The 57,671-nt window shown below is 36.6% G+C and carries 45 protein-coding genes, 1 tRNA gene, 1 pseudogene and 1 CRISPR repeat array (2 of these 48 cut by a window edge); of the genes and pseudogenes, 25 read left to right on the top strand and 22 right to left on the bottom strand.

The window, feature by feature from the left end:
• Positions 1-594: the 5' portion of an SDR family oxidoreductase gene (locus tag K2F26_RS19875; RefSeq protein WP_220609177.1), read on the bottom strand. The gene continues 72 nt to the left of window position 1, outside the view; the window shows 594 of its 666 coding nt (coding positions 1-594); its start codon is at positions 592-594; its stop codon lies beyond the left edge, outside the window.
• 181 nt (positions 595-775) lie between these two features.
• Between K2F26_RS19875 and K2F26_RS19870 the strand changes: the two genes are divergently transcribed.
• Entirely contained in the window at positions 776-1,435 is a 660-nt protein-coding gene (locus tag K2F26_RS19870) for a DUF1997 domain-containing protein (protein ID WP_220609176.1), read from the top strand.
• Positions 1,436-1,620: 185 nt separating this feature from the next.
• Here K2F26_RS19870 and K2F26_RS19865 read toward each other — a convergent pair whose 3' ends face one another.
• Entirely contained in the window at positions 1,621-2,091 is a 471-nt protein-coding gene (locus K2F26_RS19865; protein WP_194051119.1) for a DUF4079 domain-containing protein, read from the bottom strand.
• Between the two features lie 155 nt (positions 2,092-2,246).
• Between K2F26_RS19865 and K2F26_RS19860 the strand changes: the two genes are divergently transcribed.
• A complete protein-coding gene (locus tag K2F26_RS19860; RefSeq protein WP_220609175.1) occupies positions 2,247-3,530 on the top strand; it encodes an ankyrin repeat domain-containing protein in 1,284 nt (427 codons plus the stop codon).
• Between the two features lie 568 nt (positions 3,531-4,098).
• Positions 4,099-4,533, top strand: a complete 435-nt coding sequence (locus K2F26_RS19855) for a cobalamin biosynthesis protein (protein WP_220609174.1) — start codon at positions 4,099-4,101, stop codon at positions 4,531-4,533.
• A gap of 394 nt (positions 4,534-4,927) precedes the next feature.
• Here the strand turns inward: K2F26_RS19855 and K2F26_RS19850 are convergent, their stop codons facing one another.
• From K2F26_RS19850 to K2F26_RS19795, 12 genes are all read right to left on the bottom strand, one after another.
• Positions 4,928-5,281 (bottom strand): phage holin family protein, encoded by a 354-nt coding sequence (locus K2F26_RS19850; protein ID WP_194051113.1) that lies wholly within the window; start codon positions 5,279-5,281, stop codon positions 4,928-4,930.
• Between the two features lie 95 nt (positions 5,282-5,376).
• Positions 5,377-6,198 (bottom strand): peptidoglycan-binding domain-containing protein, encoded by an 822-nt coding sequence (locus tag K2F26_RS19845; RefSeq protein WP_220609173.1) that lies wholly within the window; start codon positions 6,196-6,198, stop codon positions 5,377-5,379.
• Positions 6,199-6,442: 244 nt separating this feature from the next.
• The gene (locus tag K2F26_RS19840; protein WP_220609172.1) at positions 6,443-7,717 is read right to left on the bottom strand and encodes a M16 family metallopeptidase; all 1,275 of its coding nucleotides are present in this window, start codon (positions 7,715-7,717) and stop codon (positions 6,443-6,445) included.
• A 237-nt stretch (positions 7,718-7,954) separates the two neighbouring features.
• Positions 7,955-9,196 (bottom strand): M16 family metallopeptidase, encoded by a 1,242-nt coding sequence (locus K2F26_RS19835; RefSeq protein WP_220611959.1) that lies wholly within the window; start codon positions 9,194-9,196, stop codon positions 7,955-7,957.
• 200 nt (positions 9,197-9,396) lie between these two features.
• Positions 9,397-11,277 carry an ABC transporter ATP-binding protein gene (locus tag K2F26_RS19830; RefSeq protein ID WP_220609171.1) on the bottom strand — a complete coding sequence of 627 codons (1,881 nt, stop codon included), beginning with the start codon at positions 11,275-11,277 and terminating at the stop codon, positions 9,397-9,399.
• 208 nt (positions 11,278-11,485) lie between these two features.
• Positions 11,486-13,651 (bottom strand): tetratricopeptide repeat protein, encoded by a 2,166-nt coding sequence (locus tag K2F26_RS19825; RefSeq protein WP_220609170.1) that lies wholly within the window; start codon positions 13,649-13,651, stop codon positions 11,486-11,488.
• 246 nt (positions 13,652-13,897) lie between these two features.
• Positions 13,898-14,077, bottom strand: a complete 180-nt coding sequence (gene psb34, locus K2F26_RS19820) for a photosystem II assembly protein Psb34 (protein ID WP_220609169.1) — start codon at positions 14,075-14,077, stop codon at positions 13,898-13,900.
• A gap of 244 nt (positions 14,078-14,321) precedes the next feature.
• On the bottom strand, positions 14,322-14,771 hold the full coding sequence (locus tag K2F26_RS19815) for an SRPBCC family protein (protein WP_220609168.1): 450 nt from the start codon (positions 14,769-14,771) through the stop codon (positions 14,322-14,324).
• Positions 14,772-14,980: 209 nt separating this feature from the next.
• Entirely contained in the window at positions 14,981-15,169 is a 189-nt protein-coding gene (locus K2F26_RS19810; protein WP_220609167.1) for a CPXCG motif-containing cysteine-rich protein, read from the bottom strand.
• A 151-nt stretch (positions 15,170-15,320) separates the two neighbouring features.
• The gene (locus K2F26_RS19805; protein ID WP_220609166.1) at positions 15,321-16,952 is read right to left on the bottom strand and encodes a B12-binding domain-containing radical SAM protein; all 1,632 of its coding nucleotides are present in this window, start codon (positions 16,950-16,952) and stop codon (positions 15,321-15,323) included.
• Between the two features lie 228 nt (positions 16,953-17,180).
• The gene (locus K2F26_RS19800) at positions 17,181-17,435 is read right to left on the bottom strand and encodes a SemiSWEET transporter (RefSeq protein ID WP_194051095.1); all 255 of its coding nucleotides are present in this window, start codon (positions 17,433-17,435) and stop codon (positions 17,181-17,183) included.
• A gap of 662 nt (positions 17,436-18,097) precedes the next feature.
• Positions 18,098-18,170 (bottom strand) — tRNA-Val (locus K2F26_RS19795).
• 247 nt (positions 18,171-18,417) lie between these two features.
• Here K2F26_RS19795 and K2F26_RS19790 point away from each other — a divergent pair.
• The 3 genes from K2F26_RS19790 (at position 18,418) to K2F26_RS19780 (ending at position 21,178) form a co-directional block, all read left to right on the top strand.
• Positions 18,418-19,026: a metal-binding protein gene (locus K2F26_RS19790; protein ID WP_220609165.1), complete on the top strand. Its 609-nt coding sequence runs from the start codon at positions 18,418-18,420 to the stop codon at positions 19,024-19,026.
• 55 nt (positions 19,027-19,081) lie between these two features.
• Complete coding sequence (mazG, locus tag K2F26_RS19785; protein WP_220609164.1) at positions 19,082-19,894, top strand: nucleoside triphosphate pyrophosphohydrolase; 813 nt, start codon at positions 19,082-19,084, stop codon at positions 19,892-19,894.
• Between the two features lie 537 nt (positions 19,895-20,431).
• Positions 20,432-21,178 (top strand): chemotaxis protein CheB, encoded by a 747-nt coding sequence (locus K2F26_RS19780; RefSeq protein ID WP_220609163.1) that lies wholly within the window; start codon positions 20,432-20,434, stop codon positions 21,176-21,178.
• A gap of 191 nt (positions 21,179-21,369) precedes the next feature.
• On the opposite strand, the gene K2F26_RS19775 is transcribed toward K2F26_RS19780, so the two are convergent.
• Positions 21,370-22,977 carry an IS1634 family transposase gene (locus tag K2F26_RS19775; RefSeq protein ID WP_220608157.1) on the bottom strand — a complete coding sequence of 536 codons (1,608 nt, stop codon included), beginning with the start codon at positions 22,975-22,977 and terminating at the stop codon, positions 21,370-21,372.
• Between the two features lie 210 nt (positions 22,978-23,187).
• Between K2F26_RS19775 and K2F26_RS19770 the strand changes: the two are divergent.
• Positions 23,188-26,685, top strand: a pseudogene (locus K2F26_RS19770) (CheR family methyltransferase); the annotation flags it as partial.
• A gap of 226 nt (positions 26,686-26,911) precedes the next feature.
• Here the strand turns inward: K2F26_RS19770 and K2F26_RS19765 are convergent.
• Together K2F26_RS19765 and K2F26_RS19760 are read right to left on the bottom strand one after the other, a co-directional pair.
• Positions 26,912-28,378, bottom strand: a complete 1,467-nt coding sequence (locus K2F26_RS19765; protein ID WP_220609162.1) for an aldehyde dehydrogenase family protein — start codon at positions 28,376-28,378, stop codon at positions 26,912-26,914.
• 336 nt (positions 28,379-28,714) lie between these two features.
• Positions 28,715-29,037: a CRISPR direct-repeat array (repeat unit 37 nt; unit sequence ATTGCAATTTCCAATACTCCCTATTAGGGATTGAAAC).
• Positions 29,038-29,327: 290 nt separating this feature from the next.
• A complete protein-coding gene (locus tag K2F26_RS19760) occupies positions 29,328-30,938 on the bottom strand; it encodes a zinc metalloprotease HtpX (protein ID WP_246605424.1) in 1,611 nt (536 codons plus the stop codon).
• A 352-nt stretch (positions 30,939-31,290) separates the two neighbouring features.
• Here K2F26_RS19760 and K2F26_RS19755 point away from each other — a divergent pair, with 352 nt between their 5' ends.
• Both K2F26_RS19755 and K2F26_RS19750 read left to right on the top strand, forming a co-directional pair.
• Positions 31,291-32,598 (top strand): glutamate-5-semialdehyde dehydrogenase, encoded by a 1,308-nt coding sequence (locus tag K2F26_RS19755; protein ID WP_220609161.1) that lies wholly within the window; start codon positions 31,291-31,293, stop codon positions 32,596-32,598.
• A gap of 171 nt (positions 32,599-32,769) precedes the next feature.
• Positions 32,770-33,660, top strand: a complete 891-nt coding sequence (locus tag K2F26_RS19750) for a DUF4351 domain-containing protein (protein WP_220609160.1) — start codon at positions 32,770-32,772, stop codon at positions 33,658-33,660.
• A 466-nt stretch (positions 33,661-34,126) separates the two neighbouring features.
• Here K2F26_RS19750 and K2F26_RS19745 read toward each other — a convergent pair whose 3' ends face one another.
• Positions 34,127-35,542, bottom strand: coding sequence for an isochorismate synthase (locus K2F26_RS19745; RefSeq protein WP_220609159.1), 1,416 nt, complete (start codon positions 35,540-35,542; stop codon positions 34,127-34,129).
• A 298-nt stretch (positions 35,543-35,840) separates the two neighbouring features.
• Between K2F26_RS19745 and menA the strand changes: the two genes are divergently transcribed.
• From menA to K2F26_RS19730, 3 genes are all read left to right on the top strand, one after another.
• Positions 35,841-36,740, top strand: coding sequence for a 2-carboxy-1,4-naphthoquinone phytyltransferase (gene menA / locus K2F26_RS19740; protein WP_220609158.1), 900 nt, complete (start codon positions 35,841-35,843; stop codon positions 36,738-36,740).
• 265 nt (positions 36,741-37,005) lie between these two features.
• Entirely contained in the window at positions 37,006-37,977 is a 972-nt protein-coding gene (locus tag K2F26_RS19735; protein ID WP_220609157.1) for an o-succinylbenzoate synthase, read from the top strand.
• Entirely contained in the window at positions 37,962-39,326 is a 1,365-nt protein-coding gene (locus K2F26_RS19730; RefSeq protein WP_220609156.1) for a 2-succinylbenzoate--CoA ligase, read from the top strand. Before K2F26_RS19735 ends, K2F26_RS19730 begins: the two co-directional genes overlap by 16 nt.
• Before the next feature lie 60 nt (positions 39,327-39,386).
• Here K2F26_RS19730 and K2F26_RS19725 read toward each other — a convergent pair whose 3' ends face one another.
• The 4 genes from K2F26_RS19725 to K2F26_RS19710 form a co-directional block, all read right to left on the bottom strand.
• Positions 39,387-39,836 carry an acyl-CoA thioesterase gene (locus K2F26_RS19725; RefSeq protein WP_194051070.1) on the bottom strand — a complete coding sequence of 150 codons (450 nt, stop codon included), beginning with the start codon at positions 39,834-39,836 and terminating at the stop codon, positions 39,387-39,389.
• A 135-nt stretch (positions 39,837-39,971) separates the two neighbouring features.
• The gene (locus K2F26_RS19720) at positions 39,972-41,063 is read right to left on the bottom strand and encodes a T3SS effector HopA1 family protein (RefSeq protein ID WP_220609155.1); all 1,092 of its coding nucleotides are present in this window, start codon (positions 41,061-41,063) and stop codon (positions 39,972-39,974) included.
• 75 nt (positions 41,064-41,138) lie between these two features.
• Positions 41,139-42,377, bottom strand: coding sequence for an aminoglycoside phosphotransferase family protein (locus K2F26_RS19715; protein ID WP_220609154.1), 1,239 nt, complete (start codon positions 42,375-42,377; stop codon positions 41,139-41,141).
• Between the two features lie 534 nt (positions 42,378-42,911).
• Positions 42,912-43,220: a TMEM14 family protein gene (locus K2F26_RS19710; protein WP_220609153.1), complete on the bottom strand. Its 309-nt coding sequence runs from the start codon at positions 43,218-43,220 to the stop codon at positions 42,912-42,914.
• 77 nt (positions 43,221-43,297) lie between these two features.
• On the opposite strand from K2F26_RS19710, the gene K2F26_RS19705 reads away from it, so the two are divergent.
• From K2F26_RS19705 to K2F26_RS19645, 13 genes are all read left to right on the top strand, one after another.
• A complete protein-coding gene (locus K2F26_RS19705; protein ID WP_220609152.1) occupies positions 43,298-44,626 on the top strand; it encodes an ATP-binding protein in 1,329 nt (442 codons plus the stop codon).
• 206 nt (positions 44,627-44,832) lie between these two features.
• Positions 44,833-46,119 (top strand): tellurite resistance TerB C-terminal domain-containing protein, encoded by a 1,287-nt coding sequence (locus tag K2F26_RS19700; protein ID WP_246605423.1) that lies wholly within the window; start codon positions 44,833-44,835, stop codon positions 46,117-46,119.
• 126 nt (positions 46,120-46,245) lie between these two features.
• Complete coding sequence (locus K2F26_RS19695; RefSeq protein WP_220609151.1) at positions 46,246-47,571, top strand: ATP-binding protein; 1,326 nt, start codon at positions 46,246-46,248, stop codon at positions 47,569-47,571.
• 237 nt (positions 47,572-47,808) lie between these two features.
• Complete coding sequence (locus K2F26_RS19690) at positions 47,809-49,983, top strand: DEAD/DEAH box helicase (RefSeq protein ID WP_220609150.1); 2,175 nt, start codon at positions 47,809-47,811, stop codon at positions 49,981-49,983.
• Positions 49,984-50,132: 149 nt separating this feature from the next.
• Positions 50,133-51,554, top strand: coding sequence for an FAD-dependent oxidoreductase (locus K2F26_RS19685; RefSeq protein WP_367890314.1), 1,422 nt, complete (start codon positions 50,133-50,135; stop codon positions 51,552-51,554).
• 297 nt (positions 51,555-51,851) lie between these two features.
• Complete coding sequence (locus K2F26_RS19680) at positions 51,852-52,682, top strand: metallophosphoesterase (protein WP_220609149.1); 831 nt, start codon at positions 51,852-51,854, stop codon at positions 52,680-52,682.
• Positions 52,683-52,858: 176 nt separating this feature from the next.
• Positions 52,859-53,542, top strand: coding sequence for a magnesium protoporphyrin IX methyltransferase (bchM, locus tag K2F26_RS19675; protein WP_220609148.1), 684 nt, complete (start codon positions 52,859-52,861; stop codon positions 53,540-53,542).
• Between the two features lie 211 nt (positions 53,543-53,753).
• Positions 53,754-54,245: a hypothetical protein gene (locus K2F26_RS19670; protein ID WP_220609147.1), complete on the top strand. Its 492-nt coding sequence runs from the start codon at positions 53,754-53,756 to the stop codon at positions 54,243-54,245.
• 31 nt (positions 54,246-54,276) lie between these two features.
• Positions 54,277-54,657, top strand: coding sequence for a DUF423 domain-containing protein (locus K2F26_RS19665; RefSeq protein WP_194051049.1), 381 nt, complete (start codon positions 54,277-54,279; stop codon positions 54,655-54,657).
• A gap of 243 nt (positions 54,658-54,900) precedes the next feature.
• Positions 54,901-55,668 (top strand): ATP-binding cassette domain-containing protein, encoded by a 768-nt coding sequence (locus tag K2F26_RS19660; protein ID WP_194051047.1) that lies wholly within the window; start codon positions 54,901-54,903, stop codon positions 55,666-55,668.
• 133 nt (positions 55,669-55,801) lie between these two features.
• Entirely contained in the window at positions 55,802-57,316 is a 1,515-nt protein-coding gene (locus K2F26_RS19655; RefSeq protein ID WP_220609146.1) for a glycine betaine ABC transporter substrate-binding protein, read from the top strand.
• 107 nt (positions 57,317-57,423) lie between these two features.
• A complete protein-coding gene (locus K2F26_RS19650) occupies positions 57,424-57,663 on the top strand; it encodes a hypothetical protein (RefSeq protein ID WP_194051034.1) in 240 nt (79 codons plus the stop codon).
• Positions 57,660-57,671 carry the 5' portion of a putative toxin-antitoxin system toxin component, PIN family gene (locus K2F26_RS19645; protein ID WP_220609145.1) on the top strand. 393 nt of this gene lie beyond the right edge of the window, so 12 of the gene's 405 nt are visible here — the first part of the coding sequence; the start codon lies at positions 57,660-57,662; its stop codon lies off the right edge, out of view. The genes K2F26_RS19650 and K2F26_RS19645 overlap by 4 nt, the downstream gene beginning before the upstream one ends.

Below are 57,671 nucleotides of genomic sequence, written 5' to 3'. Positions count from 1 at the left end.
GACAATTTTATTACGTGCAGCATTTTCAAACAAAGACTCGACACAAACTTGAGCTACTTTTTGCCGGGGGATGCTACCATCAAATAAAGTATCAGCGCCTTGCATAACTATCCCATCCGTGTTATCTTCGTTTTTCAGCCCTCCAGGTCTGACAATTGTATAAGTAAGTCCACTTTTCTGTATGTATTCCTCAGCTTGTTTTTTCCAGGCTAAAATTAACCAAAACAAGTTGAGGGGATGAAAAAACTGGGAAACACACAAAGAAGAAACCAGGATAAAATGTTCTATTTGCTGGGATTTTGCTACATCAACTAAGTTTTTCGTACCTTGAAAATCTACTTGATAGGGTCCTGTGGGATCAAAACTTGGTCTTGCACCAGTAGCGCACAGAACTACTGTACTATCACCTATGGCAGCAGTTAGGGTTTCTGGTGATAACACATCCCCCACAACTAACTCAACTTCAGGAGATAGGATAGCTTTAGCTTTTTCCTGATCCCGTACCAAAGCACGAACGGGAATATTTTTGGCTACTAACTCTTGTACAATGCGGCGACCGGTTTCACCTGTTGCACCTGCTACAAATACTTTCATGATTTACGCTATCCTGAGAAACTAATATGTGCTGTTTTCGTTCTTAATTGTAGTGATTCTATGGAGGTGATAACAGACTTTTTGATGTTTTGATGAAATTTGTATTTTTGTGTGAACAAACTCCCCCTGATTGGGAATCATTGGTATAGACAAACTTTTTAACTATACAGAAAACGCATTTATGGTAGCAAACAACTGGGAATTTCAAACCTTGGAAATAACTGAATCAGTTTTACCAGCGGGTTCAAGCGTAACCTCAGATGAAACACCAGCTAAAGAATCTCATGTAGGTCCTAGTAAATTCCATAGTCGTCATCAAGACTGCATGGAAATGTATGCTTCTCAAGAACAGGTTGCTGAATATTTCAATTCCCATTCTTCATGGTTTGTGCGTTGCGCTGAACCTATGAGGGTTGAACCTTTGGGTAAAAATGGTTATGCTTTGGTCATTGGCCGCTTTGGCGCTTTTGGCTATGAGGTAGAACCAAAAATAGGTTTGGAATTGTTAGCACCACAGGAACGTAAATACCACATCCGTACAATTCCTATCCCAGACTACCAAGCTCCTGGTTATGATGTGGACTATAATGCGTCTTTGGAATTAGTAGAAAGTTTGCCGGGGATGACTAGGGTAGAATGGCAGTTAGATTTGATTGTTGATCTGCATTTTCCCAGATTTATTCACCGTTTACCCCATGCTTTAATTCAGTCTACAGGCGATCGCCTACTGCATCAAATTGTCCGTCAAGTCTCCCGTCGTTTAACTCACAAAGTTCAAGAAGATTTTCATAACTCTCTCAATATTCCTTTTCATCCCAAGAAAAAGTTTTTTGGTCATTAGTCATAGGTGACAGGTGACAGGTGACAGGTGACAGGTGACAGGTGACAGTAAAAAGGGAACAGGGAACAGGGAATAGGGGAGAAAAATTTTAGATTTTAGATTTTAGATTTTAGATTGGAGTTGACAAAAACAATCCAAAATCCAAAATCCAAAATCCAAAATAAAAAACTCCTGACTCCTGACTCTTAAGCGTTGCTGAGAATTTTCAGGACAATTTCTACCCCAGAAACTGCTTGCCAAATAAACAGCCCTAAAATCCCAAAATTCAACAAAATATGAGTCGCCCGCGCCCAATTTGCCCCTTTTCGCATGAAGGGAGACAAAGACGCAGAAAATGCGATTAAACCAGTCATCCCCAAACCGGCTAACAAGTGTGGTCCAAAAAATAATTTACCGTTATTGATATAAGTAACAGCCATACCACCAATTGAACCTGCTACCATCAACGCCAAGATGATAGCCCCCATTTTCTCGTGTTTATCATTAAATTTAGCTTTAATTAGTTCTTTTCTTTCTTCTGCTGAAGCATTTCTGGTACGCTGTACTTGTAAACCTGAGTATGCTGCATACAAGGAGAGTGCTAATAATATCCACATCATTGTTGGGTGCAGGAAGTTTAACCCAAATTTGACCTCTGGAGAAAGTTCTAAACTCATCGCTTGGTTATCCAAATTATTAAATCTTAATAAAACTTAGCATAAATTGATTCAGGACTATCTTGTTTTTTATCTCTTGCTAAAGTGCAAACAACAAGCACAAACTAATTTTTGATGCTAAATCAAGCAATTTCCACCAGGGCGGAATTTCTTTTATGATTGACAAAAATGATAATTTACTGCTGAATGCGGCAAAAAGCGGCGATATCAAGCGGGTTGGTGAACTATTAGCTACTGGTGCTAATGTGGATGTATGCGATCGCAACGGCACTACAGCATTAATGTTTGCGGCTAATTTGGGTTATACGGAAATTGTGCGATCGCTCCTAGATTTTGGCGCTAACATCAATTTACCTAGAAAAACCTACGGATTAACAGCTTTAATGTTGGCTGCAAGCAATAATCAAGTTGATATTGTGAAGCTTTTAATATCTAAAGATGCGGATATCAATGCCGTTAATGAAGATGGCAGCACCGCTTTAATGGCAGCAACTCAAAAAGGTCATCTGGAAATTGTACAAATACTCTTAAATGCTGGTGCGGATGCTAGTATCACCGATACAGATAATGATAACGCCTTAAAACTTGCCATCAAACAAGGTTATACAGCAATTGTCAAAGCATTACTACAAAAAAGTAATTTTGTCAACACCCCAGATGCAGAAGGTGAAACACCTTTAATCATAGCCGCAGACTTGGGAACTTTAGATATAGTACAAACACTGTTATTACACGGTGCTGATCCCAACATCAAAAACCCCGATGGCAGTACAGCACTTTTAGCCGCAGCCGCAGCAGGACATAGTAACATTATTACAGCTTTATTAGATGCAGGTGCAGAAATTAATCATCAAGACAAAGAAGGAGAAACAGCATTAAACTTTGCTGTGGTTGAAGACTATTTAGATATAGTCAAAATCTTAATTAAACACGGTGCAAATGTAGAAATGAGAAATCATCTAGGAGATACACCCCTACTGATAGCCGCATTCCAAGGATATAGCGAAATCGTAGCAGCGTTAATGAGTGCAGGAGCAGATCCCAATAAAAAGAACTTTGGGGAAGTTGCCCTCACCTTAGCAGTATCTCAAGGACACACCCAAACAGTCAAAGTATTACTTGACAATAGTGCTAACATCAATGTTATAGCAGACGATGGCAAAACTGCTTTGGTAAAAGCTTTAGTTAGCAACCATCCAGAGATATTCCAACTGCTAATAGAAAAAGGTGCAGACGTGAATTTTCAAGACTCCGCAGGTGCAACAGCGTTAATGTATGCTGCATCAGAGGGTTATACTCAAGCTGTGCAGATGTTAGTTAATAATGGGGCGGATGTCAACTTAAAAAACCAAGGTGGTTATACAGCTTTAATGATTGCAGAATTTAACAGTTATCGCACAATGGCGAATATTTTAAGGCAAGCAGGGGCGCAAGAGTGATATTGAGTCCGGTTTTATTGCTGAGTGCTGATAGCTTATTAACTCACATCTTGCACCAACAAAATTTGATGTAATTTTATTACACCTTATAATTCCAAAAACCTTGATTTACCGTTTAAAACCAATAAAAATAAGGTAGTCTTATGGCGTATCTTTTTAAGTCATATAGGTTTGTACGGAGAGGTGCAAGAAATGAGTTAAGCAAAACTCCGCCGTAACTGATGTGAATTTGCTACGACGGAGAAACAAAAAATTGAAACACCAAGATTATCAAAAGCTTGAGTTACAAGGGTAGAAAAAAAGTAAACCTGAAGACTTAATTTACCTTTTACCTTTACCTTTGCGTTCTCTATCCCTCGATGTTTCCTACTGTGCTAGATTTACTTAATATATCAATTTCTTTTTTTGCGACAGTATTGGAATTATCATTTTTTGTGTCTAGAAATCTAAAATACAGAAAATAAATCTGTCTTGAGTGTGATTTTCTGGGTATTTATAAGCCTTTGGAGCGATTCTATATAAATAATTAAATTTTGAGATTTTTGATATTCAGTTTGGGTGATTGGTTATGATTACCGCATCTGTGCAAAAATTGGTAAACTCCCTATGGGTAGGTATCGGTTGTCAAAAAGGAATTTCTTCCGAGTTAGTTGGTGCAGCTATTGAAAAATTCTTTCAAGAATATCAGCTTGCCTATACCGATATTGCGGGTATTGCCACCATTGATATTAAAGCTTCAGAATTGGGTTTAAGAGAATTTTGCCGAGAACATAATTTACCTCTACAAACATTCACCGCAGAAGTTTTAGCTGGTGTAAGTGTTCCCAACCCTGGTAAAAGAATTACAGAAATAGTAGGAACACCGAGTGTAGCAGAAGCAGCAGCTATTTTAGCAGCATCTCATAAGACTTTAGAAGTGAGTTTATTAGTTCCCAAGCAAATTTTTCGTTTACCAGGGGAAGTAGGCGCAGTGACTATAGCAGTTGCAGGATGTAGAGTGTAGGGTAAAAATTAACTTTTTTGCTGACTCTTATTCTGCTATATAAAACCTAGACAAAGCTAGACTTTACTTTCTACTTCAACGGGAGCATGGGAGCGGTTATCCCTCAGTAGACTTGCACGCTGTAGCCCAACGCGACTTTCTCAGGTTAAGATTTGGAAACAGACTATCACTATCAATGCTTGGTTTTCGCGTCGGTAATAGTCTGATTCAATACTTGATATCTGAGGATTATATATCAAGTTGGCATTTTTCTGAGCTAACTTATGTCCATTTTTGTCAACATAAGTATATTTTTGTCTATAAAATGGTCAACTTAGGACAAGCTCTTATTACTGTCACCTGTCACCTGTCACCTGTTACCTGTCACCTGTCACCTAAATACCTTCTGCCTTCTTCAATCTACTACTCTCAGTACATAATTAATAATACTGGAAACAATTGCCAGTACAATAGAGCCGAGAAAAGCGGGGATAAAACCCTGAATTTCAAAACCTGAACCGGGAATGATAGCACTTGCTAACCACAGAGTTAAGGCATTAATGACAAAGGTAAATAAACCAAAAGTAATCAGGGTAATGGGAAATGCTAAAACACTCAAAATTGGGCGAATGATGGCATTTACCAACCCGATGACAATAGCAGCACCCAAGGCCGCTACAAAAGTCTTGATAATGAAACCTGGTACAATTTGAGATGTTACCAATAATGCTAACGCTGTACCCAGCCAAGTTAATAAAAAGTGTTTCATTTCATCCAATTTTGGATTTTAGATTTTGGATTTGAGATTGATTCTACAGTTGATATCTTCAAACTCAATGCAGCTATTGTTAATTTTTAATTTTTTCAACGTTGCTTGGGTAGTCGCCGCACGAAAGCTTCCCAAGTAGCTCCACCAACCACACCATCTGGTTGTAACCCATAACGAACTTGAGCCGCTTTGACTGCGGCTTCAGTGGTAATACCAAAGTCTCCATCTATAGCACCTTTTAAAAATCCCAAGGTTTGTAGTAGTCTTTGTAATTTGCTTACTTCTGAGCCTGTGTTGCCTAAACGCAAAATTGGCCAGCCGGCTGTAGTGTATTGAATCTTTGGATTTCGCTGATTGGGTGGAGTTGGCTGAAAGCTGGTGTTAGGCTTATTTTGGGCAGTTGTGGTTGGTTTGGGAGGATTCGGTTTTGGTACAACTGTGGCGTTATTAACCCTAGTGTTTCTACTGGGTTGAGCAGGAACTATCAAATTATTACTGGTGGTTGTTGGGACAACAGTTGGCAAGGTATTGGCAGCAACGGTTGATACATTAGGGAACAGTCTTTGCCAAGTAAGAGTATCTACAATACCATCTGGATTTAAGCCAGCTGCTTGTTTAAACTGAGAAACAGCCCTAGCTGTATCTTCTTGATAAACGCCATCTACTGCACCTGTATAAAACCCTAACAGTTTCAGTGCTGCTTGCAGTTCTGAGACTCGTTCACCTTGACTACCTATTTGCAAGGTAGGGCGGTTGATGTTACCTACTGTACTGGCTTGGGCAATTTCTATAGGTGCTGCTATTGATACTCTAGCAGAGGAGGCAAACAGTAAAGGGGTAACGGAAAATAAAAGTAAGCAACAGGACTGTTTTTTTCTTGAATAGTGGTAAATACTCTTTATCAAGTGATATTTCATATCATCTACCTGGGATATTATTATGCTCATCTTACAGTTTTTGATAGCAGGAGTCAGGAGTCAGTAGGAGAATTAAAGACATTTTTTCATTTCTGGCCGCCCAGAAAAGTGCAAGGTTTTTCAGACTCAAGACGCTATAACGAAAGCACCTACCGTCTTTTTTATGAGCCTTTTTGGTTTATTCAGCATCCCCTAACTACTCTGTACACGGCTATATTATGCTTGATGCAACAGAAACGATATGTTAACTGATGACTGATTTAATTGCTTCCTCTTGACCGACTAAAGACACATAAGGTTCCTGTAAATAACTATTAGCTGCTGTCATTGCTAACTTAGGACTGACTTTGTTAATGAGTTCAGGAAATTCATGATCAAATTCTATTCCTAAACCTAGAATTTCATACCAACCGTATATTTGAGCAATTTGTCCGTTAGTTTGTTTACCCAGGGCATACTGTCCCAAGATTTTATTTTTAGCTGTTTGCAGTTCCTCCGCAGATAGTTCTGTATTACACAGTCTTTCTACTTCTTGGCGCAATCCATCGAGAGCTATACTGGTATTTTCTGGTGCTGTCCCCATATACACTATAAATGAGGCAGGAAACAGGCGTGTAGAGTAAATAGCAGAGACTTCATAAGCTAAACCTCTTTTTTCTCGTAATTCCACAAATAAGCGGCTAGAAAGCCCATTTCCCAAGTATGTAGATAATAATTTGAGGGCGGGGTATCCAGGGGCGCTGACTGATGGACCCATATAACCCAACATCACAATTGACTGTTGTGTATTTAAGGGTTTGAGACAAGATTTTGGTGTAACAGAAATAGCAGGTGAATCTAGTATATGCCTTGGTTGATCTGGTGGTTGCCAATCACCAAAAACTTTTGTGACTAATTCTTGTGCTGCTTCTGGTGTAATGCGTCCAGCAATACTGATGACCATGTTATCTGGACGAAAATGAACTTGGTGAAATTCTGCTAAGTCTGTACGAGTTATACTGCTAAGAGTGGTTTCTGTACCTAAAACCGACCGAGAATAAGGGTGTTCTTGGTACATTGCTTGTCGCATTTGTTCAAAAGCCAGGTTAAAAGGTTGCTCTTTTTGGGAGCGAATGTCTTGCAGTGCTAACCGTTTTTCTAGTTCGATTTGGTTTTCGGGAAATGTGGGCGATCGCAATAACAAACCAGACAATGCTAAAATTTCGGCAAAATCAGCAGTTACTGTTTTCAACGACAGCAAAAAATAATCTGTACCCGCGTCAATACTTAAACTCGCACCCACAGACTCGACTTTTTCCGCAATTTCTAAGCTGGATAAACCATCACAACCTTTTGTCATCACTGCTGATAACAAATGTGCTAAACCTGCTTTTTCTACTTTTTCATAACAGCTACCTGCACGGATAAAAATTCTCCCCGCAATAATATCCGCTGCTGGGTTTTCTGCTACCAATAAAACAATGCCATTTGGTAATACGGTGCGATAGATAGAAGTTTTAGAATTATTTATATTTTGCATTCTTGCTTTTAACAGGTTAATGATGGAAGGAGGCGGCTAGGTGACAGGTGACAGGTGACAGGTGACAGAAATCAGGAGTTCAGGAGTTATTTATTTTGGATTTTGGATTTTGGATTTTGGATTTTGGATTGTTTTTGTCAAATCCAATCTAAAATCTAAAGTCTAAAATCTAGAATTTTCTTCCCCTATACCCTATTCCCTTGTTACTGTCACCTGTCACCTGTTCCCTGTCACCTATTAATATGGTTTGAGAATAGTAACTGCGTAATTTTGCGGTGAAAGATAATTTTGTGCTAATTTTTGCAGTTCTTGAGTATCAAAGGACTGAATTTGCTGTGGGTAGGTAACGGCTAATTCAGCTTGGGCTATTGTATTATAGTAACCATAAAGAGATGTTAACTGATTTGGTGTTTCCGTTGCAAAGGCATAATCATTACAAAGTGATATTTGCGTGCGCTTCAGTTCTTGCTCGCTAATACCTGTTGTTTGCAAATTGTGTAAATGCTCCTGAATTAAATTCTCTACTCTATCCAGATATTCTGGTTCTAACCAAGCGGTAATTGTCAATAAACTTGACTCCCTTTGTAGGGAAAAATTACTACAAATTGCCTGTACTAATTGTTTGTCTTCTCGTAAGTCATGCACTAACCGGGAAGTTCTTCCTTGTGCTAATATAACTGATAGCAAATCTAAACCATTTGCATCTTTGAGTTGTTCTACTCCTGGTGCTACCCAAGCCATCATTAACCGCGCTTGCTCTAGGCGTGGTAATATTAACTCCTGTTTTTGAATGCCTGTAATTATTGGTGGTGCTATTTTCTCAGATACAGGAAAATTTGCGTCATCACTAAATTTTGTAAATGTTCTATTGACAATTTCCCAAGCTGTGTCCTGTTCCACTCCCCCCACAACTACTACTGTCATGTTTTCTGGTTGGTAGTGGGAACGATGAAAACACCGCATTGCTTCTGGTGAATGCTGCATTAAATCATGCTCAGTACCTAATATAGAACGTCCGTAAGGGTGGTTTTGATAGACGTTTTTCAGTAGTGCTTCAAATCCTATGGCATCAGGATCATCTGCACAAGCACGAATTTCTTCTAATACTACATCTCGTTCCCGAATAAATTCATCTGCGGAAATTGCCGCATTTCGCAATAGTTCGCCTAAGTGGGGTAAGGTGTCTGCTAGGTAAGGGGTAGCTGTAGCTAGGTAGTAGTGTGCATAATCATGGCTCGTCGCTGCATTACTCACACCACCCATTTTTTCAATGTTATAATCAAATTCCCCTGGTGCTAAGGTGTCTGTACCTTTAAATATCATGTGTTCCAAAAAGTGCGCCATGCCAAACCACGGTTCTGGTTCTAAGTTTGCTCCCGCACGCACCCAAATATCTGCCACTACTACAGGGGTAGCGGGTATCTCCTGATGAATAAATGTCAAACCGTTGTCTAGGCGCAAAACCGAGGCTGGAAACACTGTGTTGGGTATTTGGTTGGGTATGTAGTTTGTCAATTTTTTGTAGGTTCAATTATAATTTGACCTATTTTTTTCATTTTAACTCTAAATTTTATTTATTTTTGTATCAACATATACAGATTTTTTTGCTATCAGCTAAATTGCAGACGTTGACTGGTGATACAATTTTGGATTTTCCTCCCCATTTTCCCCGGTCTTCTTTAATTGAAATCGCGGTTTTTCATACGTTCAGGACTACCTGTAGGAATAGCAGCAATTAATTTTTGTGTATATTCTTCTTTGGGTTGACGATAAATACTTTCTGCTGTACCTGATTCCACAATTTTACCTTGATTCATGACTAAAATGCGATCGCTCATAAATTTGACCACACTTAAATCATGGGAAATAAAAATATAAGTCAATTGAAATTCTTGTTGCAGTTCTTTTAACAAATTCAAAACTTGCGCTTGTACGGAAACATCCAAAGCGGAAACTGACTCATCACAAATAATAAACTTAGGATTTAAAGCTAAAGACCGAGCAATACAAATGCGTTGACGTTGACCACCAGAAAATTGATGGGGGTAGCGTTTCATGTCATCAGCACTTAATCCCACTCTTTCTAAAAGTTCTGCTGCTCTTTCTTTTCTTTGTTGTTGGGTTTTTCCCACAGAATGAATTAACAAAGGTTCTATAATTGCTTCCCCAATTTTCATTCTAGGGTCAAGAGAACTAAAGGGATTTTGAAACACTATTTGCATTTCCCGTCGCAATTTCTGTAATGGTTCTCCTTGGAGGTGAGTAATATTTTGCCCATCAAAAATAATTTTACCCGCCATTGGTTGAATCAATCTTAATAAAGTTCTACCTAAAGTAGTTTTACCACAACCTGATTCTCCTACCAATCCTAAAGTTTCTCCTGGGTAAACTGCAAAGGAAACGCCATTTACCGCTAAATGATAACGTTTTGTCCCTCCAAAAACTCCCCGAATCGGAAACCCAACTTTCAGATTATCAATTTGTAAAAGTGGTTTTTGTGAGGTGATATTTTCTAATCTTGAGTTAATTTCTTCTTTAGTAACTTCTGGTGGTCTTGCTGGTTCTTGGGCTTGAATTATCACTTGACCGTTGGCATTTTCTTCAACAATCATGTAATCAGAAACAGTGAGCAATTTTTGAGGACGACGGTTCAGAGTAGGACGACAAGCGACTAAACCTTTAGTATATGGATGTTGAGGATAAGTAAATATTTGTGAGGCTGAACCATATTCAACAATTTTACCTTTATACATCACTGCAACTTGATCAGCAATTTCAGAAATTAAGCCCAAATCATGACTAATAAAAATCATCCCCATGTCGCGGCTTTGTTGTAATTCCCGCATCAAATCAATAATTGTTGCTTGTACCGTTACATCTAAAGCTGTAGTCGGTTCATCAGCAATTAACAGTGATGGATTACAAGAAATTGCCATTGCAATCATTACCCTTTGTAACTGACCTCCAGAAAGTTCATGAGGGAAACGTTCTAACATTGCTGCTTTATGTTCCTTCACTAATTGCGCTAACTGAAAATCACTGGGTAGAGGTGTTTTTGGGTGAGTTATATGCCAATTATCGAGATATTGCTGTTGTATTTTCTCATCACTAGGTAAAAGTTTAACTTCTTGTAAACCTGCGATCGCAATTCTTTTGGCTTCAGTTATACTAACTTTTTGATGTCGCATAATTGCTTCTGTTAGCTGAAAACCAATGTTATAAACCGGGTTTAAAGAACTCATAGGTTCTTGGAAAATCATCGCCATATCTCCACCCCGGTAAAGCTGCATTTCTTCAGCAGGTAAAGCTAATAAATTCAGAGGTTTAGCATTTTCTTGGGGACGAAACAAAATCTCTCCCCCACTCACCTTACCGGGATATTGCAACAAACCCATAATTGCCAATGCTGTAACTGATTTCCCACTTCCAGACTCTCCCACTATTCCTAGAGTCTCACCTCGACGTAAATTAAAGCTGATATCATCCACAGCTTTCATCTGACTACCATCACCGGAAAATTCAACTTGTAGATTGCGAACCTCTAAAAAAGTCTCTCTCATAAGTCTGGGTTAGTAATTAACGAGGGAACAGGGAACAGAGTATAAAAGACTATTTTATATCAAGTCTGTTGAAATAGTTATCATATCTGTGAGGTTTGGTAATGGGTAATGGGTAATGGGTAATGGGTAATGGGTAATGGGTAATGGGTAATGGGTAATGGGTAATGGGTAATATTATTCCCAATCACCAATCACCAATCACCAATCACTATAACTTAGGTAAAATATCTGGAATCAAATTACCAGGAACTTTAGATAAAGCCAAATTTTGTCCTTGGATACCTAACTCATTATGAAAAGTGCGAATTATTTTGACTATATGGTTGAAAGTTGTGTGATAACCTTCTGTGTTCTTTACCAATCCAGCCAAAGCTTTTACATGATTATCTAAAGATGCTTCTAAATGCTGAGAAATATTTTTTTTATCACCCTTAAAAGATGGATCTGTAACTAATTGATAATGGGCTAAAGCCAAGTTATTCTGTGTTGCCAAAACATCAAAACTGAAATTCATTTGATTTAGAGAATTAACCAGCACGAGAGTTTCTTCATAAGTCTTGATGCACAATTGTAGGAAATTTTGGCGAATTTCCTTAGTTACTTGTGGTAAATTTGCTATATGCCAATAAGCAGTAGCCAGATTATTCTTGGTAGCAGCACAAGCAACAGGAATATTATTTGGTGTCCGATATTTCAAAGCTTCCTGGTAAAAATCAACTGCTAATTGTAAATTTTCCAATGGTGTTTCATATTGAGATAAATTCCAATAAGCAGTACCAATATTATTTTGAATCATACCATATTTAATTGGTTCATCTTTAGGTTGATAGTGAGCAAGTGCGAAATTATAAGCTGCGATCGCTTTCTTGAGATGTTCCACAGGATCACTATATTGTCCTAAATGCCAGTATGCAGTCCCCAAGTTATTTTGGCAAGCAGCATATTTTAAAGGATCAATTTCTTCGGTGCGGTAGCGCAGTGCTTCATTGTAAGCTTTAACTGCTTCCTGCCAATTTTCCACCGGGTTAGAAAACCTTGTTAAATCACCATAAGCTGTGGCTAAATTATTTTGTACACGGGCATAAATTTCCGGTTGACTATCAGGTGTAATCAGTTTGATGGCTAACTGATAAAATTCTATTCCCTGCTGGATATAAGTTTTTGCTTCTTCACTATTTCCTGGTGTGCGGTGCAACATCCAATATAGTGTTCCCAAATCATTTAAAGTATCTGGAAGTTGGGGTGAAGTGTCATCATTGCTAACAGCTTCCTGATAGGCAATAATAGCTACCATCAAGTTTTCTAAACTTGACTGTCCTTGTTCAATGCGGAGACGATATAACGTTCCTAAGTTGTGATAAGCTACTGCGAGTTCTTCCCCAGAAGCTTGCTTAATTTTTAATTTTTCAATTTCCCAAAGTAGTTGTTTTGGTTGTAAGTTTTCTTCTGCATCTTCAGCAATATTCGGATTTAGTGATTCTTTGAATAGTGACATCAATTCATCACTAATATGCAAGAAAGATGAAAGCTCAGGTATAATATCTTCCTTGGTAGATGTTGTCGATGATGGCTGTGATTCATCTTCTAGACTTACAGAAGTATCTTCCAAAAAATCATCATCTTCAGTAAAATTAAATTCTTCAATAGCCTTGTTAATCTCCTCTTGTGAGGTGATTGATTCATCAACAACTGATTTTTCTAGATTGCCTAAATCAACACTTCGCAAACTAGAGAAATTTTCTGAATAACTGCGATTTTCTAACGTTGGTGTTGGTTCTCCAGTAAAGATAAATACACCAGTTCGACATTGCCAAAATTTCGGTGCTGATTGCTGAATAGCATACAACCAAGGACGAGGAACCCAAAACAACAAACTAGATTCTAAAAATGAACTGGTTTCTTGGGTAGAAAAATACTGTTCACTTAATCGAAGATAGTGCAGAAACAAACGCTGTACCGCTACTGATTGTTTCGTCAGCAGTTCCACACCTACAATCTGAAATGCTGGTATTGGTAAAGGACGGCCAGGAGTGTCTTTTGATTCCCCAACCACAGGAGGAGGATAATTAGCTAACCATTGATTTATCTGCGCTATGGGATTGGGATCATTTAAATTTAGTCGTAATGTGACTAATCGTGGATAAGCTGGAGTGCTAATTCCCTCTGTCTCTACTGGGTGATATAACACTTGCCCCACTGGATAAGCCAAGGTAGAATGCAACCGAGTAGCTACTTGATTTCTCAAGTGTAAGTCATCACATACAGCAAAAAATATTTGTCGTCGCAAACCTATACTCAGAGCAAATTTTAGGCGTTGATATACTTGCCGATTCAAGGTAAAAATATCTGTAGTTAAAGTTTCATTCACGCTCATAGTGGCTACAACAGCCTAAATACAATATACATAACTGATTGAAAAATCTCCTTATTTTGATTTTCAAGTAAATGTATTTTGTTCAGGATGAATCAATTTTTCTAGGATTAATCACGATAAACGTATATATTTATACTTAAATTCTCTTTAATTTTAGCAAAAAATAAAAAAAATCAGGTTCATCCTGAGATGGAAACCTGAAAATCTGAAAATATTAAATTTTATTAAATTATTTTGCTTTTGTTTTTAGTTGGCATTAGACACGGCGAAGGCGACAAAAATTAAACCACCTACCAAAAGAGCAGCAGCAATTCCTAAAATAATATAGGTGCGCTTTTGTCCATCCGTAGGTGGTTCTGCTTGATAAACCTTGGGTTCTTGGGCAAAATTGTTGAGAAGACCGCCTTCTTCGTTGGTATAGGGCATGAAGTTTTTCCTTGTTATCTTCTTTTATTTAATGTGCATTCATTATATAGCAACCAGATTTGATTTTTAATAGCTGTAAAATAGGAAGTGGATATATCCCCGACTTATTCAAAAAGCTGGGGATTTGGATATTACGTTTTTTACAGTTCAGTTACTTCTCCAGAGTCAAAAGTTGATACAAATGTTTACAAATTGCTATAAAAATTAACACAATTGTCGATACATCTGGATCATTGATCAGCAATTATTTTGACTCACATTCCCGTTTGGTGATAAAATGCCGATAACGAAACATCGCTTCTAACTGCAATTGAATTAACCAACCACTGACAAATTCCACCCCATCACCACCAGGCATAGAATAAGAAATATTATCAGTTAATCTAGTCTTTCCATCTTCTTCTGTAAACTCATGACGATGCACCCAAGACTCAAAAGGTCCCGATATTTGTACATCAGTAAACAACCGATATTGTTCAAAATCTGTATGACGCGCTAACCAAGTTAAAGGTAAAGGTCCAAGAAATAATTTAAACTCAGTTATTGCACCTTCATCCAGTCCACCTTCCCGACGCAATACCTGTACAGGTTGCCAAGGTGGAGTGAGTAGTTGTAAAATATCTTGTCTTTCATGGAATTTCCAAACTACTTCGACAGGTGCGTTAATAATAGAAGAATGAGTAAAGTACAGCATGAAACGAAAACCTTAACCTTAACCTTTAATGTAAGTATTCAGCTATCAGTAATCAGTCATCAGCTTTTACCTAGAGTTAGATAGGTTTGTCATAAAATGAGCAGAATGTTGTCAAATCCCACAAGTGTTAATGAGAGAAAGTTACAGGTGAGTATTGATGTTTTTCTTCTTTTTTGCTGATGGCTGATGGCTGAATGCTTACCTTTTAATTATCCTTCATATTCGGTATCTATTTCAATATCTAGCGTATCTTCATCAATTCTGATATACAAAATATTCGGACGACAACAAACTTGACAATCTTCTACATAAGTTTGCATCATTCCTGCACTAATATCAATAAAAGTCGTGTTTTCTTCACCACAATAAGCACAATAAAATTCTGATGTATTTTGCATTCTATTTGTTGGGTAATTTGGGTAATATTTATGGACGTAGACAGAGTAGTTAGGACATCAACTATCATGAAACTTTTACTAAAAAAAGGTTTTACTCCTGACTCCTGACTCCTGACTCCTGACTCCTGACTCCTGACTCCTGCTATAATCTTTATTTAACTGGGGAAGCGGAACGAAAATGACTCGTTGCTTCATGTAAATGTTTTATTAGTGTAGACTGGGGTAAAGGTCCTTGCAAGTGATTCCAAGGTAAAATTTGCTCAGTAGACCAATGACTATAAACGTAAAAATCTAAATCGGGAATTTTCCCTTTTAACTCTTTAAAAGCACGTTTATAACTTCCCAAAGAATCACCAAAATCACGAGTTAATTCTAACAGATAAGATAATCTGCGATCGCCTCTCGATAACAAAGTTTGTATAATAGACCAATTATAACTTTCTGGACGAAAATCTATACCTTGGGGTTTTAGCTGTTTTTGTAAAAACTGTAACCGCTTTTCAGATTGTTTATTTACCCCAAACCACTGAAAAGGAGTGTGTGACTTAGGTACAAAAGTGCTACATCCTAGAGTTAACCGCAAACCAGAAGCAGCTTTTTTAACAGCTTTCATTATTGCTACCGTTGCATCTAAATCTTCCGGTTCTTCCCCCGGAATACCCACCATCCCATATAATTTTAAACTAGATAAACCCCCGGCTTTTGCATTTACAGCAGCTTGGATAATTTCCTCATTATCTAATTTTTTATTAATAATTTGACGTAAATTTTCCGAACCACTTTCTACAGCAATAGTCAAAGAACGAGTATCACGTTTTGCTAAAGTTGCAGCTAACTTTTCTGTAACCGTATTTGTTCTTACCGAAGCAACACTCAACCGCACATCATCATATTTTGCTTGACTAATATAATCTAATAACTCAGAAAATTCAGGATGTTGTGTCACCGAAGCACCCAATAAACCCAGACGGTTAGTAACTTTTAAACCCTGTTCAATAGCAGGAATTAAAGATTTTTCTAAACTCGCAGTTCTAAAAGGTAAAGTTAAATAACTTGCTAAACAAAAGCGACACATTTCAGGACAACTCCGCACCACTTCCACCATAAAAATATTTTCCCAAGCTGCTTTTTCTGTCACGATAGTAGAAGCAGAAAGAGTATTTCCTCGATAAGTTTGCTTTTGAATAACTGCGGGAATATCACTATCACGAGGATGAATAGATTTTATTTCTCCATCATTGCTAAAATATTCAACATCATATAAACTCGGAATATAAATTCCCGGTACTTGCGCTAAACGTTTTAATTTAACTTCCCGCTGGGCGTTTCTAACTTCTTGATAAGCATCAATAAAACTACTTAATAAAATTTCCCCATCACCCAACAAAACCACATCAAAAAAATCGGCAAAAGGTTCAGGGTTAGCAGTCAAAACCGGACCACCACCAAAAACGAGAGGATGATTTTCGGTTCTATTGCTTGCACGCAGAGGAATATTTAAAGATTCCAAAAGATTAAAAATATTCACATAATCTAATTCCCAAGACATAGAAAAACCTAAGATTTCTGGATGTCTAGGAAGTTGTTCTTGAATATCAGTAAATAAACGACTTACTTGTAAATCATCACGCATTGCTAAAGTTGCCCAAACCACCTGATAACCAAGACTGGTTATACCCACAGTGTACTCATTGGGGAAAGCAAAAATTAAAGGAATAGCGTCATTTTTAGGGTTTGCTGGGGTAAATAAAAGCTTTTCCGAATCAAATGCAGATGATGTCACAGGTCTTTATAAAAAGTTATCTACACACAATTATAAACCAAGTTAGCAGAAAATAGTAGATTCAGATAAAATCAGAAAAATTAACATTTGGAAAATCTGTAAATTATCAATTTACATCTGCGTTTATCTGCGTTCATCTGCGTTAAATTAATATCTTCCTGAAAATACATTATCAACATTCAGCCGTATCTGCTCACATCTGAAAGCTGATTACTGATTACTGAATACTTACTTATATTTAATTTTCAACCAGAGAATAATAAAATTGAAAAATAAAGTTATGCCATTAGCCATAATAATTGGTACAGCACCCAAAATCATCCCATAAATCAACCACAAAAACAACCCAGTCATAAAAGTAATCAGCATCACAAAAGAGACATCCTTAGCTGATTTTGTTTTCCAGGTTTGGAACATTTGCGGTAAAAATGCGATAGTTGTTAATGTTCCTGCGGCTAATCCCAATGTGTTAATAAAATCCATTTTCTTGAATGGTGAAAATTAAGATATTATCATATAATATAGCAGTTTACGGACGGGCAGGATGCCCATCCCACAAGATAGGACAAGATAGGATAATTTATTTTTTCTGCTTCTGTTTTTTCAGATATTCTTTAGCCCACGTAACTCTGCCAACTCATCTGCTAATAATTCACAAATTATAGTCATAAATTCCTGCGATATAAAACCTAGACAAAGCTAGACTTTACTTTCTACTTCAACGGGAGCATGGGAGCGGTTATCCCTCTGTAGACTTTCACGCTGTAGCCCAACGCGATTGTGTTCCAATTAAGTTTCTGAAAAAGACTACCACCATCATTGCTTGGTTTTCGCGTCGGCAATAGTCTCAATTCAATACTTGATATCACCGTATTATATATCAAGTAGTTGATTTTTTCCTGAAAATATATTGATTTTTGTCAATATAAGTATAGTTTTGTCTATGAAATTGTCAACTTAGGACAAGCTCACTCTTGATTATGGGTGGACAATCTGAGAGGATGTTTTAAAATTTGTATTATCTATTCAAAGCAAATGATGATTGTGAATATTGGCATAGCCAATTAGAGTATAACGAATAATCAATAGTAAAAATAAAACTCTATAAGGTATAAAAACCCTATAGAGTAGTATTTATATAAAAGTGGGCAGTACCAGACTCGAACTGATGACATCCTGCTTGTAAGGCAGGCGCTCTACCAACTGAGCTAACCGCCCGTGTTTTCCTGACTTAATTAATATAGCACAGGCTTTTTAAATTTTGCAAGGGGTTGGGAAAAATTTTTTTTTGGGGAATAGGAATTACGCAAGATTCGACTCAAAACCTGATTCTTGCGTGGGGGTAACTCATGAATTACCCCTACCGATCTTCTCCAGAGACTATCAATGAAGATCAGAAGTCGGGGATCTGGGTATACTGAAGTTTGACTTTTGACTTTTACTTTTGACTTTTGACTTCTAAAATATGCCCTCTGGACAAACACACGATCGCATTACTATTTGGTCTGTACCTGTGGTAGCAGGTATAACTTTAATTTCCACCCGTAGCAGTAATGTGACGTTGTTGGTTGCTGGGGGGTTTATGTTTGGTGGTTTGATGTTTGGTCCTGACTTGGATATTTATTCTCGTCAGTTTCAAAGGTGGGGTTTTTTGCGTTGGATATGGCTACCTTATCAAAAAAGTCTGCGTCATCGGTCTTTTTTATCCCACGGTCCAATTATTGGTACTACGTTGCGGGTGGTGTATCTAACCACATTTTTAGGAGTTGTAGCGATTTTGCTTTTGGTGATTTTCGCTAAATTGGGTAATGTGGCTTTGAACTGGGGGGAAGTGTGGGGAAGTGTGGGAAAGACTATATCAATATATTATGGGGAATTTTTCGCTTTGTTTTTGGGGTGTGAACTCGGTGCAATGAGTCATTCTCTGAGTGACTGGACTGGTTCAGCTTATAAAAGGTTTCAAAAGCAAGGTGTACAGGGATTGCTACCAAGTGGCAAAATAAAAAAGCGTAAAGTTAATAGTCGTGGTAAGCGTAGTTCTCAACCCAGAACTAATAAAAGCCGCACTAAGTAATATTTAATAGATTTAAAACCGCAGAGTACACAGAGAGCGCAGAGTTTAATTGATTATGGCAGAAAATCACAATCCAACATTGGCAGCGTTACAAGATTTAATTGATGTAGTGGCAAAATTGCGATCGCCTGATGGTGGATGTCCTTGGGACTTAGCACAAACACCGGAAAGTCTGACACCGTATATAATTGAGGAAGCTTATGAGGTGGTAGACGCAATTCAAACAGGAGATAAAAAAGCGATCGCTGAAGAATTAGGAGATTTATTATTACAGGTAGTTTTACAAGCACAAATAGCCAGTGAAAAGGGTGATTTTACATTAAAAGAAATTGCCGAAAGTATTTCTCAAAAATTAATTCGTCGTCATCCTCATGTATTTGGTGATGTCACAGTAGAAAATGTAGATGAAGTGCGTCAAAATTGGGAAACTATTAAAGCTGCGGAAAAAGGAGAAACTTTAGAAAAGCAAAAATTGAGTGATAAATTAGATCGTTATCGTCGCAGTCTTCCCCCATTAAATGCAGCAATGAAGATATCTAAAAAAGCTGCTGCTGTGGGTTTTGAATGGAATAATATAGAGGAAGTTTGGGATAAATTTCACGAAGAATTAGGAGAATTTCAACAAGCGTTAGCTGAAGAAACACAGGAAAGACAGGAATCAGAATTAGGTGATTTATTATTTGCCATAATTCAATTAGCGAGATGGCATAAACTTGATCCCAGTGCAGGTTTACAAGGTACAAGTTTACGATTTATTCAAAGATTGCAAAAAATGGAAGATGTCATAGATCGTCCCCTAACAAATTATAGTTTAGAAGAATTGGATGAACTTTGGCAACAGGCAAAAGCTAAACTAGCTAAAGATTAGGGACTGGGGACTGGGGACTGGGGATTGGGGATTGGGGAAAAAGTTTATTTTTAGATTAAAGTTAGTTAAATATCAGCCAAAATCTATATAATTTCCTTGATCTCATTTCCTATTATTTGCTGGTAATTCAGTTTTTTGTCAGTATTCAGCCGTCAGCCATCAGCTTTCAGCTTTCAACGCTAAAATATAAAGGAAAATAGTAAATGCACAGAGTGTAAATTTCCTCAATCAAGGCTGCTAAATTTTTATTTTTGCTGTTATAAGCTGATTGTTGATTACTGATAGCTGAATGCTTATTTTTTTTATATTTCCTATTCCCTATGGGTTATTCCCTATTGCTGATTATCTCATCAACGTCGAGAAATTAAATTATAGAATTTATCACTAAAAGCCTATAATAGAAATATATGTGATATTGATATAACTTTCAGATAAAATAGGAATGAATCAAGAGGTTGACTAAATTTCCCTTGAAAAAAGCTAAAAACAAACATAAAAACAAACATTATAACCCCCGATTTTAATGGGGTGCATAACATGAATTTTCATCGGTCTAGCAAAAAATCTCAAGCTAAAGAATCTACATCTACAGAATCCCCAAAAGAGGAAGATAAACAGAACAATTTATTCCCTATTGTCGGGATTGGAGCTTCTGCGGGGGGATTAGAAGCATTTACACAATTATTGAAATATTTGCCCACAGATACGGGTATGGGATTTGTGCTAGTTCAGCATTTGAACCCCCAACAAAAAAGTATGTTGACAGAAATACTGTCTCGTACAACCCAAATACCTGTAACTGAAGTACAGGAAGGAATGACTGTAGAACCGAATCATATTTATGTGATTCCCCCTGGTGCAACAATGACCATTAATCAAGGGGTGTTAAAACTTCAACCCCGTGAAAAAACCTATCAACAACCAATGACAGTTGATAGTTTCTTTTTTTCCTTAGCAGAAGACTTAAAAAACAAAGCCATTGGCGTTATCTTGTCAGGGGGTGATGGAGATGGAACAAGGGGGTTAGAAAGAATCAAGGCAGAAGGTGGTATTACTTTTGCTCAGTGTGAGGAATCAGCCAAAGTTAGTAGTATGCCGAATACGGCGGTAGCTTCAGGTTATGTAGACTTTATCCTTACACCCCAACAAATTGCTGAGAAACTGGCCAACCTTAGCAGTCATCCCTACATCAAGCATTCAAAAGCAGTTGCACAGACTGAAGTTATGCCAGAAGAAAAAGATGGACTGTTAAACCCACATTCCGCACTTCAAAAAGTAGCATAAACAAACTACATTGACGGTAAATTAAAACTTATGGTTTGAACAATTACGTATCAATGTAAAACAAAATTATGGACACACAAAGTTGAGCTTTAGAAGGTGTTTAAAAGCTATTGCAATAACAATATTTAATTCAAGGTGTGGAATCAGTTATCAAAAAGATAACCGATGAAATAGTAAAAATAGAGAGAAAACTAAGATAATAAATAATATTTTTGACAAGTAGTAGGTAGGAATTGCAAGATATGACAATGCGACTCCGTTAAATTAAGAATTCGTTGAAATCCTTGTGCCATCAAAAGATGAATACCTTGAAAGCACTGAAATATCCATCTTAATGTGGGAGATTCTGTAGGTTTATTCAGTTGGTTTTTAACTGTGGCTTTTTGTGCCTTCAATGACATTCTTAATTGTCTTTGTCCTAAATTATAAACCAAAAGACATAATGCCATTAACATCATCATTGTCTCTACTCTTTGGGGATTTTTCACAAACAGACTATCCGCGAAAAATAACGGGTCTTTGATAAATCTAAATCCTCTTTCTGTAGATTGTTGTTCTTTATATATTTTGAGGATTTCTTCTGACTCTAACTCCTGAGCATCCAAAATATTGGTGGCTAAAATAAATCTGCCACAAGAGTTTTGCTGTTGTGTAATTAACTCCTGATTTTCTCTTAATTTACATTTCACTCTATAAACTGCTGTTTTCCCTTGATTTAATGTCTCGGTAATTCGATAGTCTGATATTTGATGATATTTTAATTTAGCTGTTATTTCTTTGATTTTCAACTCGGCTAAAGATTTATCAGCAAATTCTTCCTGTTCTAATTTATCTACTTGTTTGTTAGCTTTTAATAACTCTTCTTGGATTTTTTTGTCTAGTTTATTTAAGTCTGCTTTTTTTCTCTCTACGCTTTCTACTAATAACCATCTTTGCTCTATTCCTCCATAAGATACTTTCTCTTCGATATAGCTATAACCTTTGATTTTACAGGCTTTCATTTCATTATTTATGGAGGCTTTCACTAAATTTTTTGCTTTTTTAATGGATAATGGTACTCGACTTATCCATTTCATGTTTGACATTAATTTTAAATTACTTTCGCTATATAATGCACTGTCAGCCACCATGATACTTTCAAAATCTATTTGTTTAGAATATTCTACTAAGATATGAGCAAATACTGCTTTATCTGATTCGTTTCCTGATGCCCCTCTAAAAAATAATGGTATATCCCCATCACTACTTACTATTAAATCTAATATACATTGTTTTAGGTCTGGGCGATGGTCACGAGAATATCCTTGTGTAATCATTATTGGATGTTCTCGATTTATTCCTAGTTCTTTCTCTAGATTATTTACGCAATTCTTATATTCCCCGTGTAAATGTAATGAGCTTGAGTCTAAATGGGAATATTTTGTGTCTATTCCATATTTCTTTACTACTTCTAAGGCAATGATTAAGAATAGTTTAGTTAATCCATATTTATAGAGTTTATCCATGACTCTACCTATTTTATCGTCGTTTAAATCTTCTGCTTTTATTCCTGTTCCTATTAGATGTTCTACGGCTTTGTCTTTAAAGAAATCTGGGAACAAATATAGTGGTCTTGATACAAAGCCTAGTCCATTGAGAATGATTGCTTTGACTACTTCTCCTGTGTTTACTTTCTCTCTGATATCTATTGAAAATATCTCGTTGATTTTTTCTACTATTCCTATTTCATCTATTATTCCTGCGATTATTCCTAAGTGATCTATGTTTTTACTCTCAATTTCTTCTGTTTGGTAATTCATATTATGAAGGCATTTTTAGGTACTTCAGTCTCATTCTCTCATTTTTTCCTGAATTTATTCTCAATGCCTTATGAGTTTCTCTTTAGTAGTCAAATGGGAATTAAAGTCTATATTTTTACTTTCTTGATTGCGTATTTATATTTAACACTCTATGCTGCTTATGATACTTGTATATGTACTACATTTTGAAGTGCGGAATGTGGGTTAAAGATTTTTCAGATTTTAAGGGCGGCTACAGGTGTTGACTTTACCCATTACAAGCAGAATACCCTGAAGCGACGGATTCAGCGACGGATGATGTTATATAGATTGGATAATTTAGAAGATTACGTTCATTATATTCAGGATAAACCGGCAGAAATTACCGCCTTATATTACGATGTTTTAATTACTGTCACCTGTTTTTTTCGGGATGCAGAAGCCTTTGAAGCTTTAAAAACTACAATATTTCCAATTATTATTAATAAGCGCAAACCAGATGATCCTATTCGGATTTGGGTTGCTGGATGTTCAACAGGTGAAGAAGCCTATTCTATTGCGATTTGCTTACTAGAATTTTTAACAAACAAGGGAATTAATATCCCTATTCAAATTTTTGCGACAGATATTAATGAAGTAGCCATAGAAAAAGCCAGAGCCGGCATTTATAAACCTAACCAGGTAGGGAATATTTCCCCAGAAAGATTACAACGTTTTTTTGTGCAGGTAGAGGGTGGCTATCAAATTAATAAAGCAGTGAGAGAACTGTGTGTTTTTGCCAGACAAAACTTGATTAATGATCCGCCATTTTCCCGACTGGATTTAATCACTTGTAGGAATGTGCTGATTTACTTGGGTGCTGCTGTTCAGAAAAAAGTCGTGCCAATTTTCCATTATGGTCTTAAACCTACAGGTTTTTTGATGTTAGGTACGTCTGAAACAGTGGGGGAATTTACTGATTTATTTACTGTGGTAGATAAAAAGTACAAGATTTATGCTCGTAAAATGGCAGCTACCCGATTAGCTATTGATTTAATGGCTCGTAACTATCCAGTAGAAACTGCTAAATTACAAATGATAGAAAATGAAGGTATTGGAAATGATGTGGAAATCCAAAAAGAGGCTGATAGGATTGTGTTAAATCAATTCGCACCCGTGGGTGTAATTATCAACGATGATTTTGAGATTTTGCAATTTCGAGGACAGACAAGTCTCTATTTACAACCAGCACCCGGTAAACCCAGTTTTAATTTACTAAAAATGGCCAGGGAAGAATTGCGGCTAGATTTACGTAGCAGTATTCATCAGGCTAAAAAGCAAAAAATACCAGTCACACAAGAAGGGATACAAATTAAAGCAGAAAATCAAGTTAGACAGGTAAAAATTAATGTTGTTCCCTTTGAATCTGCTGGATCAGAAGAAGAATTTTTTTTAATTTTATTTGAGGATACACCCACTCCAGTTAGTTCTGTATCGCCAATAATTAGTAATATTAAATCTAAGACGGAGCAAGCAAGCAGTTATGAGCAGGAACTTTCTATTCTGCAACAGGAATTAAAATCTACTAAAGATTATTTGCAATCAATTATTGAGGAACAACAAGCCAGTAATCAAGATTTGCGAGCCGCTAATGAGGAAATTCTCTCTAGTAATGAAGAGTTGCAAAGTACCAATGAAGAATTAGAAACAGCTAAGGAAGAAATTCAGGCGACTAATGAAGAATTGAATACTATTAATGATGAATTGCAACGGCGCAATATTGAATCAAATCAGGTGAGTAATGATTTACAAAATCTGCTCAGTAGTATTCAGATTGCCATTCTCATGTTAGGTGGTGATTTACAGATTCGCCGCTTTACTCCCGCAGCCGGAGCAGTATTTAACTTAATTCCTTCAGATGTGGGACGACCATTAAGTGATATTAAACATAAATTAAATATTTCTGATTTAGAAGCACAAATTTTAGATGTGATTAGTACCCTGAATTTGAAAACTTTGGAAGTGCAGGATCAAGATGGTCGTTGGTATGATTTACGCATTAGACCCTATCGGACAATAGATAATAAAATTGATGGTGCTGTAGTAATTTTGTTAGATATTGATGCTATCAAACGTACTGCCGAAAAGCTGAGAGCTTCCCGTGATTATGCAGAAGCAATAGTAGATACTGTACGCCAATCTTTAGTGGTTTTGGATATAGATTTACGGGTAATTAGTGGCAATCAATTTTTCTATGATACATTCCAGGTAGTACGAGAAGAAACAGAAAATCGCCTGATTTATGAAATTGGTAATGGCCAGTGGAATATTCCCCAGTTGCGATCGCTCTTAGAACATATTCTTCCCGAACAAACCCATTTTGAAAATGTGGAAGTTGAGCATACTTTTGAGCAAATTGGCCACAAAATCATGCGTCTCAATGCTCGAAAAATGCCGCAAATAGATAATAAATCACTGATTTTGTTAGCAATTGAAGATATTACCCAACAGAAATATTTAGAGGCAGAACGGATTAAACTTCTAGAACAAGAACATTCAGCCAGAACAGCAGCAGAAACAGCCAACCGGGCAAAGGATGAGTTTTTATCTATTCTCTCCCATGAGTTAAGAAATCCCCTTAATTCTCTATTGGGGTGGACGCAGTTACTACGAAAACATCAGCTTGATGAAAGTAAAACCGATCAGGCATTAGAAGCTATTGAACGCGCTGCCCACGCTCAAAACCTGCTAATTGGCGATTTATTAGATATTTCTCGGATTAGTTCTGGTAGACTGCATCTGAATACCCAACCTGTTCAACTTGTACCTGTCATTTCCGCAGCTATAGAAGTTGTACGTTTTTCCGCAGAAGAGAAAAACATTCAAATTCAATCGCAACTAGATCCTACACCGAGAACCTTGATCGGAGATCCGAATCGCTTACAGCAGGTAATCTGGAATTTACTGTCTAATTCCATTAAATTTACCTCTGATGGTGGAATCATTGATGTTACTCTCAATTACACTGATGATCAAGCGGAAATTCAAGTTAAAGATACTGGTTTAGGTATCAGTGCTGATTTTCTCCCTTATGTGTTTGACCGATTTCGTCAAGCTGATAGCACTACACGCAAATCAAATGCTGGCTTAGGACTGGGACTAGCAATAGTGCGCCATTTGGTAGAACTCCACGGTGGTACTGTAGAAGCAGCGAGTCCAGGTAAGGATCAAGGTGCTACTTTTACCGTCAGGCTACCTCTGCACACTAACCAGGAAGAGAGTGATATAGCAGTTACTCAAGAACCAACCCCCCCCGCTGCACCTGCTGTCTCTGTTTCTTACCCATCTTTAGCGGGTGTGCGGGTGCTGATAGTTGATGATGAACCAGACCTGCGTCAATTATTTAAAATCGTGCTAGAAGATTACGATGTTCAAGTAACAGAGGCTACATCTGCACGAGAGGCACTATCAATACTCAAGAATAATCCTGGTGGGTATGATGTCATCCTCTCTGATATTGGTTTACCGGAAGAAGATGGTTATGCACTGATGCGTCAAATTAGGGCTTTGAGTGCCGAACAGGGAGGGAAAATTCCTGCTGCGGCACTCACTGGTTATACAGGAGAAGTAGAACAGGCAGAGTCTTTAGCCGCAGGTTTTCAATTGCATATTAATAAACCTGTTGAACCGGATCAATTGGTAAATGTAGTTGCTGTTTTGGCGAAAAGGTCAGTGATAGGTGACAGGTGACAGGTGACAGGTGACAGGTGACAGGTTACAGGTTACAGGTTACAGGTTACAGGTTACAGGTTACAGGTTACAGGTGATTGGTGACAGGTGACAGAGAAATTTAAAGCCAGGGAATAAATTCCCTGTCTAAAAGCTAAAGTCGGTTAAAACCGACTATTTTTGGTAATAGGTGACATTAAGAAATCCACCAATTACCAATTACCAATTACCCATTACCAATCAAAAGTTACAATTTCACTGTCACAGTCTTAATTTCTGTGTATTGCTGTAAACCGTATTCTCCCAGTTCTCTACCCATACCCGACTGTTTGAAACCGCCAAAGGGTGCGGCTGCATCAAAGACATCATAACAGTTTACCCATACCGTACCTGCACGGACATTGTTAGCGATCGCATGAGCTTTGGTGATATCCTGTGTCCACACCGCTGCCGCTAAACCATACATGGTATTATTTGCCCGTTGGATCACTTCTTCCACATGTTGAAATTTGATGATACTCATCACGGGTCCAAAAATCTCTTCTTGGGCAATTTTCATTTCATCGCGGACATCTGCAAATACTGTCGGGGTAATAAAATAACCTCTGTCTCCCACTCTATTACCACCATAAAGCATCTGCGCCCCTTCCCGTTTACCTGATTCAATGTAACTCATGACTCGGTTAAATTGTTCTTGGTCTACTTGGGGTCCTTGTTGGGTGTTGGGGTCAAAAGGATCGCCGACTGTACGCTCTCTAGCTATTTCTACACTTCTATTCACAAACTGATCATAAATTTTTGCTTCCACAAATAACCGAGAACCAGCAGAACAGCATTGTCCTTGATTAAAAAATATCGCTTCATGGGCAGCTTGAATAGCGGCATCTATGTTAGCATCGGCAAAAACAATGTTAGGACTTTTGCCACCTAATTCTAAAGTTACCCGTTTGAGGTTGCTTTTTGCAGCCGCTTCCATAATTAAATGGCCGACTTCAGTTGAACCGGTAAAGGCAACTTTATCAATATCATGATGATATGCGATCGCCGCCCCCGCAGTGGGTCCATAACCTGATAATATATTTACCACACCAGCAGGAAAACCCGCTTCCACAATTAACTCACCCACCCGCAACGCTGATAAAGGCGTTTGTTCCGCAGTTTTCATCACCACAGTATTACCCGTTGCTAAAGCTGGTGCTAATTTCCAAGCTTGCATCAATAACGGGAAATTCCAAGGTATAATTTGCCCAACAACTCCCACTGGTTCATGGCGAGTGTAGCAGAAATAAGGACCATTAATAGGAATTGTTTTACCCTGTACCTTATCAGCCCAACCTGCATAATAACGATAACAGGCAATAACTAACTCTATATCTCCTACAGAGTCATGTACAGGCTTACCATTATCGAGAGTTTCTAAACGTGCCAGTTCATCAATATTTTCCTCAATTAAATCTGCTAACCTGTAAAGTAAATTACCCCGTTCTGTCGCAGAAATTTTCCGCCATTCGCCATTAAAAGCCTTTCTCGCTGCTTGGACTGCTTTATCTACATCCGCTGCATCTGCTTCTGCAACTTCACAAATTACTTCACCCGTAGCGGGGTTAATGGTAGCAAATCTTTTCTTGCTGACACTTTCCACCCATTCATTATTTATTAGCAGTTGGGTAGGTCCTATTTTCACCTGTGGTTGTGGTCTTGTTGCTGTAACCATCAGACGCTCCTGAAATTTTAAGGCTTTTTGTTAAATGCTATTAAATTGGTTCTGGGAGTTATACAATTACGGCTAAATCTTTTATATATGTTTACATTTGCGGGTGTTTTGCGCGGATGGGTGGGTGTAAAAAATTGGTGTTGTAAAAAAATGCCTGTATCTCTTGATAGGCTTGACTTTGGGGTTGTTCTGCTTTTCCAACCACCCGCGCACGTTACACAGACTGGGTTTGGGCGTTTTTTGCTCTTGACACGATTCCTGAAATGGACTATGATGGAGTCACTCGCGCAATCGAACCTTGAAAACTAAATATAGACAGGCTTTCAGGATGCCGCTATTGCAATTTCCAATACTCCCTATTAGGGATTGAAACCACAGGTACTAATTTCTGGCACTGCTTTGTGATGATTGCAATTTCCAATACTCCCTATTAGGGATTGAAACCCAAGAGCTTGGCGAATAGCCCCATTATTAGAATCAATTGCAATTTCCAATACTCCCTATTAGGGATTGAAACCCATCTGCTCCTATCAAAAAATTTCCCTTGAGAAAATTGCAATTTCCAATACTCCCTATTAGGGATTGAAACCAGCCGATGCTTCAGCTAATTCATCCCGCGCCGATTGCAATTTCCAATACTCCCTATTAGGGATTGAAACATCCAGACAAAAATGAGCTTGTCCTAAGTTGACCATTTTATAGACGAAAATATACTTATATTGACAAAAATTGACATAAGTTAGCTCAGAAAAATGCCAACTTGATATATAATCCTCAGATATCAAGTATTGAATCAGACTATTACCGACGCGAAAACCAAGCATTGATAGTGATAGTCTGTTTCCAAAACTTAACCTGAGAAAGTCGCGTTGGGCTACAGCGTGCAAGTCTACTGAGGGATAACCGCTCCCATGCTCCCGTTGAAGTAGAAAGTAAAGTCTAGCTTTGTCTAGGTTTTATATAGCAGAATATCAGTGGGTGCAGCATGGGAATAGTCAGGGAACATCACAAAAGCTTTGACTAAAATTCCCACTCCTAAACCCATTAATGCCATACCAAATAGTAAGCCTGGGTTGTTAGAAGTTGACAACATGAACAAGCCGATAATTATACCCAGGACGAAACCGATGGTTTCTGCACCGTACAGGACGATATCTACAAAGAAATTGCCATAAAGCTTGCTTTTATTAAGGGTTTTACCTTCACCGATAACTGCCCCAATGTCAAACTCTGTGGGTAAACCTAGTTGTTCAGCGTAGGTGCTGAGGGCGCGGACTCGTTTACCTGTGAGGGGATGGGTAGAGTTGAGTTCCATCCACCAACCCCAAGGGTTAAACATATCCCATAAAAAGACACGACCGATTTTTTGCGGATCGGAAGCAATGCGGTAAGCTGTACCCGTAGAAGCTGCGGCTTTGTGGTCATAAATGCCTAAAGCGCGAGTTCCTTCTATTAACCGGCTGGGTTCTTGAGAACGTGAACCTTCTTCAACTATGCCATAGGCAATTTTCACTAAGGCGCGAGAAAGTCCGTTAGGGTTGCCGGTGGTTTCTGCTGCGAAATGGTCTGCAAAGTATTCTCTAGTACGAGAAAGATATAACAGTAGGTAAGTACCAATAATATAAAAGATGTAAGCTACTAAACTGGCTGTTTGCAAAGCATCTTTGATTTTGTTGTCTCCACCACCACGAGAGAACCTTCTAGCTGTGCTGTAAACTAAGTAGCAAATCTGCACTAAGGTAGAAGCTACGGTCATTACAGCAAAGTCCCAGTGAACTATGTGTCCTAGTTCGTGGGCGTAAACGGTGGCTATTTCATCATCATCTAAATAGGTGAAAAGTCCTTGACTGACGACTAACCGCGCACTGTTGGGTAAAGAACCATAGGTGAAAGCGGTGGGGTTTTGGTCGTCAATGATGCCCAGTCTGGGAATTGTGATATTTTTTTGTTGGCAAACTTGGCGAATTATTTTTCCTGTTTCTGGACTTTGGCTTTCAATTTCTGCTAAGTCCACCCAACGGGTATGATACAGCCAGCTTTGGCTAAGATCCATCAGCAAGGGTGACAGGAAAAATGCCGCTGTGTTGAATATTAAGGTAATGGCAATAGCGATCGCTAAACCGGTCATGGGATCGCTACTGTTGTAAATTAATACTAGGCTTAAACCTAAAACAAAAACCATGCCAAATAGTAAGGCTATGGTGACACAGGATGCTAAGGCTAAATTACCACCTACTCCCCCCATTGCTAAGGTTACACCCGTAGCTGCTGCCCTTCCAGCTTTTGCAAAACTAGGCTGGTTAGCTGATGTAAAAAATGGGCGATCTTGTTCTGCCCATTCTCGCACCTGTGGGTTATCACTATTGATTAATTTTTGCCAGATGATTTTCGCTTGTTCGATGTCGCCTATTTTTTGATAAGCTTTCATCAGCCACATTTGCGCTGTGAGATAGTCTGGAGAACTCAGTTCTAGAGAAGTTTCGGAAAATTCCTCTAGCAGATACACTGCTTCTTGATAGCGTCCCTGTTGAAAGGCATCTAAGCCTGATTGTAATGACATGATGTAATCCCGGATCAAGAGGGTGATATTTTGTAATAATTCAGGAGTCAGGAGTCAGGAGTCAGGAGACAGGAGGCAAATAATCAAATAATGATTTCTGCCTTAGGTGTTAAAAAGTTGACTACTGACTGCTGAAAGCTAAATGCTTACATGATCGTTATCTATGAATACTCAATAGATCCACGATTCGTCATCAAAATTTCGCAAAAGTTAAAGAAGAAGCCAGGAGACAGGTGACAGGTGACAGTAAATAGGTAGGGGAAGTAGGGGAAGAGTAACAAGCAACTAATGACTAATGACCAATGACTAATAACTAATATTAAGATTGTTATATTGTGAATTTATTTTTGTGATGACTACTGTAGAAGTTGTTTCTGGTTTAACTGAAATTGCCCAAAAAACTCGTTTAGCTTCTAGTAAACTGGGTGTACTTGCCACTGAGGAGAAAAATCAAGCGATTAATGCGATCGCTCTGGCTTTAGAATCTGCACAGGATGAAATATTAGCTGCTAATGTGGCTGACTGTGAAGCGGCTATGGCTGAAGGTATCGCTAAACCTCTTTATAAACGTTTACAGTTAGATGCACATAAATTAAGAGATGCGATCGCTGGTGTGCGTGATGTAGGAAAGTTAGATGATCCTGTTGGTAAGGTACAAATTCATCGAGAAATTGATAATGGTTTAATTCTCAAACGTATTACCTGTCCTTTAGGTGTGTTAGGTATTATTTTTGAAGCCCGTCCTGAAGCAGCTATTCAAATTGTTTCTTTAGCAATTAAATCAGGTAATGGTGTCATTCTCAAAGGTGGAAAAGAAGCTTTACGTTCTTGTGAAGCAATAGTTAAAGCTATTAAAAAAGGTTTATCTGGTACTGCTGTTAACCCCGATGCTGTGCAATTATTAACAACGAGATCAGAAATTTTAGAACTTTTAAAATTAGATAAATATGTAGATTTAATTATTCCCAGAGGTTCTAATTCTTTTGTGAGGTTTGTTCAAGAAAATACCCGCATTCCCGTTTTAGGTCACGCCGACGGAATTTGTCATCTTTATATAGATCAAGCGGCTGATTTTGAGAAGGCAATTAATATTACTGTAGATTCTAAAACTCAATATCCTGCGGCTTGTAATGCCATTGAAACTTTATTAATTCACAGTAGTATTGCTGGGGAATTTTTACCCCAAGTTGCTGAAGCTTTGCGAATGCAAAATGTAGAATTAAGAGGTGATGAACGCACTTTAGAAATTTTAACGAATATTGATTTAGCAACAGAAATTGATTGGGAAACAGAATACAGTGATTTAATTTTAGCCATTAAAATGGTTGATTCTTTAGAAGCAGCAATAAATCATATTAGTGAATATGGTTCTCGGCACACAGAAGCCATTGTTACAGAAGATTTAACAGCAGCAGCAACTTTTCAAGCTTTAGTTAATGCAGCGGGAGTTTATCATAATTGTTCTACTCGTTTTGCAGATGGTTTCCGTTATGGTTTTGGTGCAGAAGTGGGAATTAGTACCCAACAAATGCCACCTCGTGGACCTGTGGGTTTAGAAGGTTTGGTAACTTACAAATATCAAATGTGTGGTGATGGCCATATTGTGAAAAACTACACTGGTGCGAATGCGAAATCCTTTACTCATCGAGATTTGGAATAAAATTAAAGAAAATAAAGTTAAAGAAAATAGCGATGATAAATATCTGGTAAACAAACAAATTCCAACTATATGGATTGATAACAAATCAAAGTTTTGTTTGTTGTTCCGTGATTTATCCTCGCTATCAGGTGTTATGATCAAAAACACCTACTTTACCTGAATAATTATACCTTGGTTTACGATAATAGTTGCAAGTACCTCGCCGAAAAGTATCCTGGTGAATTTGCTAGATGGTTACTATCATCAGAAACTTCAGATATCCAGGTACTGAAAACAGAACTGAATCTCGATCCTATTCGTGCTGATTCTGTTACATTTTTACAAATTTCTCAGGAAATTCTGCATTTAGAATTTCAAACTACACCTAAATCCAAACCACCACTAGATTTTAGGATGTTGGATTATTACACCAGATTAAAACGTCAATACTGGTGTCCAATTGAGCAAGTAATTATTTTTCTACAACTTAGCGATTCTGAAATTGTCTTTACTACAGAGTATGTAGACACAAGAACCAGACACGAGTATCGAGTGATTCGGTTGTGGGAAGAAGATCCCGCACCATTGTTAGCAAATCCTGGTCTTTTACCATTAGCGACATTAGCAAAAACCGATTCACCAAATACTTTGTTAAAGCAAGTCGCGGATCAGTTAGATATGATTGAAGAAAACCAGGAAAGAGTCAATATCTCAACCTGTGTACAGCTTCTAGCGGGTTTGCGGTTTGAAAAAGATGTAATTCGACAATTATTTCGAGAGGAAATTATGCAAGAATCTGTGATTTATCAAGATATTCTGCAAAAAGGAAAGTTGGAAGGAAAGCTGGAAGGTATTAACATTGGTAAACAGGAAGGAAAACTTGAAGGTAAACAGGAAGGAGAGGTTTTGTTAGTTCTCCGGTTACTTTCTCGTCGCTTTGGTGCGGTTGATGCTGAGACTGAAGAGAGAATTAATCAGTTGTCTACAACTCAATTAGAAAGTTTAGCAGAAGCACTTTTAGATTTTTCTAGTCAAGCTGATGTCATTCGCTGGTTAGAAAATTTTGATAACAGTGGTTCGTAATCTCAATACCTTCGCCAAAATCAAAAATATCTTGATTTGTAGGTTGGGTTGTTCGCGTTAGCGTTGCGAAGCAATGGAACGAAACTCAACAAATACGTTGAGTTTACAGCAGTTTTCATGTATTTGTACCACATCCTTATTGTTATCTTCCTTTCTTCCTTTGCGTCTTTGCGTCTTTGCGTGAGATTAAAAAATGTGGTTCATTTACCTGCAAATCGCTGTAAGTTGGGTTTCACTTCGTTCAACTCATCGAGATTTGGAATAAAATTCAATAAGAAAATATAGCAATTACCGTTCAAGTGAGGTACAAGCAGTAATAATTAAACGCAGATGAACGCAGATAGACGCAGATGATTTTGTACTTCACCAGACTGGGAAAAGCTATAAGCTGTTACGCAGCTAAATTTTATCATCCTATATAGTTAAAACTATTCCCCATTCCCGCAGATAACTTATTCACCAAACCCTAAACCAAAGCTTTTAATAATGCTTGCAGTTTAAGCTGCACTTCCGCAAATTCCCTATCAGGATCAGAACCAGCAACGATACCTGCACCTGCATAAAGTCTAGCGCGATCGCCATCAATTAAAGCTGAACGAATACCCACAATAAACTCACAATTTCCCTTTGCATCTACCCATCCCAAAGGTGCAGCATATAAACCTCTTTCAAATTTTTCATAACGGCGAATTTCTACACAAGCAATATCTCTGGCTGCACCTGCAACCGCTGGTGTAGGATGTAATTGGGCAACGATTTTTAAAGGGTGAACGTTAGCAGGTACTACCGCAGTAATTGGTGTCCATAAATGTTGAATATTAGATAATTGTCGCAGACGTGGTGCTAAAATTTGGGGAAATAAACCGAGTTGTGATAAACGTTGGGTGATAAAATCAATTACTAGGTTATGTTCGTGTTTTTCTTTGGTACTATTAACTAGGTTGTTGGCATTAGCAGCATCTTCATTTGGTGTTTTACCTCTGGGTGCTGAACCTGCTAACGCATCAGTAATTAATTGCTGTTCTTGAATACTAATTAACCGTTCTGGACTCGCACCTATAAAGTTTTGTCCTTTGCCATTGCTGGTAGAAAAAACATAACAATTAGGATGTAAATGTCGCAGATTATTTAAAGATTTGAATAGGTTAAAGGAATTATATGATCTAACATCTAAGGTATCTGCTAAAACGATTTTTCTTAAATGATTGGATGCAATTTTTTCTAAAGCTGATAATACTGAATGTTTAAAATTTTCAGCATTATTAATCTTAGTTTTGATAAAATTTGCTGAATAATTTTCAATGTTGGGCGATGATTTTACTAAAGATTGGAGAGTCTGAATTTTGTCCTGTAATTCCCGTAATATTGTTTGAATATTAATGTCAGCATGAATTAAATGATTCACAACTAAGGTGCAAGCAGAATTTTTGACTGCTACTTGTAATTTAGGTAGAAAAATAGTAGCAGATGAAAATGGATAATCTAAATAGTGATGCTGATCAAAAAAACTGAAGCTACAAAAAAAGTGAGTACCGGCAAAAGGTTGGTTGACATTGCCAAAATTTATGACGTTTTTGAGACAATCTTTGATAAATTCTTCGGTTTCATTAAATCTGTTTTGACCACTAATGTCTAATTTGGTGATAGCATCAATGGCTACAATAGCTTCACCTTTACTTTTGTTTTCAAAGTAAAAGTTTAATGTATTTTTTTGGGCAAACTTATCTAATACAACTAAAGGATCTATGAAATCAATTGCCAGGGAAATACTCACAATTTGCTGGCTACGCTGTTCATAGCACTTTTCTTGAACTGCTAACAGTAATTGATGCAAATCTTTATATTCTATAAAGAAACTGCTGCGACATGGTGAAATTGTCATGGATGTATAAGTTAATTTTTTTTAAGTTATCTTCCTAAAGTGTAATAAGTCATGGTCGTATTTCTATAGGTAGCATATTCTGTTACCATTAACCAGCCTCAAATTTGCTGGGTTCTGGTAAAACCGAAAACACATACTCTTGGATACTGCAAAATGTCAAGTCAAGTTTTGTTAACAGGAGGTAAACCATCAATCATAAAATTAGCATTTTTTGGTAATTTACCACTGTAAAATGTCTCAGAAAACTATAAAATCTAATTGATAAGTCAATTTTTAGTAATTTAATTTATCAAGACTGATGACTACAAATCAGATATCAATACCCAAAAATAAATTATGGATGGCTGCTATCAAACCGCCAATGTACAGTGTTGCTATTATGCCTATATGGGTAGGTTCGGCGGTAGCATTTGCAGAAACTAAGATTTTTAATGGTTTAATATTTGCAGTTTTTATGACTGCGGCAATTTTAATTTTGGCTTGGGAAAATATCAGTAATGATGTTTTTGATGCAGAAACAGGTATTGATAAAAATAAACATCATTCTTTGGTGAATTTAACTGGTAATAAGCAGTTAATGTTTTGGTTAGGTAATTTGTGTTTGGGTTCGGGTTTGTTGGGGATAATGGCGATCGCCCTTTTGCAAAAAGACCCTACTGTAATTGGTATAATCTTGCTGTGCTGCGGTTTGGGCTATATGTACCAAGGACCTCCTTTTCGTCTAGGATACCAGGGTTTAGGCGAAATTCTCTGTTTTTTTGCCTTTGGACCTTTGGGAGTGACAGCAGCATATTACAGTCAAACTCAAACTTGGTCAATTACTAATTTAGCAGCTTCTGTGATTGTTGGTATTGTCACCAGTTTAGTTTTATTTTGTTCACATTTTCACCAAGTAAAGGATGATATAGCTGCTGGAAAGCGATCGCCTATTGTGCGGTTAGGTACAGAAAAAGGCGCACAAGTCTTAGTTTGGTTTACAGCTAGTATTTATCCCTTATCGTTGTTATTAGTTGTGTTAGGAATTTTCCCCATTTGGACTTTGTTAAGTTGGCTAAGTTTACCTTTTGCGTTTAAATTATGTCGTCATGTTTTAGAAAATCATCACCTCCCAGAAAAAGTTAGTAACTCTAAATTTATTGCTGTTGCTGTACATTTTTGGAGTTGCTTATTATTTGGTACAGGATTTATGCTGGGATAATTATAAGGAGTCAGTAGGGGCGACGTAGGGGCGAAGCATTCGGAAAATAACCTGTGATAAAAATTGATAATTTACCGCCCGAATGCTTCGCCCTTACAGGAAAATAACCTGTGATAAAAATTGATAATTTATCGCCCGAATGCTTCGCCCTTACAGGAAAATAAACAATGGACAATTGATAATTATTTCTTCCAGGAAAGGATATTTTTTAAACCTTGAATAAAACAATTTTCAATTGTCAATTATCCATTATCAATTGTTAAACATGAAATATCAATTTTCTTTTCGCAACATTAGTCAAAAATTCACTCGTCCTGTGATTACAAATCATGGAATTTGGGAAATACGAGAAAGTGTAATTATCAGACTTGAGGATATGACAGGTAAAGTGAGTTGGGGGGAAATTGCCCCCATTTCTTGGTTTGGTTCGGAAACTTTAGAAGAAGCTTTAGATTTTTGTCATCAACTACCAAAAGAAATTACATCAGAGATAATTTTTGAGATAATTTTTAAAATTCCCGATAAATTACCAGCTTGTCAATTTGGTTTTGAATCAGCACTAGAGAATTTACAAGAAAATCACGAATCTCTAAATTACCATCATCTGAATTTTAGCGGATTATTACCAGCAGGAAAAGCGGCTTTAAATAAATGGCAAAATTTATGGAATCAGGGTTATAAAACCTTTAAATGGAAAATAGGAGTTCATGATATAAACGCAGAATTGGAAATTTTGACTTTACTGATTTACAACTTACCAGAATCAGCAAAACTGCGGTTAGATGCTAATGGTGGACTTGATGATAATGCAGCTAAATTATGGTTAAAACAATGCGATAATTTCCCCAATAAAATTGATTTTATTGAACAACCCTTACCTGTAGATAAATTTTCAGAAATGCTGGAATTGAGTAATTATTATAATACAAAAATTGCCTTAGATGAATCTGTAGCTACATTACAACAACTGGAAAATTGTTATAAACAAGGTTGGCGGAGTATTTTTGTCATTAAACCTGGTATAGTAGGTTCACCATCAAGGTTAAGAAAATTTTGCCAACAATATCAAATTGATGTGGTATTCTCATCTGTATTTGAAACTGCCATTGGTAGACAAGCAGCACTAAAATTAGCAGCAGAATTATCTAGCAATAATCGCGCAGTAGGTTTTGGCATCAATCACTATTTTACCCAACCACAAGCAAACTGGCCTCAAAGTCTATGGAACAACCTTTAGAGTATTTAAAAAACATCAAAAATCATGATTGGTTAATTGTTGATAATAGCCAGGAATTTTATCAAATAGCTACAAAATTATATTTAGAATTAATTGAAGTATCGCAAAATACAACACCACCAAAAATAATTTTGGCTGAACGAGAAACAGTGAGATTTTTAGCCTGTTTCATTGCTGCTTGTGCTGCGAAATGTCCAGTTTTTTTATGTAACCCAGACTGGGGAAAAAATGAATGGGAACAGGTTTTTAATTTGGTACAACCAGATATAATTTGGGGAGATTGTTGTCAGTTTACTCCTAATCTAGCAATTACCAATTACCAATTACCAGTTACCAATTCTATCATGATTCCTACTGGTGGTTCATCAGGAAAAATTAAATTCGCTATTCATACATGGGAAACACTAACCGCATCTGTGCAAGGGTTTACAGAGTATTTTCAGTTAAAAACAGTAAATTCTTTTTGTGTTTTACCTCTATATCATGTCAGTGGTTTGATGCAATTTATGAGAAGTTTTACCACCGGTGGTAAATTAGTTATTACCTCATTTAAAGAAATTGCATCTCAACCAATACTAAATATTAATCCTTCAGATTTTTTTATATCTTTAGTTCCCACTCAGTTACAAAGACTGCTGGAAAATACACAACTCACAAAATGGCTATCTCAGTTTGAAACTGTACTTTTAGGAGGTGCGCCAGCATGGGATGAACTGTTAGAAAAAGCAAGATTTTATCATATTAGGTTAGCACCTACTTATGGGATGACAGAAACAGCTTCTCAAGTTGCCACTTTGAAACCTGATGAATTTTTGCAGGGTAAAGTTAACAGTGGAAAAATTCTCCCCCATGCAGAAATTACCATTGATAATTTAACGGGAAATATTAAGATTCAAGCTAAATCTTTGGCTTTAGGTTATTATCCCCAACTTTGGGAAAATAGAGATGGTTTATTAGTAGATGATATTGGTTTTGTAGATGGAGATGGATATTTACATATTATTGGACGTAGTAGTAATAAAATTATTTCTGGTGGTGAAAATATTTATCCTATAGAAGTTGAATCAGCGATTAGAAAAACAAATATAGTAATTGATGTTTGTGTAATTGGTATACCTGATAAAAACTGGGGAGAAGCATTAACAGCTATTTATATTCCTAAACACCCAAATATTTCTATTTTAGACATTGAAACTCAACTTAAAGATAAACTTAGTAAATTTAAAATTCCTAAATATTGGATTTCCCTACCAAAATTACCTCGTAATGAACAAGGGAAAATCAACCGTCAACAACTGCAACAAATAGCACTGGATTTTCTAGCTAGATCATCTCATAATTATGAATGACGAATGATGAATTATCAATTATCAACTATCAATTATCAATTATCAATTATCAATTATCAATTACATAATCTCTTCCCTTGACTTTCTTCTCTCAGCACCTTCTGCGTCTCTGCGGTTCGTTTCTAACCAAGAAATCATCTCATCTGGTAATTCTTGCTTGGTTCTACTATTCACATCAATACAAACGTGGCGAGTTATTGCTTTAGCAACTATTACATCAGTTACAGTAATTTCATAAGTAATGTTAAATTTATCAATACTTAACTTTTGTGGTATTAAACTAATCATTAATTTGTCACCGCAATAAATCGGACGCAAAAAATCTACATTTGCATGAACGATGGGAAAAGCAACAGATGGATGTGTAAAAAAAGTTTTGATATTTATGCCGGAATGTCTTAGTGATTCTTCGTAAGCTTCATGACAGATACTTAAAATATTAGCAAAATAAACGACTCCAGCAGCATCAGTATCGGCAAATCTTATAGTTCTTTGATATGTGAAAATCATCGTCTAAAAATCCTCTATATAAAACAAAAAACAAGGTAAATTACATTTTCTGTAAGCATTCAGCCGTCAGCTTTCAGCTATCAGCAAAACTCACATAAAACACAAATTACTGATAGCTGAATACTTACTAAGTTATTAACAATTTAAGGGTATATATATATCTTCAGAACTGGGGTTAAGATAAGGACGTTGCACATCAATTAAATGCTGTGCAAAGTGTTGGTTAATAATCTGTATACGTTCTTCAATGGCATTTTTCCCTTTTTCCCAAGCTTCTAACAAAGCATTAGCAACTATTTGACAACGGTTCATCCCAAAACTTTCCTGGGCGGCAAATTTTTGGTTTGGTTCTTCTGCTAAACTCAGTCCAGGTGCTAAATATTTGGTAAATAGGGGAATTTCTGGCTGGAAATAAGATTGATTTTCTTGGTAAACTGTCTGAAGAATTTTGTGAATGATGGGGTAATCTTGTCTTTCAAAATCAAGTGTACCAGCATCATACCGCCCATAAGCACCGGGGTTATAAAGAACTTCAAAACTAAAGGGAATATGGGCGTTATTGAGTTGTTGTGTGAGGGTATCCATGAGAGCGATCGCACCTGATGGACTAAAATTAAAATAAATTCGCCCTACTCCCAAATTAGTCTCTGATGTATTTTGGCGTTGTTGTCCTAAATTACTAACCGCCACATAACAGTTATTTTGTAAACGGTTTTTTGGCATCCAAATTGCTATTAAATCACCTACTTTTATAGACTTTTTACTTGATTTGAGATAGCATTCTGGTTCAACATATAATGTTAACCCATTTTTAGTTACTGCTAGAGTTTTATCTGGTTCTCGTCTTAATACTTCCCAATTAGAATCATAGTTACCTATACCATGATTATTTTGGTGTAATTGCTCATAAAAATCCCAATCAATCCCCAGATGATAATTTTGCTCTAAACTTTTCTGTTGTGAGTAATTACCATCTTCGGCATTGACTGATAAAACAGTTTGCAGCGAACCATTATAATAAATACCGTGGAGAAAATTCCGCAATAGTAAAGCCAGATATTTATGTTGTAAATCTGGTGAATTGTGTTTAAATCTATTCGCTACTGTTTCTGGCAGTGCAAAAGGTTGATAATTGGGATGTTGAATACAAAAGTTTGGGGCAATTTGAATATTGCTGGCAATATCAAATAAAGAATTGAGAATTTGATTAGTAGAGTTATCTAACATGAAGAAATTGCACCTCCAAATTTGAATATCAACTAAAATACTACCTAAAATACTACTAAAATATTACCTAAAATACTAACAACCACGTAGGCGAGTTTTTTCGTAATAAATCCGTAGTAGTTGTTTTTCTTTTTCAGGTTTAGCTTTGGTGTTTAATCCGGTTACAGATTGGAGAATTTCTGCTTCGGAACTGCCGAAAATAGTTAATACTGCTTGTTCAGGCATAATTAACAAACTTTTGGCAACTTCCAGCATACACAGGTGGGTATTATCAAAGTATTTTTCATACTCAATCATGTTTTGAATTTGATGAGTTAGTGCCAAACCTGTAAATTGAATCACTCGCAAAATAAAATCTCTACGGTAATCCAAAATCATGGGAAAAGCATGAAGATAGGCGTGGATAACTGCCAAAATTGAAGGTTGAATAACTTCTAAGGGAATGATTGCTAAATTGAGAGATTCTTCTAAATTTAAACTGGGATCTACTACTAAACTAGAAAGCCAAATTTTGACATAGCTTGCTAGTAAATTACCTAAATCAAAAGCTGGATCTCCCCAAGCGCAAGCTTCCCAATCAATTAATCTTACCAAGCAATTATCTAGATTTTGCCAACGGGAATGCACCAAAATATTGTTTAATTGTAAATCGTTGTGAGTTAAACAACAAGGTTTCCATTCATAAGCTAAATCGGCGATCGCTGATTCTAAACTTTCGTATTTTTGATAGAGAGTATGAAATTTCAGCGCCTCTGTAGGAATATTGCCAAAAATGTCTTGATTTATTGATCCTATTCCTTGCGCTGGGTTGTAATAGTGATAGCGAAACTGTCCTTGGGGAGCAGTATCCATAAAATCACGATACTCTCGTTTTTGGAAGGTAGAACGATGTAACACCGCTAATGTATTACCAATGGCGGTGGCAATTTCAATGGGGAAAATACTGTTATTTTCGTAAAATTTCCCCAGTTCCATATATTCGCTGAGGTAACTACGAACCAGGATAGAATTGTCTGCATCAAAATGGAGCAATAATGATGCGATCGCCGAAATATTCCCCAGCACTGGAAATTTATCCAGTAATTGATGAAACAGCCACTCATTAAAAAATTCATGGGGACTGCTATCAAAATTCCTGGATCGTTCTTGTTTAACCAGAAGTTTACGATTATCTGCCAGCTTCACCAGTAAATTCCGATTATTACCGCCACTTCCTGGTAAATCAGATTCATATAATGCGCCATCTTCTGAGCTACACAGACCTGCTTTTTGCAGATACTGGATAACATTTTGAGAAGACAGTGATAATATCATGTATTAATTTCCTAGTTGCTTAAATTGCTGAAAGAATTACTTAGGTAAGCCTTGATTTCCTCTGCTTAGGATTAGGTAGATAGCTACAATAGCGCAAACATTAATAAAGATTGCTACTATCTAGTAATATCCTATTTATTTCAGGAAAACCTGCCAATATGGCAAATTTACCTTTATTTTTCCTTTAATATATACTGAAGATACCATAAAATCTTTACACTATTGATAATACTAACTCTAGTATATATAGAGTTCTCTGTTTAAATCCTGTTGATAGTAATTTTTACTAACAATTTAATAATTGCTAGTTCATATCCTTTGCTCTCAAGGAGTTTTTTTATCCATACCCTCAATGTGTCATAAAAATCACGCCTTTATTTATAATATAATTGTACTAAAATCATGCTTACTAGGAACAGTATGTTTCAAATTAAACATTAGTCGCTGTTGTGTGGGCTAAAATTCGCCTCTAAAGACCAAATTTACCGACTAAATTTGATCTTTGCTGACTGCTGATAGCTGAAGGCTGAATGCTTACATTTGATTCAATATGACTACTAATGTCACGATCCCAAAAATAATCATCAATCCCCCAGGCATAAATTTCCGTGTTTTAGCCAATCTAATGGAAAAGAAAAATACTAACACACCAATAAAAAAAGCTGCTACACTTAAACCCCAGCTTTGTCCTTGAAGTTGGCAGTAAGCAGCAAAGATAATGAATAAGCCACTAATTATACCACTAATTAAGGAAACTTTGCTCTTGGCTTGGATGTAGCCAATGATTCCGCCTAATAATGCTAAAATCCCGTAGCCAAAAGCGGCAAATATACCTAAATTCATTGTTACAGCCTATGTTGATCTGGATTTTACTTTTAGATTGAGCAGACAAATACAGTTAATTGATGGATGATCAAGGAATGTCTACCGTAAATACTTCGTCTTACACCAAAGTTCAATTCTTCCAACGCCAAGCAGCGTCTCTTTTACTTTACCAATCAGTTCTTAAAGGCGAAGTAGCGATCGCATTTCTTGATCTGCTGCAAGCTATACGTTACACTGACGCAGATGGGCGCGACTGTCTCCAAGCTTACGGTAACTATTTTCAAGCTTTGGCAGCCAGCAAACAAACCTGGGAAGAATACTTAATTCAACAAATTCTCATTGCTGACAACCCCTTTACCAGATTAGCTCAACAGCAAGAATTTACTGATTTACCACCGGCGTTAGTCGCCGCCGCCCAACATGATTTACAAGCATTACAAAATTTATATGAATGTAATAGTGCTGTTTTAAGTGAGTGGGTACAATTGGTATCTCATTTGCCAGTCTCCCCAGTCGTCTGGTATCAAGAACCCGAAGCAGTAGAATTTGATACTGATTTAATTACCACTTTACAACAATTAGACACTTGGGCTGATGCTGTTGAAGACTTAGCAGCTTATTATCAACAACATGGCACTGGTTTATTTGCCCAATATCGCGCTTTTAGGTGGCAAGATGGGCAGTTTTTAGGTATACCCTATCCTGATCCAGTTAAACTAGATACATTAGTAGGTTACGATTGGCAAAAAGATGCTTTGTTAAAAAATACCCTGTTTTTATTGTCAGGACAACCAGCACTGCACGTATTACTATACGGTAGTCGCGGTTCTGGTAAGTCATCTTTAGTAAAATCTTTATTAAACGAATATAGCGACAAAAACCTGCGCTTAATCGAAGTGGCAAAATCAGAATTACAAAACTTACCAAAAATCGTTGAACATTTACGAGGAGTGCCGCAAAAATTTATTATCTTTGTCGATGATCTTTCCTTCGAGGAAGATGATGATGCTTTTAAAGCACTAAAAGTAGTTTTAGAAGGCAGCTTAACCGCTAGACCAAAAAATGTAATTGTTTATGCTACATCTAACCGTAGGCACTTAATTAGAGAGTATTTTAGTGATAGACCTACCCCCAAGGATAACGAAGAAGTTCATGCTTGGGATACAATGCAGGAAAAGCTTTCCTTTAGCGATCGCTTTGGTTTAACATTAACCTTTGAAGCCGCAGATCAAAAAACATATTTACACATTGTTCAGCATTTGGCAGCACAGGCGGGCATTAATATTAATCAAGAAGATTTAGAATTTCAAGCTTTACAATGGGCAACTCGTCATAATGGCCGTTCTGGCCGCACAGCACGGCAGTTTATTGACTTCTTAAAAGCAGATTTAGCTGTGTATGGTAATAATAAAAATAGCCTGTAATTAACTTGTAGCAGTCAGCAGTCAGCAGTCAGCTTTTGAAAACTCCTACCCTAGCAACAGCTATACTATTAAATTTTTAAATACAGCAGATTGCAGATCCATTAGGTACAGAATCTAAATTGAAACCTATACACTAAGCTAGTTTTACTCCTGACTCCTGACTCCTGCTGTAACACAACCTGATTTTCCAGAAGATGTGAAAAATAATGACATTAATAACTACAGATTCCCAGCAAGTCACTACGCTAAAAACAAGCAAAATGCAATCAGGAACAGTAAGTAATCGTTTGATTCTAGGTATATGTGCTTTTAGTGTGAGTTTTGGTTTAAGTCTTGTTCCCAACTGGGATTTTACTCAAGCCTTAGTTACTGGAATCATTACCGTACTTGCCACTTATTCAGCCGCCTTATTTGTGGATAAAAGACGCAGAAATTATGAACTGATGGTTTTAAGTTCTCTCTATAGAAAAATTAGAGAATTGGAAGGCTTAAAATATCGCATTGCCAGAGAAGTTGAACAAGTACAACAACATAAAATTCTTCTCTATACAGAATCACAGCAACTACAAAATCAAATCGCAGAATCTCGTAATCAAAGAGATAATTTACATCGAGAAATAGGTAATTTTGCAGGACAAAAGAAAAAGTTAGAACTAGAAATTAATAGCATTAAAAATGCACTAGATAACCTAGAAAACAGTACAATAGAACTGAAAAAATCCTGTTCAGAACTAACGGCAGAAAAACGTCGTTTAGAGCTAAATTGTAACGTATCCCGTTCAGAAATTAATCAACTTCAAGCCCAAATTGAAGCATTTAAGCAAGAAAAAGAAGAAATCGAAAATAACCTGATTCTCTCCAATAGACTCAAACCCCAACTAGAAGAAAAACTCTATGAACTCAGAATAGAAATTCAAGACTTAGAAAGCAAAGTCTTAACTAAAAATCAATTATTAAAAGAGACAATTAACGCCCAAGAAAATCTAGAAAATACACTGAAAGATTTACAAAATCAAAAACAAGCACAACAGGCAGAAATTAGCCAATTACAAAATCAAATTTCCTTATTACAAGATGAGCGAGACTTATTACAAAACCAAGTTTGGGAACTACTGCAAAATATAGAAACACTTAATCCAGAAACAATACCTGAAAATACCCAGGAAGATGAAATTGAATTATTTCCCTTTGATGAATTACTAGAACCTATAGAAGAAAATCTACCCTCAGAATGGAGGAATTTTTTAGAACAAATGCCAACCCATCAAATTCAGGTATTAAAAGCCATAATCGAACAAGATAATCCCCAGCCAATTCTTAAACAAATTGCCGAAGCACAAATCACAATGCCTAATTTATTAATTGATGCTATCAATGAAATTGCCAATAATACTATTGGTGAATTAATTATTGAAACAGCAGAAGACAAACCGGAAATTTACCCAGAACATCTGCTCAATGTCCAAAAAATTATAGCAATTCATGAAGGTTAGATAAATAGCCCTCATTTAAAAACTAATTTTAACCATTGATTGAATAGGAAAAATTGTACTTATATGATATAATATATTATGCTTTGAATGGAACATCAATTAATAACAAATACTAATACCAACTACATGAGCAAACAGAAAATATCAAAAAAAGTCTCCACAGCTTTAATCAATTCCCTGGGTGCTGGAGTAGTTCCCAGAACCGGACTTGAGCATATAGCTGTAGGTAGAGAAAAAGAACTAAATAGCCTCTTAAAAAATCTCAACGATATAGCAGAAGGTGTAGCTGCATTTCGGTTTATCATTGGTAACTATGGTTCAGGAAAAAGCTTCATGTTACAGATGATTCGTAACCGTGCAATGGAGCAAGGATTTGTAGTTGCTGATGTTGATTTATCCTCTGGAAGAAGACTAGCAGGAAGCAACAACGAAGGGTTAGCAACCTATCGAGAATTAATGAGTCGTTTAGCTACAAAAACCCGTCCTGATGGTGGTGCTTTAATTTCCATTTTAGAAGGATGGATTAATAAAATTCAGCAAGAAGTAGCCAAAGAAACAGGAATGCGTCCCAATGATGAGGGTTTTGATGACCAAGTAGAAAACAAAATTAGAGAAGTAATTCATTATATTGAAGACTTAGTTCATGGCTTTGATTTTGGTAGTGTCATTATTGCTTATTGGCGCAGTTATCGCTTAGATGATGAAGAATTAAAAAACGCCTCCCTACGCTGGTTAAGAGGAGAATTTAACACCAAAACTGAAGCTAGAACCGCTTTAGGAGTGCGCGTCATTATTGATGATGAAACTTGGTATGATTATATTAAATTATTAGCTAAATTCGTTGCAGAAATCGGCTATAAAGGACTGTTAATTTTAATAGATGAAGCCGTAAATTTATATCAAATATCCACTACAGTTACCCGTGAAAAAAACTATAATCGGCTATTGGGAATGTTTAACGATACTATGCAATGTAAAGCCGAAAATCTGGGGATTTTCATAGGTGGAACTACGAAATTTTTAGAAGATCCAAACAGAGGATTATTTGCTGATCAAGCATGGCGCAGACGCACAAAAGAAAGCCGATTTGTTACCCAATCTAATGTACAAGAATATTTAGGTTCGGTGATTCGTCTGCATCCATTAACGGAAACAGAGATACTTACACTTTTGCAAAGATTAACAGAAATTCATGCCCTAAATTTTGGTTATGAACCAAGATTAAAAGATAGAGATTTAAAAGAATTTGTCCAAGAAATTATGACTCGCTTAGGTGCAGAAGCTTTATTAACACCAGGGGAAATTATTAGAGATTTTATCAGTGTGTTAAACGTTCTTTATCAAAACCCAGAAATCAAGTTTTCTGAATTAATTCACGGTGATAATTTTCAACCCACAATTCTGGGTGAAGATGCTAATTTAGATGATAATGTAGCCGAATTTAGTTTATAACTGAGTAAGCATTCAGAGGTTGTTTGAAAAGTATTAGATGAAACCGATAATCTCTAGAAACCTAACCCCCCTTCCCCCCTTCCCTACAAGGGAATGGGGGTTTCAAAGCCTCTCCCCGATGCGGGGAGAGGTTTGGAGAGGGGTTTATTTATACATTAAAAACTTTTCAAACATCCTCTCAGATCATCTTATGTTTACAAGATCAAAAAAGAAGTCGGGGATCTTACTGTTCACTATATGAAGAATAACACTTTTTCTAGACTTGCTCCTTTCATTCAAGAATACATTTATCTTCACAATTGGACAGAATTAAGACCAGTACAAATTGCGGCTTGTGAAGTTATATTTCAAACTGATGCTCATTTGCTCGTTGCTGCTGCCACTGCTGCGGGAAAAACAGAAGCGGCGTTTTTACCTATTTTAACTTTACTACAGGAAAAACCATCTAATACTATAGGTGTATTGTATATTAGTCCTATCAAAGCTTTAATTAATGACCAATTCCAACGCCTCAATGACTTATTAAAAACCGCAGATATTCCTGTATATTCTTGGCATGGCGATGTGGCTCAAAGTCGCAAAAACAAACTTTTAAAAAATCCTCAAGGTATTCTGCAAATTACACCGGAATCTTTAGAAAGTTTATTAATCAATAAACATCAAGAATTAAGTAGATTATTTGCTGATTTACGTTTTATTGTCATTGATGAAATTCACGCCTTTATGGGTTCAGAAAGAGGTTGTCAAATTCTTTGTCAATTACAAAGATTAGCCAATTTTACCAAAATTCAACCTAGACGCATTGGTTTATCCGCAACTCTCGGTGATTATTCAATGGCGGAAAAATGGTTAAGTTCAGGAACAGATAAACCAGTAATTACTCCAAATGTTGAAGCAGGAAAGCGACAAGTCAAACTAGCTTTAGAACATTTTTTTATTAATGAAGATATTGATGAATCTGATTATGAAGAATATATTTTTAATCTTACCAAATCTCGTAAATGTTTAATTTTTGCTAATAACCGAACTCAAACAGAATCTGTTATTTCTTCTTTGCGTAATATAGCACAAACAGCAGGATTTCCAGATATATATCATGTCCATCATGGTAGTATTTCTGCCAGCTTACGACAAACTGCGGAAAATGCTATGCGAGAAGCAAATACTCCTGCGGTGACAGCAGCAACTTTAACTTTAGAATTAGGTATAGATATCGGTTATTTAGAGCGAGTTATTCAGTTAGAATCACCGTTATCAGTTGCTAGTTTTTTACAAAGATTAGGACGTAGTGGAAGAAGAGGTGAAGCGGCAGATATGCGTTTTGTTTGTGCTGAAGAAAAACCATTATCAGAAGCTACTTTACCAGAACAAATTCCCTGGCAACTTTTACAATGTATCGCTATTATTCAACTTTATTTAGAAGAACGTTGGATAGAACCAATTACACCAATTAAATATCCTTTTAGTTTACTTTACCATCAAACCATGAGTATTTTAGCAGCAACGGGAGCAATTTCACCTGCTGCTTTAGCTCAACAAATTTTCAATTTATCACCTTTTGCTAATATTTCCCAAGATGATTATAAAACCTTACTTCGTTATTTAATTGATATTAATCACATTCAAAAAACGGAAACTGGTAAATTAATGATTGGTTTAGCAGGGGAAAAGATAGTTAATAAATTTCAGTTTTATGCTGTGTTTGCTGACTATCAAGAATATACTGTGAAACAAGGGACAACAGAAATAGGTAGTATTGCTACACCTCCTGCTGTGGGTAATCAATTTGGGTTAGCTGGTAAGAGTTGGGAAGTGTTAGAAGTTGATTTTAAAAAGCAGGTGATTTTAGTTAAACAATTTGAGGGTAAAGCTAATGGTAAAGATAATATTTATTGGCGTGGTGGTAGTGGGAATATTCATGGGAGAATTTTACAAAGAATGCGTCAGGTTTTGTTAGAAGATACAGAATATAGTTATTTACAAAAAAATGCTCAATTGCGTTTGCAGGAAGTGAGGAAATTATCTAGAAAATCAGGATTGGAGCAAAGTAATATTATCAAATTAGATAAAAATAAATGCTGCATCTTTCCTTGGATGGGTACGGTAGGTTATCGAACTTTAGAAAGATTATTAAATTGTTTTTGTCGAGAGTCGTTAGAAATGAGCAGTATTGGGGGGATAAATCCCTATTATTTGACTTTGAAATTAGGTAAGGATAAGTTTTCATCTGTTTATTCAGAAATAGTAGGTTTATGTGAACAGAGAATTACAGCAGAACATTTAGTGAGTCATGCAGAAGCACCGAAATTACAAAAATATGATCAGTTTATTCCTGATGAGTTGTTAAGAAAAGCGTTTGTTAATGATTATTTAGATATGGGAGAAATGAGGAAACAGGTTTTAAAATGGTGATTTTGGATCAGCAAAAATTGGATAATTTAAGTTGTATATTTAGGGCGGACAAGACTTGTACTCAGCTTGTCGAACCATGCCCAAACCACAAAATTTTGATAAAATTCTGATATGTAACATAAATTTGTTTTAACTCAGTCTATTTTGAAATGATGTATTCAAGTAATTCCACATCTACAGAAAAAACTGCTGTTGTGATTGGGGGAAGCATCGCCGGAATGTTGGCGGCTCAGGTGCTGACTCGGTATTTTGACCGTGTAATAATTGTAGAAAAGGACTTGCTAGGGTCAACTGCACAACCAGAAAAACGCCCTGGTGTTCCCCAATCTTTTCATGTTCATGCCCTACTGATACGGGGGCAACAGATTTTAGAACAATTGTTTCCTGGTATACTTGCTGAATTAGCAGAGTCAGGTACACCTTTTGTAAATTGGACAGCAGATGTTCCTTGGTTGGGTTCTAGCGGATGGTGTCCCCGTTTTCACTCTCATTTAGCTACCCACACCTGTAGCCGGAATTTGCTAGAGTGGATTATCCGCCAGCGTTTGGTGGCAAATGATCGTGTGAAATTGAGGTTAGGTACACAGGTAACTAGCTTTTTATCAAACGCGGACAAAACTCAGGTTACTGGTGTACGGATACGCACTGGTAATGAACCGGAAATAGAGATATTTGCGGATTTAGTGGTAGATGCAACTGGACGAACTTCGCGCACACCCCACTGGTTGCAAGAAATGGGCTATGAACCAACCCAGGAAACAATTGTTAATTCTTTTTTAGGCTACGCTAGTCGCTGGTATCAAATTCAATCAGATTTGCAAATAGATTGGCATTCAGTGTATATAACAGCACAACCACCAGGTACTCGTGGGGGTGTGATTTATAAAGTTGAAGGTAATCAGTGGATTGTGACACTGGTGGGTATAGGTCGAGATTATCCACCTACGGATGAGGGTGGTTTTTTGGAATTTGCTCGCAGTTTGCGATCGCCTATTATTTACGAAACCATCAAAAACGCTCAACCAATTTCACCAATTTACGCCTATAAACGCACAGAAAACTGTCTGCGTCATTATGAAAAACTGTCTCGCTTCCCAGAAAATTTAGTAGTAGTCGGTGATGCTGTTTGTAGCTTCAATCCTGTTTACGGTCAAGGTATGACTACCGCTGCTTTAGGTGCTGTAACTCTGGATGAATGTTTAAGTAAGCAAGAAAATTTAACTGGTCTATCTCGACGGTTTCAAAAACAACTTAACAAGGTAATTAGTATACCTTGGATGATTGCTACAGGTGAAGATTTCCGTTGGTCTACCACCGAGGGAGGTCAACCCAGTTTAATCAATCAAATGATGCAAAAATATTTAGAACAAGTGATGATATTACAAAGCAAAAGTGCGGCAGTTCATCAGTTGTTTTTAGAAGTAATTCACATGATCAAACCTCCCAGCGCATTTTTCCATCCCAGAATTTTCATGCAGGTTATGAGACAGGTTTTAACTGACCAGGTTCAAGGGGGAAATTTGAGTCATGGGGAGAATTTAGCAAAATCTCTACCTGCTGTTGTGGAGTAAGTTTTCAAAATTGATCATAATTTATCAGCTTTTGTGGGGTGGGCATCTTGCCCGCCTTAATTATGTGAAAATAAACTAAAAATAAACAAAAAATTCAATAATTATTAACGAGACCCCTGCTTCTCAAAGAATTAGGGTACTTGAGCAAAAGTAAAATTATATTAAAAAATTTTAAATATAAATACGTAAAAATACACAACTTTTGTAAAAATTTCCAAAAGTTATCTTATTCCTACAAAAAAACCAAAATTTTCATTTAATCTATAAATAACACTATTCAAAATCATCAAAATCATTATGCACAGATTATTATCTGGACCGTTGACTACAGAAAAATTAACGGTAAAAATTGCGGGTTTACCTGCATCATTACAAGGTAAAAAATTGGTGCAAATGTCAGATTTTCACTATGATGGTTTGCGCTTATCAGATAAAATGTTAGCAAGAGCGATCGCCATTACAAACCAAGCAAAACCAGACTTAATTTTATTAACCGGCGACTTCATCACCACCAGCACCGCAACCCTTGATCAACTAGCAAAATACCTGAAAAAATTGCAAAGTCGTCATGGTATTTATGCCGTACTGGGAAACCACGATTTATATTATAAAAATTCCCAAACTGAAGTTACAACTAAATTAACAAATATAGGTATTCATGTTCTTTGGAATCAAATTTCCTATCCATTAGGAAAAGAATTAGCAATTGTAGGACTAGCGGATTTTTACTCAAAAGAATTTAATCCTACACCAGTGATGAACCAACTAGATCCTGATACACCTTGCATAGTTTTATCCCATAACCCAGATACAGCAGAAATATTGCAAAAATGGCGTGTAGATTTGCAATTATCTGGTCATACTCACGGTGGACAAATCGTTATTCCTGGGTTCGGTCCTGTATTAATGATTCAACATAAAATTCTCAGAATAACACCCAAAAAATTACAAAATTTCCTACCATTTCTCAGAAAAAAACACCCTGTATTTAATCATTGGGAATGGTCACAAGGTTTCCATAAAATAGGCAAAAATCAACTATATGTTAATCGCGGTTTAGGTACTTATTTACCAGGACGTTTATTTTGTCCGCCAGAAGTGACTATCATTACTTTACAAAGTAAATAAAAATTGGCAGATCATAAAATATCTATCAGCTTTCAGCAGTCAATGTTTTAGAGGTTAAGCCAAAAATCACTATTTGATAATCTATCAATTTATCAAAAATTCTGACTCCTGACTTCTAAATTCTGACATTATTTTATTATAATTTTAAGAATTGTTAACTGTCAAAAATTAAGGTCATGAACGCAGCCGACGATAAAACAATAGTCCGCGAATACTTCAATTCTACAGGCTTTGACCGTTGGAAACGCATCTATGGAGATGGTGAGGTCAACAAAGTACAGCTAGATATCCGCACTGGACATCAACAAACCGTAGATACCGTCATCGGCTGGTTAAAAGATGATAACAATTTATCCCAGTTAACCATCTGCGATGCTGGGTGTGGTGTTGGTAGTCTCAGTATTCCCCTAGCTACTGAAGGTGCTAAGGTTTACGCCAGTGATATTTCCGCCAAAATGGTATCAGAAGCACAGGATAGAGCTGCATTAGCTTTAAAAAATACAGTTAATCCTGATTTTACAGTACAAGACTTAGAATCTTTAAATGGCAATTATCACACAGTTATTTGTTTGGATGTGCTGATTCATTACCCCCAAGAAAAAGCAGATGAAATGATTTCTCACCTGTGTTCTTTGGCACAATCACGCATAATGATTAGTTTTGCCCCGAAAACCTTTTTTCTGTCTATCCTCAAAAAAATAGGTACTTTCTTCCCAGGACCAAGTAAAACAACTCGTGCTTATTTACATCGTGAAGCAGATGTAGTGAAAATTCTGGAGAAAAATGGCTTTAAAATACAAAGAAAAGCTATGACTAGAACCCGTTTCTATTTTTCCCGCTTGTTAGAAGCTACAAGGTAAAAATTACTTGTTTTTCGTTCCCATACTCTGTATGGGAATGAATTGTAGCAGACTCTGGCTGCGATTAAATCAGAGGCAAAGCCTCTTTGTAACATTCCCAGTCTGAGACTGGGAACGAGATAACGAGATAAAAGTAAGAATTTTCTATTTTACTGGAAGCTTAAAGCAAGTAAGGTTAAAATCGCAAGCAAAGTCTAACTCTCAAGAAACTATGAAAACGGCGGAAAAATTGGCTGCTGGTTGGCTGCTTACACTCGGATTCATGTTTTTAACGACATCAGTAACAGCGGTAATTGCCAAAAATACCACATTCAAGCCTATCTTACCAGGGATAGAAGATGAAGCACTAGCCAAAGATTTTATCAATCACGAGGCACTATATCAACTTGATAATACAGCAGCCCAAGGGATCATGTTTGGTGTTCCTACGGCGTTATTGGGTGGATGGTTAGCATTAGGATTATACAAGCAAAGCCGACAAGATCAAAAAGCGTTGATACAACAAAAAAATCAGCATTTGCGATCGCAATTTTATCAAATATTACAAACAAATAATGGCAGAATTACATTGTTAGGTTTTGCCATGCAGTCACAGTTACCAGCCGCAGAAGCTAAAGAATATTTAGACCAAAAAGCTAAAGAATTTAATGCTAATTTTCAAGTCAATGAAGAAGGAGGGGTATCATATCACTTTGATCTTTAATGTCGCTTTGCTCATTTATAGCTAGGTAATAATGACACAGATTTTTTTAACCATAGCTGCTATTTTTGGCGGTTTATCTGTAGCTGCTGGTGCTTTCGGCGCTCATGCTTTGCGGGAAAAAGTCAGTGAAAGAATGTTGGAAATTTTCGACACTGGCGCACGTTATCAAATGTATCATGCCCTGGCATTGTTTTTAGTGGCTATCCTCATCAGTCGCTTTGAAACTCCACCTATAACTCTTTTATTTAGTGGGTGGTTATTTATTATTGGTGTCGTGATTTTTTCTGGTAGCTTGTATGCCATTACGTTTTCTGGTATAAAATCACTAGGAGCGATCGCACCATTAGGAGGAGTTTCATTAATGGCTGGTTGGGGTGCTTTAGCTATTACTGCTGCAACCATCAAATTTTGATACTTAATCAGTTATCAGAGTTCAATAATGGACAATTGACAATGGACAATTGACAGATTTTTTTGGTTTTTCCCCTTCAAAGGGTAGTTTTTAAACCTTGAATGAAACAATTATCAATTGTCAATTGTCAATTATCAATTGATAATAGGGTTTAGCAATACTAAACCCCTACTGACTCCTAAAATATTGCATTTAAAATATTGCATTATTCATAATCACCTTTGATTGTTTTATTACACTCTTATGTCTTCAATATCAGAAATAGCAGTTGAATTTAAAAATGTCAGTTTTAAAATTAATCACCGTCTTCTATTATCTAACCTAAATCTGAGTATTTATCAAGGAGAAGCATTAATTTTATTAGGGCGTAGTGGTAGCGGTAAAACCACAACTTTAAAATTAATCAATCATTTACTTACACCCACCCAAGGACAGGTTTTAGTACAGTCAAAACCAACTACCCAATGGGATGCAATTAAACTGAGAAGACGCATAGGTTATGTTATTCAAGAAACAGGTTTATTTCCTCATTTTACCGTCGCGGAAAATATTGGACTTGTACCATCTTTAGAAAAATGGTCAGCAAATAAAATTCAAACAAGAGTCCATGAAATGTTAGAATTAGTAGGTTTAGAACCTGGAAAATTTGCTCAACGTTATCCCCATCAACTATCAGGAGGCCAACGTCAACGAGTAGGAGTTGCTAGGGCTTTAGCCGCAGATCCACCTATACTATTAATGGATGAACCTTTTGGAGCTTTAGATCCTATTACTCGTTTAGAATTACAACAGCAATTTCAATATTTACAACAACAATTAGGAAAAACCGTGATATTTGTCACCCATGATATTCAAGAAGCTTTCTTTTTAGCTACAAGAATTGGTTTAATGTATGAAGGAAACTTGGTTGCTTTAGGTACAAGAAGAGAGTTTATTAAATCTCAACACCCTGAAGCACAAGCTTTTTTATCTTGTTTGAATGCTTTGAAAAATTGGGAAGAACTGAATTAAGCAAGGAGTCAGGAGTCAGGAGATCAAGGAGTCAGGAGTCAGAAGTGGGTAGTAAGGTTGAATTTAAACGCTTTATTAACTCTGAATTAATACTTCAAATACATCAATTAAAAACATCTAAAAATCAACAATCATGTTTTTATTTAAATATGCTTCAGAAATCATCCTTCGCAGTGGCGAACATTTAATATTAGTAGCTATATCCATGATAGTGGCCATTTCTATTGGTATTCCTTTGGGTATTTTTATCACCCGTCAACCAAAACTTGCACCTCCAATTTTGGGTTTAGCAAACGCTATCCAAACTATTCCCAGTTTAGCCATATTTGGGTTTTTAATCTCCGTTCCCTTTTTAGGAGGAATAGGTAAAAATCCCGCCATTTTTGCTTTAACTCTTTATGCTTTATTACCGATAATTCGTAATACTTACATTGGTATTAATGGTATCAATCCTGCTATTAAAGAAGCTGGAGTAGGGATGGGAATGACAGATCAAGAATTATTATTAAAAGTCGAAATTCCCCTAGCTTTACCAGTTATTTTAGCAGGTGTCAGAGTAGCAACTGTGATATCTGTAGGTATTGCCACTATTGCTGCTGCTATTGGTGGTGGTGGTTTGGGAATATTTATTTTTCGCGGTATTTCTACAGTTAATAATGAATTGATTTTAGCAGGTGCAATACCCGCAGCTTTTATTGCGTTGAGTGCAGATTTTGGATTAGGTTTTTTAGAAAAAACTCTCACTAAACAAACAGGTAATAAACCAAAAATTGCAATAATTTTAGGGATAATTATTTTTATAATATCTGGTTTAATTGTCTTTAATTTTCAGCAAACACCAGCCACAATTACTATTGGTTCAAAAAACTTTACTGAACAAGTAATTTTAGGAGAAATATTAGCACAAACAATAGAAAACAATACTAATTTAAAAGTAGACAGAAAGTTGAATTTAGGTGGTACATTTATTGCCCATGAAGCAGTAAAAGCGGGCAAAATAGCGGGTTATGTAGAATATACAGGTACTGCATTTGCAGCAGTTTTAAAAGAAAAAACCATTACAGATCCGCAAGTTGTTTATGAAAGAACTAAAAAAGCATATCAAGAAAAATATAATTTAACAGTCATGCAACCTTTGGGTTTTGAAAATACCTATGCGATGCTTATTCGTGCTGAAGATGCAAAAAAATTGCAAGTTAAAACCCTTTCAGAAATTGCTAAATATACTCCCCAAATGCAAGCAGGTTTTGGTTATGAATTTTTAGAACGTGCTGACGGTTATCCTGGTTTCTCAAAAACTTATGGCTTAAAATTTGCCAATATTAAACAAATGGAATTAGGGGTGATGTATCAAGCTTTAAAAGAAAAACAAGTTGATTTCATAGCTACAAATTCTACAGATGGGTTAATTCAAGTTTTAAATTTAGTGATGTTAGAAGATGATAAAAAATATTTTCCACCTTATGAAGCTGTACCTGTTTTCAATCAAGAAATTCTGGAAAAATATCCAGAGTTAGTAGAAACTATTAATAAATTAGCGGGTAAAATTTCTACAGCAGAAATACAGCAGATGAATTATCAAGTTGATAATCAATCTCAACCAGTGGAAGATGTGGTGAGGGAGTGGTTAAAATCTAAAAAAATATAAATTTATAAATATAAAATTTATAAAATTTATGAAAAAATCTTGCTGATACTACTACAAGTTAAGAATTATGCTAATATAGAAATAAGCAATATTTAACAGTAAACAAAATGAATACCTATCAAACTTATTTAACAATTGATAATTCTCAACAGGTAGTTATCTCTAATTTACCTTTTGCAGTAGGAACAAAGGTAGAAATCAAAATTCACGTAGTTGATGAAAAAAGATTAGCTGCTGCTAATCAGTTAAAGGATTTATTTAAAGAAATTCAATCTTTACCTTCTTCCCAAGAAATCACAGAAGAAGAAATTTGTGAAGAAATTGATGCTTACCGGAGAGGAGAATGAAGGTTATT

The sequence above is a fragment of the Sphaerospermopsis torques-reginae ITEP-024 genome, from assembly GCF_019598945.1.
Taxonomy (GTDB): Bacteria; Cyanobacteriota; Cyanobacteriia; order Cyanobacteriales; family Nostocaceae; genus Sphaerospermopsis.
This window is presented reverse-complemented; position numbering and strand designations above follow the sequence as displayed.

Coding starts and splice junctions, on each gene's coding strand:
- K2F26_RS19730 (WP_220609156.1), top strand. CDS start 37,962: ATGGAACAACCTTTAGAGTATTTAAAAAACATCAAAAATCATGATTGG.
- K2F26_RS19825 (WP_220609170.1), bottom strand. CDS start 13,651: ATGAGCGTGAATGAAACTTTAACTACAGATATTTTTACCTTGAATCGG.
- K2F26_RS19695 (WP_220609151.1), top strand. CDS start 46,246: ATGAGCAAACAGAAAATATCAAAAAAAGTCTCCACAGCTTTAATCAAT.
- K2F26_RS19720 (WP_220609155.1), bottom strand. CDS start 41,063: ATGTTAGATAACTCTACTAATCAAATTCTCAATTCTTTATTTGATATT.
- menA (WP_220609158.1), top strand. CDS start 35,841: ATGACTACAAATCAGATATCAATACCCAAAAATAAATTATGGATGGCT.
- K2F26_RS19800 (WP_194051095.1), bottom strand. CDS start 17,435: ATGGATTTTATTAACACATTGGGATTAGCCGCAGGAACATTAACAACT.
- K2F26_RS19700 (WP_246605423.1), top strand. CDS start 44,833: ATGACATTAATAACTACAGATTCCCAGCAAGTCACTACGCTAAAAACA.
- K2F26_RS19760 (WP_246605424.1), bottom strand. CDS start 30,938: ATGTCATTACAATCAGGCTTAGATGCCTTTCAACAGGGACGCTATCAA.
- K2F26_RS19855 (WP_220609174.1), top strand. CDS start 4,099: ATGATTACCGCATCTGTGCAAAAATTGGTAAACTCCCTATGGGTAGGT.
- K2F26_RS19670 (WP_220609147.1), top strand. CDS start 53,754: ATGAAAACGGCGGAAAAATTGGCTGCTGGTTGGCTGCTTACACTCGGA.
- K2F26_RS19790 (WP_220609165.1), top strand. CDS start 18,418: ATGCCCTCTGGACAAACACACGATCGCATTACTATTTGGTCTGTACCT.
- K2F26_RS19830 (WP_220609171.1), bottom strand. CDS start 11,277: ATGAGAGAGACTTTTTTAGAGGTTCGCAATCTACAAGTTGAATTTTCC.
- K2F26_RS19840 (WP_220609172.1), bottom strand. CDS start 7,717: ATGCAAAATATAAATAATTCTAAAACTTCTATCTATCGCACCGTATTA.
- K2F26_RS19850 (WP_194051113.1), bottom strand. CDS start 5,281: ATGAAACACTTTTTATTAACTTGGCTGGGTACAGCGTTAGCATTATTG.
- mazG (WP_220609164.1), top strand. CDS start 19,082: ATGGCAGAAAATCACAATCCAACATTGGCAGCGTTACAAGATTTAATT.
- K2F26_RS19725 (WP_194051070.1), bottom strand. CDS start 39,836: ATGATTTTCACATATCAAAGAACTATAAGATTTGCCGATACTGATGCT.
- K2F26_RS19710 (WP_220609153.1), bottom strand. CDS start 43,220: ATGAATTTAGGTATATTTGCCGCTTTTGGCTACGGGATTTTAGCATTA.
- K2F26_RS19650 (WP_194051034.1), top strand. CDS start 57,424: ATGAATACCTATCAAACTTATTTAACAATTGATAATTCTCAACAGGTA.
- K2F26_RS19870 (WP_220609176.1), top strand. CDS start 776: ATGGTAGCAAACAACTGGGAATTTCAAACCTTGGAAATAACTGAATCA.
- K2F26_RS19765 (WP_220609162.1), bottom strand. CDS start 28,378: ATGGTTACAGCAACAAGACCACAACCACAGGTGAAAATAGGACCTACC.
- K2F26_RS19690 (WP_220609150.1), top strand. CDS start 47,809: ATGAAGAATAACACTTTTTCTAGACTTGCTCCTTTCATTCAAGAATAC.
- K2F26_RS19655 (WP_220609146.1), top strand. CDS start 55,802: ATGTTTTTATTTAAATATGCTTCAGAAATCATCCTTCGCAGTGGCGAA.
- K2F26_RS19665 (WP_194051049.1), top strand. CDS start 54,277: ATGACACAGATTTTTTTAACCATAGCTGCTATTTTTGGCGGTTTATCT.
- K2F26_RS19755 (WP_220609161.1), top strand. CDS start 31,291: ATGACTACTGTAGAAGTTGTTTCTGGTTTAACTGAAATTGCCCAAAAA.
- K2F26_RS19715 (WP_220609154.1), bottom strand. CDS start 42,377: ATGATATTATCACTGTCTTCTCAAAATGTTATCCAGTATCTGCAAAAA.
- K2F26_RS19745 (WP_220609159.1), bottom strand. CDS start 35,542: ATGACAATTTCACCATGTCGCAGCAGTTTCTTTATAGAATATAAAGAT.
- K2F26_RS19860 (WP_220609175.1), top strand. CDS start 2,247: ATGATTGACAAAAATGATAATTTACTGCTGAATGCGGCAAAAAGCGGC.
- K2F26_RS19775 (WP_220608157.1), bottom strand. CDS start 22,977: ATGAATTACCAAACAGAAGAAATTGAGAGTAAAAACATAGATCACTTA.
- K2F26_RS19810 (WP_220609167.1), bottom strand. CDS start 15,169: ATGCAAAATACATCAGAATTTTATTGTGCTTATTGTGGTGAAGAAAAC.
- K2F26_RS19780 (WP_220609163.1), top strand. CDS start 20,432: ATGAATTTTCATCGGTCTAGCAAAAAATCTCAAGCTAAAGAATCTACA.
- psb34 (WP_220609169.1), bottom strand. CDS start 14,077: ATGCCCTATACCAACGAAGAAGGCGGTCTTCTCAACAATTTTGCCCAA.
- K2F26_RS19660 (WP_194051047.1), top strand. CDS start 54,901: ATGTCTTCAATATCAGAAATAGCAGTTGAATTTAAAAATGTCAGTTTT.
- K2F26_RS19735 (WP_220609157.1), top strand. CDS start 37,006: ATGAAATATCAATTTTCTTTTCGCAACATTAGTCAAAAATTCACTCGT.
- K2F26_RS19845 (WP_220609173.1), bottom strand. CDS start 6,198: ATGAAATATCACTTGATAAAGAGTATTTACCACTATTCAAGAAAAAAA.
- K2F26_RS19865 (WP_194051119.1), bottom strand. CDS start 2,091: ATGAGTTTAGAACTTTCTCCAGAGGTCAAATTTGGGTTAAACTTCCTG.
- bchM (WP_220609148.1), top strand. CDS start 52,859: ATGAACGCAGCCGACGATAAAACAATAGTCCGCGAATACTTCAATTCT.
- K2F26_RS19680 (WP_220609149.1), top strand. CDS start 51,852: ATGCACAGATTATTATCTGGACCGTTGACTACAGAAAAATTAACGGTA.
- K2F26_RS19685 (WP_367890314.1), top strand. CDS start 50,133: ATGATGTATTCAAGTAATTCCACATCTACAGAAAAAACTGCTGTTGTG.
- K2F26_RS19815 (WP_220609168.1), bottom strand. CDS start 14,771: ATGCTGTACTTTACTCATTCTTCTATTATTAACGCACCTGTCGAAGTA.
- K2F26_RS19705 (WP_220609152.1), top strand. CDS start 43,298: ATGTCTACCGTAAATACTTCGTCTTACACCAAAGTTCAATTCTTCCAA.